General features: G+C 44.6%; 51 protein-coding genes and 1 other annotated feature (2 of these 52 cut by a window edge). Of the genes, 47 read left to right on the top strand and 4 right to left on the bottom strand.

Annotated elements, in window-relative coordinates; genetic code table 11:
• Nucleotides 1-1,885, top strand: the 3' portion of a protein-coding gene (locus G633_RS0109475) for a hypothetical protein (protein WP_026519759.1). Its footprint begins 851 nt before the window's first position; 1,885 of the gene's 2,736 nt are visible here — the last part of the coding sequence; the start codon falls outside the window, past its left edge; its stop codon occupies nucleotides 1,883-1,885.
• Between the two features lie 73 nt (nucleotides 1,886-1,958).
• Here G633_RS0109475 and dapF read toward each other — a convergent pair whose 3' ends face one another.
• Together dapF and G633_RS0109465 are read right to left on the bottom strand one after the other, a co-directional pair.
• Nucleotides 1,959-2,864, bottom strand: a complete 906-nt coding sequence (gene dapF, locus G633_RS0109470) for a diaminopimelate epimerase (RefSeq protein WP_026519758.1) — start codon at nucleotides 2,862-2,864, stop codon at nucleotides 1,959-1,961.
• A 20-nt stretch (nucleotides 2,865-2,884) separates the two neighbouring features.
• Nucleotides 2,885-3,349: a hypothetical protein gene (locus G633_RS0109465; RefSeq protein ID WP_022770037.1), complete on the bottom strand. Its 465-nt coding sequence runs from the start codon at nucleotides 3,347-3,349 to the stop codon at nucleotides 2,885-2,887.
• Between the two features lie 181 nt (nucleotides 3,350-3,530).
• On the opposite strand from G633_RS0109465, the gene G633_RS0109460 reads away from it, so the two are divergent.
• From G633_RS0109460 to glf, 8 genes are all read left to right on the top strand, one after another.
• Nucleotides 3,531-4,034, top strand: a complete 504-nt coding sequence (locus G633_RS0109460; protein WP_022770035.1) for an SEC-C metal-binding domain-containing protein — start codon at nucleotides 3,531-3,533, stop codon at nucleotides 4,032-4,034.
• 63 nt (nucleotides 4,035-4,097) lie between these two features.
• Nucleotides 4,098-5,981 (top strand): threonine--tRNA ligase, encoded by a 1,884-nt coding sequence (locus G633_RS0109455; RefSeq protein ID WP_026519757.1) that lies wholly within the window; start codon nucleotides 4,098-4,100, stop codon nucleotides 5,979-5,981.
• Nucleotides 5,982-6,043: 62 nt separating this feature from the next.
• A complete protein-coding gene (locus G633_RS0109450; protein ID WP_026519756.1) occupies nucleotides 6,044-7,678 on the top strand; it encodes a hypothetical protein in 1,635 nt (544 codons plus the stop codon).
• 18 nt (nucleotides 7,679-7,696) lie between these two features.
• Nucleotides 7,697-8,290, top strand: a complete 594-nt coding sequence (locus G633_RS0109445) for a hypothetical protein (RefSeq protein WP_026519755.1) — start codon at nucleotides 7,697-7,699, stop codon at nucleotides 8,288-8,290.
• A 65-nt stretch (nucleotides 8,291-8,355) separates the two neighbouring features.
• The gene (locus G633_RS19285; RefSeq protein ID WP_026519754.1) at nucleotides 8,356-9,861 is read left to right on the top strand and encodes a glycosyltransferase; all 1,506 of its coding nucleotides are present in this window, start codon (nucleotides 8,356-8,358) and stop codon (nucleotides 9,859-9,861) included.
• A gap of 35 nt (nucleotides 9,862-9,896) precedes the next feature.
• Complete coding sequence (locus G633_RS0109435; protein WP_155834936.1) at nucleotides 9,897-10,601, top strand: hypothetical protein; 705 nt, start codon at nucleotides 9,897-9,899, stop codon at nucleotides 10,599-10,601.
• A 375-nt stretch (nucleotides 10,602-10,976) separates the two neighbouring features.
• Complete coding sequence (locus G633_RS0109430; protein ID WP_022770028.1) at nucleotides 10,977-11,312, top strand: hypothetical protein; 336 nt, start codon at nucleotides 10,977-10,979, stop codon at nucleotides 11,310-11,312.
• 143 nt (nucleotides 11,313-11,455) lie between these two features.
• On the top strand, nucleotides 11,456-12,619 hold the full coding sequence (gene glf, locus G633_RS0109425; RefSeq protein ID WP_026519752.1) for a UDP-galactopyranose mutase: 1,164 nt from the start codon (nucleotides 11,456-11,458) through the stop codon (nucleotides 12,617-12,619).
• A gap of 133 nt (nucleotides 12,620-12,752) precedes the next feature.
• Here the strand turns inward: glf and fliD are convergent, their stop codons facing one another.
• Nucleotides 12,753-14,054 (bottom strand): flagellar filament capping protein FliD, encoded by a 1,302-nt coding sequence (gene fliD / locus G633_RS0109420; protein ID WP_026519751.1) that lies wholly within the window; start codon nucleotides 14,052-14,054, stop codon nucleotides 12,753-12,755.
• Between the two features lie 227 nt (nucleotides 14,055-14,281).
• On the opposite strand from fliD, the gene G633_RS0109415 reads away from it, so the two are divergent.
• From G633_RS0109415 to G633_RS0109280, 28 genes are all read left to right on the top strand, one after another.
• The gene (locus G633_RS0109415; RefSeq protein ID WP_026519750.1) at nucleotides 14,282-16,150 is read left to right on the top strand and encodes a hypothetical protein; all 1,869 of its coding nucleotides are present in this window, start codon (nucleotides 14,282-14,284) and stop codon (nucleotides 16,148-16,150) included.
• On the top strand, nucleotides 16,150-17,202 hold the full coding sequence (locus G633_RS0109410) for a glycosyltransferase (protein WP_035771021.1): 1,053 nt from the start codon (nucleotides 16,150-16,152) through the stop codon (nucleotides 17,200-17,202). The genes G633_RS0109415 and G633_RS0109410 overlap by 1 nt, the downstream gene beginning before the upstream one ends.
• 118 nt (nucleotides 17,203-17,320) lie before the next feature.
• Nucleotides 17,321-17,470, top strand: a complete 150-nt coding sequence (gene rpmG / locus G633_RS0109405; RefSeq protein WP_013281689.1) for a 50S ribosomal protein L33 — start codon at nucleotides 17,321-17,323, stop codon at nucleotides 17,468-17,470.
• Nucleotides 17,471-17,501: 31 nt separating this feature from the next.
• Nucleotides 17,502-17,696, top strand: coding sequence for a preprotein translocase subunit SecE (secE, locus tag G633_RS0109400; RefSeq protein WP_022770022.1), 195 nt, complete (start codon nucleotides 17,502-17,504; stop codon nucleotides 17,694-17,696).
• A gap of 117 nt (nucleotides 17,697-17,813) precedes the next feature.
• Entirely contained in the window at nucleotides 17,814-18,365 is a 552-nt protein-coding gene (nusG, locus tag G633_RS0109395; protein ID WP_051154955.1) for a transcription termination/antitermination protein NusG, read from the top strand.
• Between the two features lie 130 nt (nucleotides 18,366-18,495).
• Complete coding sequence (gene rplK / locus G633_RS0109390; protein WP_022765113.1) at nucleotides 18,496-18,921, top strand: 50S ribosomal protein L11; 426 nt, start codon at nucleotides 18,496-18,498, stop codon at nucleotides 18,919-18,921.
• Nucleotides 18,922-18,934: 13 nt separating this feature from the next.
• Nucleotides 18,935-19,624, top strand: a complete 690-nt coding sequence (gene rplA, locus G633_RS0109385; RefSeq protein ID WP_022765114.1) for a 50S ribosomal protein L1 — start codon at nucleotides 18,935-18,937, stop codon at nucleotides 19,622-19,624.
• An 87-nt stretch (nucleotides 19,625-19,711) separates the two neighbouring features.
• Nucleotides 19,712-21,013 carry a CapA family protein gene (locus G633_RS0109380; protein WP_081664741.1) on the top strand — a complete coding sequence of 434 codons (1,302 nt, stop codon included), beginning with the start codon at nucleotides 19,712-19,714 and terminating at the stop codon, nucleotides 21,011-21,013.
• A gap of 52 nt (nucleotides 21,014-21,065) precedes the next feature.
• Nucleotides 21,066-21,207 (top strand) — a sequence feature (ribosomal protein L10 leader region).
• A gap of 20 nt (nucleotides 21,208-21,227) precedes the next feature.
• Complete coding sequence (rplJ, locus tag G633_RS0109375) at nucleotides 21,228-21,836, top strand: 50S ribosomal protein L10 (protein ID WP_026519747.1); 609 nt, start codon at nucleotides 21,228-21,230, stop codon at nucleotides 21,834-21,836.
• A 64-nt stretch (nucleotides 21,837-21,900) separates the two neighbouring features.
• Nucleotides 21,901-22,278, top strand: coding sequence for a 50S ribosomal protein L7/L12 (rplL, locus tag G633_RS0109370; protein ID WP_013281756.1), 378 nt, complete (start codon nucleotides 21,901-21,903; stop codon nucleotides 22,276-22,278).
• Between the two features lie 207 nt (nucleotides 22,279-22,485).
• Nucleotides 22,486-26,349, top strand: a complete 3,864-nt coding sequence (gene rpoB / locus G633_RS0109365) for a DNA-directed RNA polymerase subunit beta (protein WP_026512601.1) — start codon at nucleotides 22,486-22,488, stop codon at nucleotides 26,347-26,349.
• Nucleotides 26,350-26,411: 62 nt separating this feature from the next.
• The gene (gene rpoC / locus G633_RS0109360) at nucleotides 26,412-30,137 is read left to right on the top strand and encodes a DNA-directed RNA polymerase subunit beta' (protein WP_051154954.1); all 3,726 of its coding nucleotides are present in this window, start codon (nucleotides 26,412-26,414) and stop codon (nucleotides 30,135-30,137) included.
• A gap of 131 nt (nucleotides 30,138-30,268) precedes the next feature.
• Entirely contained in the window at nucleotides 30,269-30,691 is a 423-nt protein-coding gene (rpsL, locus tag G633_RS0109355; protein WP_022770014.1) for a 30S ribosomal protein S12, read from the top strand.
• Nucleotides 30,692-30,841: 150 nt separating this feature from the next.
• Nucleotides 30,842-31,312, top strand: coding sequence for a 30S ribosomal protein S7 (gene rpsG, locus G633_RS0109350; protein WP_013281752.1), 471 nt, complete (start codon nucleotides 30,842-30,844; stop codon nucleotides 31,310-31,312).
• 54 nt (nucleotides 31,313-31,366) lie between these two features.
• Nucleotides 31,367-33,484, top strand: a complete 2,118-nt coding sequence (gene fusA, locus G633_RS0109345; RefSeq protein ID WP_022770013.1) for an elongation factor G — start codon at nucleotides 31,367-31,369, stop codon at nucleotides 33,482-33,484.
• 143 nt (nucleotides 33,485-33,627) lie between these two features.
• Complete coding sequence (gene tuf, locus G633_RS0109340) at nucleotides 33,628-34,818, top strand: elongation factor Tu (RefSeq protein WP_022765122.1); 1,191 nt, start codon at nucleotides 33,628-33,630, stop codon at nucleotides 34,816-34,818.
• Between the two features lie 504 nt (nucleotides 34,819-35,322).
• Nucleotides 35,323-35,805, top strand: coding sequence for a GNAT family N-acetyltransferase (locus G633_RS0109335; protein ID WP_022770011.1), 483 nt, complete (start codon nucleotides 35,323-35,325; stop codon nucleotides 35,803-35,805).
• Between the two features lie 198 nt (nucleotides 35,806-36,003).
• Nucleotides 36,004-36,459 (top strand): GNAT family N-acetyltransferase, encoded by a 456-nt coding sequence (locus tag G633_RS0109330; RefSeq protein WP_026519746.1) that lies wholly within the window; start codon nucleotides 36,004-36,006, stop codon nucleotides 36,457-36,459.
• 145 nt (nucleotides 36,460-36,604) lie between these two features.
• Nucleotides 36,605-36,775 carry a hypothetical protein gene (locus G633_RS19935; RefSeq protein ID WP_155834935.1) on the top strand — a complete coding sequence of 57 codons (171 nt, stop codon included), beginning with the start codon at nucleotides 36,605-36,607 and terminating at the stop codon, nucleotides 36,773-36,775.
• Nucleotides 36,776-36,876: 101 nt separating this feature from the next.
• A complete protein-coding gene (locus G633_RS0109320; protein ID WP_026519745.1) occupies nucleotides 36,877-37,983 on the top strand; it encodes a hypothetical protein in 1,107 nt (368 codons plus the stop codon).
• 44 nt (nucleotides 37,984-38,027) lie between these two features.
• Nucleotides 38,028-39,179: a GGDEF domain-containing protein gene (locus tag G633_RS0109315; RefSeq protein ID WP_022770007.1), complete on the top strand. Its 1,152-nt coding sequence runs from the start codon at nucleotides 38,028-38,030 to the stop codon at nucleotides 39,177-39,179.
• Between the two features lie 104 nt (nucleotides 39,180-39,283).
• On the top strand, nucleotides 39,284-39,808 hold the full coding sequence (locus G633_RS0109310; protein ID WP_035771017.1) for an RNA polymerase sigma factor: 525 nt from the start codon (nucleotides 39,284-39,286) through the stop codon (nucleotides 39,806-39,808).
• Nucleotides 39,805-40,230 carry a hypothetical protein gene (locus G633_RS0109305; RefSeq protein WP_026519742.1) on the top strand — a complete coding sequence of 142 codons (426 nt, stop codon included), beginning with the start codon at nucleotides 39,805-39,807 and terminating at the stop codon, nucleotides 40,228-40,230. Before G633_RS0109310 ends, G633_RS0109305 begins: the two co-directional genes overlap by 4 nt.
• 17 nt (nucleotides 40,231-40,247) lie before the next feature.
• On the top strand, nucleotides 40,248-40,847 hold the full coding sequence (locus G633_RS0109300) for a hypothetical protein (RefSeq protein ID WP_022770003.1): 600 nt from the start codon (nucleotides 40,248-40,250) through the stop codon (nucleotides 40,845-40,847).
• A gap of 1 nt (nucleotide 40,848) precedes the next feature.
• Nucleotides 40,849-41,151, top strand: a complete 303-nt coding sequence (locus G633_RS0109295) for a LiaI-LiaF-like domain-containing protein (protein WP_022770002.1) — start codon at nucleotides 40,849-40,851, stop codon at nucleotides 41,149-41,151.
• A 127-nt stretch (nucleotides 41,152-41,278) separates the two neighbouring features.
• On the top strand, nucleotides 41,279-41,596 hold the full coding sequence (locus G633_RS0109290; protein WP_022765129.1) for a PadR family transcriptional regulator: 318 nt from the start codon (nucleotides 41,279-41,281) through the stop codon (nucleotides 41,594-41,596).
• A complete protein-coding gene (locus tag G633_RS0109285; RefSeq protein ID WP_026519741.1) occupies nucleotides 41,589-42,188 on the top strand; it encodes a DUF1700 domain-containing protein in 600 nt (199 codons plus the stop codon). Before G633_RS0109290 ends, G633_RS0109285 begins: the two co-directional genes overlap by 8 nt.
• Nucleotides 42,178-43,092: a DUF4097 family beta strand repeat-containing protein gene (locus tag G633_RS0109280; RefSeq protein WP_022769999.1), complete on the top strand. Its 915-nt coding sequence runs from the start codon at nucleotides 42,178-42,180 to the stop codon at nucleotides 43,090-43,092. Before G633_RS0109285 ends, G633_RS0109280 begins: the two co-directional genes overlap by 11 nt.
• A gap of 176 nt (nucleotides 43,093-43,268) precedes the next feature.
• Here G633_RS0109280 and G633_RS0109275 read toward each other — a convergent pair whose 3' ends face one another.
• A complete protein-coding gene (locus G633_RS0109275) occupies nucleotides 43,269-45,311 on the bottom strand; it encodes a HelD family protein (protein ID WP_026519740.1) in 2,043 nt (680 codons plus the stop codon).
• Between the two features lie 304 nt (nucleotides 45,312-45,615).
• On the opposite strand from G633_RS0109275, the gene G633_RS0109270 reads away from it, so the two are divergent.
• From G633_RS0109270 to G633_RS0109225, 10 genes are all read left to right on the top strand, one after another.
• Nucleotides 45,616-48,033 (top strand): GH36-type glycosyl hydrolase domain-containing protein, encoded by a 2,418-nt coding sequence (locus tag G633_RS0109270; protein ID WP_022769996.1) that lies wholly within the window; start codon nucleotides 45,616-45,618, stop codon nucleotides 48,031-48,033.
• Nucleotides 48,030-49,445: a phosphoglucomutase/phosphomannomutase family protein gene (locus G633_RS0109265; protein ID WP_022769995.1), complete on the top strand. Its 1,416-nt coding sequence runs from the start codon at nucleotides 48,030-48,032 to the stop codon at nucleotides 49,443-49,445. Before G633_RS0109270 ends, G633_RS0109265 begins: the two co-directional genes overlap by 4 nt.
• Nucleotides 49,445-51,130, top strand: coding sequence for a sensor histidine kinase (locus tag G633_RS0109260; protein WP_022769994.1), 1,686 nt, complete (start codon nucleotides 49,445-49,447; stop codon nucleotides 51,128-51,130). The genes G633_RS0109265 and G633_RS0109260 overlap by 1 nt, the downstream gene beginning before the upstream one ends.
• 99 nt (nucleotides 51,131-51,229) lie before the next feature.
• Complete coding sequence (locus G633_RS0109255; protein WP_022769992.1) at nucleotides 51,230-52,648, top strand: ABC transporter substrate-binding protein; 1,419 nt, start codon at nucleotides 51,230-51,232, stop codon at nucleotides 52,646-52,648.
• An 84-nt stretch (nucleotides 52,649-52,732) separates the two neighbouring features.
• Nucleotides 52,733-53,620 carry a carbohydrate ABC transporter permease gene (locus G633_RS0109250; RefSeq protein WP_022769991.1) on the top strand — a complete coding sequence of 296 codons (888 nt, stop codon included), beginning with the start codon at nucleotides 52,733-52,735 and terminating at the stop codon, nucleotides 53,618-53,620.
• A 1-nt stretch (nucleotide 53,621) separates the two neighbouring features.
• A complete protein-coding gene (locus G633_RS0109245) occupies nucleotides 53,622-54,473 on the top strand; it encodes a carbohydrate ABC transporter permease (protein WP_022769990.1) in 852 nt (283 codons plus the stop codon).
• A 2-nt stretch (nucleotides 54,474-54,475) separates the two neighbouring features.
• On the top strand, nucleotides 54,476-55,219 hold the full coding sequence (locus G633_RS0109240; protein WP_026519739.1) for a response regulator transcription factor: 744 nt from the start codon (nucleotides 54,476-54,478) through the stop codon (nucleotides 55,217-55,219).
• 9 nt (nucleotides 55,220-55,228) lie between these two features.
• On the top strand, nucleotides 55,229-56,365 hold the full coding sequence (gene nagA, locus G633_RS0109235) for an N-acetylglucosamine-6-phosphate deacetylase (RefSeq protein ID WP_026519738.1): 1,137 nt from the start codon (nucleotides 55,229-55,231) through the stop codon (nucleotides 56,363-56,365).
• Between the two features lie 136 nt (nucleotides 56,366-56,501).
• Nucleotides 56,502-56,717, top strand: coding sequence for a hypothetical protein (locus tag G633_RS0109230; RefSeq protein ID WP_026519737.1), 216 nt, complete (start codon nucleotides 56,502-56,504; stop codon nucleotides 56,715-56,717).
• Nucleotides 56,718-56,728: 11 nt separating this feature from the next.
• Nucleotides 56,729-57,671, top strand: the 5' portion of a protein-coding gene (locus tag G633_RS0109225; RefSeq protein WP_051200087.1) for an AfsR/SARP family transcriptional regulator. The gene runs 293 nt beyond the window's last position; only the first 943 of its 1,236 coding nucleotides appear in the window; its start codon is at nucleotides 56,729-56,731; its stop codon lies beyond the right edge, outside the window.

Genomic DNA, 57,671 nt, shown 5'->3' with positions numbered 1-57,671 from the left:
TGCAGCTGAAGAGACTTATAAGAAGGCAGTAGAGGATCTTGAGCAGAAGAGAGAAGCTGTAGAGGATGCTCAGGATGAGCTTGAAGACAAAAAAGCTGATAAGGAAAAGGCTCTTGATAAGGTTGAAAAGATCAAGGAGAAGATCCGCAAGGCAGAGAAGAATAAAGTAAGCGATAAGAGAATGCAGGAGCTTAAGGAGCAGCTTGCTGAGGCAGAGGAGCTTCAAAAGGAGCTTGCCCAGCAGTATGACGAGGCAGAGGCAGAACTCGCTACTGCCACAAAGGCAAACAATGAGGCAAAGCAGGCAGCAAAAGAGGCATCTGATGCAGAAAAAGAAGCTTATGATAAGTATCAGGAGCTATCAGAACAAATAGCTGACGAGCAGTTCGAAGATACTAAGAAAATGGAAGCTGACCTTGAGCAGGCCAAAAAAGAAAATGAGCAGTCAAAGGCTGATCTTAAGAACGCCCAGGATAATGTTGATATGATTTCGCATAAAGCTGATGCTTTATGGCAAAGAATGTGGCATATGAGAAGGGAATCCGGCCTTAAAAGGTATGCTGATAAGAAGAAGTATCAGGTGCTTATGAAGGAACATCAGGATCTCCTGAATGCTAAGGATTATTGGGAAGGCATTGTTCTTACAGAGGAGCAGAATGTTGCAGATACAGACGCAGAGGTAAAAAGACTTACCGATGACCTTGCTGAAATCTCAGGAGCTGTAAGTAAGGCAAACGAGATTATTGCTGATTATGAGTCAAAGAGTGATGCTCTTACAAAAGCAAATGATAAAGTAAAAGAGGCTAAAAAGGTATACGATGATGCTAAGACCAAAGCATCAGATGCAGAAAAAGCAGTAAAGAAAAATCAGAAAAAGATTGATGATCTTAAAAAGAAGATAGAGAAAGAAAAAAGCGAATCTGAGAAGCTTGAAAAAGAACTTAAGGCTGCAGAGAAGGAACTTGCTAAAGCTCAGAAGGAAGTAGATAAAGCCAAGAAAGCAGAAAAGAAAGCAGCCAAGGCAAAGGATGACGCTGCTGATTATGCAAGAGAGACTAAGAAGGCAGCACTTGAGGCAGCAAAGACAGCTAATGAAGAGATAAAGAAAGCCCAGGAGGCTTATGCAAAAGAGGAAGCAGCTTACCAGGATCTTATCGATGCAGCAACAGATGCAAAGGCAAAGGTAGCTGAGGCTCAGGCTGTAGTTGATGAGCTTGAGAAGTCAATCGCTGATCTTGAGAGAAAGATCACTATCGGCGGTGAAGATACAAGCATGGATCTGTTCGTTATGAAGACACTTGAGGATAATCTCAATATTGCAAACGAGGATCTTCAGAACAAGAAGCAGATTCTTGATGTTATCAACAAGAAAGTAGCAGATGCTAAGACTGCAAGAGACAAGAAGGTTGCTGACCTTACACCTAAGGGAGACGGAAGTTCAGACCAGGGCGGAAACAATGACGGAGATAATGGATCTTCAACAATTACCCCTGTTGTAGTTAGAACTACTACAGCAGCTCCTGCAGCAAATGATGCACAGGCAGCAGTACTCGGCGCAAAGAAGAGCACAAAGACATCAAAGACCGCCAAGGCTGCATCTGTAACAGATACAGAGACAGAGCAGGTTAAGGCAGAAAATACAAATACAAATGACCAGGCAGTAGTTGGAGATATGGCTTCATCTGAGGAGAAGAAGTCTGATACAGTTACAGTTATTGCTGAGGAAGAGACAGCTAAGGCTGATACAATTCCTGAGCAGAAGAAGGCATCATTCCCATGGTTTGTACTTGTGATCCTTGCAGCGCTTGGTATCACAACTGAGGAGATTATCAGAAGAAAGAGCGTTAAGGCAAACAATAACGCAAGTGATAATGCCAACCAGTAAATAATCTTATATACACGGAAAAAGACAGGCTTAAAAACCTGTCTTTTTCTGCGTTTATCAAAAAGAATTATTATCAGATCTCAATTGTTCCTTCAAATACAGTAGTTCCTGGGCCTTCCATGATCACAGGACTGCTTCCGTCTCCGTTCCAGGTGCAGGTTACGATTCCGCCAAGTACATGTACATTAACAGTGTTGTCTGTAAGACCGTTTAAGATGCAGGCAACGGTTGTTGCACAGCATCCTGTTCCGCAGGCAAGGGTTTCGCCTGTTCCTCTCTCCCAGACTCTCATGTGAACATTGCCCCTGTCATCTATCTTCACAAATTCGGTGTTTGTACGATTTGGGAAGAATGGGTGATTCTCAAATTCGGGTCCGAACTTCTCAATCTCAAAACCTGCAAGATCATAGTCGTCAGGAAGTATTACAACCGCATGGGGATTGCCCATGGATACACAGGTAATTTCCCAGTCTCTTCCGGCAGCAGTGATAGGTGCTTTAAAACATATATCCGAAGGGATGTTTGAAAGCCCGTTAGTGCCAAGCTTATCACCTCCTGCAGATACGGTAACAGGAACCTGCGGAGCACTGAGGATCGGAGCTCCCATGTCTACCTTTACCTTGGTGACAAGGTCATTGTCATCAACTGTCAGGTCGATATATTTCTTTTTCCCTGCACTTACTATGGTGAGGCTCTTCTTGTCAGTCAGGCGATGGTCGTAAACGAACTTCGCTACGCATCTTATGCCGTTTCCGCACATCTCGGATCTTGAGCCGTCTGCATTGTACATCTCCATCTCAAAATCCACATCCGGGTCATCTACGGGATTTATAAAAATAAGTCCGTCTGAGCCGATCCCGAAGTGACGGTCTGAAACCTTTACGGCCAGTTCCGATTTCTGATCCTGAGGAACAAGCTCTTTTGCCCCGTCAATATAAACGTAGTCGTTGCCACAACCGTGCATCTTGGTAAAATTGATCTTCATAAACTCCTCCGCATTTATTTATTAAGTATAGGTCTTGCGATGTGAACGTTAAAGAACTCGATGAGTGGGCCCATGAAAAAGGCAGTGATGATGGTTCCGATTCCTGCGATTGTCGGAATCTGTCCGATGCTGCCACCGGCCATAAGGAACAGCACGCAGCCAAGGATTACGCATACGATATCGGTGATGATCCTGACATACTGGAATTTTCCCTTTTTCCAGGTGTTGACTATTATAAGGGCGACAGCGTCATAGGTGGATACACCGAGGTCAGCAGTCATGTAAAAGGCAGAGCCGAAGCAGATGATGACAACTCCGATGACAAGGTCTGCCATGAAGGACTGGAATGGATCAACGCCAAGGGCTGCAATCTTGAATATTCCGACGCTGATGGCGCAGATGATAACACCAAACAGAGTCATGGCTGTTCTCTTTGGGAGCTTGTCTATGCTTTTTATGCTCTGCCAGATTTTGTTCATATGCGTAAGTCTCTCCAATCTATGCATAATTATTAAATATATAATAAATGCTGAGTGTTCTGCTGTCTATGCGATAGTTGCCATATTTTGCCTAATATATTAAAATAGATTGAATGTATGTAGAGTTACTGCATACATTAATTTTTTTGTTGAGAATTATTTAGAAACAGGAGAAACAACTATGGCATTATTAAAACAGTGGCGCGATATGGCTTATTCTGAGACTGCCAACAAGGGCGATCTTCAGAGACTTTGGACAGATTATTTTCAGAAGGAAAAAGACATCTATGCTCAGCTTTTAAAGAATCCCGACGAGGTAGTTAAGGGAACAGTAAAAGAGCTTGCTGAGAAGTTTGGCATTGATGTTATGACTATGACAGGCTTCCTTGACGGAATCAACGACAGCCTTAAGGAGCAGAATCCTATCGAGGAGATGGAAGAGGATACAGAGGTTAACCTCGGCTTTGAGAAGGAGCTCCTTTACAAGAACATGGTAAATGCCGGAGCAGACTGGCTTTACAACCTTCCTGAGTGGGAGGAGATCTTTGATGAGGATAAGAGAAAAGAGCTCTACAAGGAAGAGAAGGCTTCTCATACCATCAGAAAAGAGAACAAAGTATATCCTAATGATCCATGCCCTTGCGGAAGTGGCAAGAAGTACAAGAAGTGCCACGGCAGAGCTTGATCATTTGATATAAATAATAAACATGTGGCTGTACCCGGTAGGTATAGCAGGAAAGGGAAAACAATGACAAAAGAAGAGTTTAAAGAAGTTTACCGCCACTCGTTGGCACACATCCTCGCCAAGGCTGTTATTGAGCTCTATGGCAAGGAAGTTCAGTATGCGATCGGACCACAGATCGATGACGGATGCTACTATGATTTCGTGCTTCCAAAGGCTGTGACCCAGGATGATTTCAAGACCATCGAGGACAAGATGAGAGAGATCATCAAGAGAAGAGAGGACTGGACACGCAAGGAAGTTACAAGAGCCGAGGCTCTTGAGATTTTCAAGGATCAGAAGTTCAAGACAGAGCTGATAAATGATCTTCCGGAGGATGAAACTCTTACAGTTTACTATACAGGTGAGGATTTCGTAGACCTCTGCAGAGGACCTCACGTAGACAATTCACAGGAACTTATGAATGTTTCCTACCAGCTTAAGAGCATTTCAGGCGCTTACTGGAGAGGAGACGAGAAGAGAGACCAGCTCTCAAGAATTTATGTATATGCTTTCCAGACCAAGGATGAGCTCAAGCAGCACATCAAGATGATCCAGGAAGCAATGGAGAGAGATCACAAGAAGATCGGTGCTCAGCTTGATCTTTTCATGTTCGATGAGACAGCTCCCGGAATGCCTTACTGGCTTCCTAGAGGATGGAAGATGTATCAGGCACTCCTTAAGTACTCAAGAGAGGTACAGGAGAGACATGGTTACACTGAGATTGCTGCTCCTCTTATCAACAACAAGAAGCTCTGGCTCATCAGCGGACACTGGGCTCACTATGTAAACAACATGTTCATGGTTCCCGGTCTTGAGGGAATGGTTAAGGCTGACGCAGATATCCCTGAGGTTTATGAGAACTACAGAGATGCGGATGAGACACCTAAGCCTGTTAAGATCGTTGCAGGATCAATGATCTACAACCGTGAGCTTGAGGACACAATGGCTGCTAAGCCCATGAACTGTCCTAACGCTATGATGACCTACAGAAGAACCAATCACTCCTACAAGGAGCTCCCTATCAGATACAGTGAGTACGATGTACTTCACCGTAAGGAGAAGAGCGGACAGATGAACGGTCTTTTCCGTGTTCAGGAGTTCAGACAGGATGATGACCATACATTCGTAATGGAGTCACAGATCAAGGAAGAGATTGCAGACGTTATTGCAATCGCTGACGAGATCTACTCAACATTTGGTGTAACCTACAGAGCAGAGTTCTCAACAAGACCTGAGGACTTCATGGGGGACATCGAGGTTTGGAACAGAGCAGAAGCTGCCCTTAAGGAAATCCTTGACGAGAAGTACGGCGAGGGCGGATACGAGATCAACGAGGGAGACGGTGCGTTCTACGGACCTAAGATCGACCTCCAGATCAAGGATGCTCTTGGAAGAGAGTGGCAGTGCGGAACTGTACAGCTTGACTTCCAGCTTCCTCACAACTTCGGACTTACATACCAGGCACAGGATGGTTCAATGCAGATGCCTGTCGTTATCCACAGAGCTATCTACGGATCACTTGAGAGATTCATTGGTATCATCATCGAGAACTTCAAGGGTGTATTCCCATTCTGGCTCAGCCCATATCAGGTAGGTATCGTTCCTATCAGAGTTGAGCATAACGAGTATGCCAAGAAAGTTGAGAAGGCTCTCATGGATGCTGGAATCCGCGTAGAGGCTGACTACTCCGACAACAACATGAAGGAGAAGATCAAGAAGTACAAGAACTACAAGGATCCATACATCATCGTTGTAGGTGACAAGGAAGCTGCTGAGAACACTGTATCAATCAACGTTCGCGGCTCCAACAAGCAGATCCAGAACGTTCCTCTTGATGAGCTTGTTAAGATGTGCACCAAGATGAACAATGAGCATTCACTGGAACTTATTGATTCCTACGAGGCATAATATCTAAGTATTATTCAGGCACAGCACTTTTGTGTTGTGCCTGTTGTTTTATGAGGTTAGAAATGAAAAAAAGGACTAAGATAACAGCGATGCAGCATCTGGGGATTATTTTCTTTGCTGCAGCGATCTATTGTCTGATCAGATCCATAACTTTATCTCTTACCACAGACATCTGGTATGACGAGCTCTTTACCATGGAGTTTGCAACAAGGCCCGTAAAAGAGCTGATAAGCCTTACGGCCAGAGACGTACATCCGCCTTTTTACTACATGATTGTAAGGCTTTTTATTCTTTTGTGTGAGAGCCTTGGGATTACAGGCGATGGCGCTATGCTTGGGGCAGAGTCCGTTGCCAAGCTCGTGTCTGTGCTTCCGTTCTTTATCCTTATGATCTACGGGGCTACGACCATCAGAAAGCGCTTCGGTATTCTTCCGGCAGGGTTATTTTCTTTTGCCATAATAACCATGCCCCAGATGCCCGAGTACACCACGGAGATCCGCATGTACAGCTGGGCTATGCTGTTTGTGACCATGGCTCTGCTTCATGGCCTAAGTCTCCTCGACAGCATAATGGGCAGAGGAAGAGAAGGGTGGAACATTTTAGATGGTCTCATGCTGTGGCTTAGCACCACTGCTGCAGCCTACACTCATTACTATGCTGCTTTTGCCATAGGGATAATCTATGGAATTCTGATAGTCTGGATGCTGGTCTATTATATGCGCGTTGCGAAGAAGAAGACCGAAGGAAAGATCGGCCTCAAGGCTGCAGCTACTCTGATCGTTGCCTTTAACCTGACCATCGCTTCCTACATTCCCTGGGTATCGGTTGTGCTGAGACAGGTAGGCGCGGTAAAAGCAAACTACTGGATACAGCCGGTCGGCATCAGGAGTTTTGGCAGCGCGATCAAGCACCTCTTTAAGGGCTATTTTACAAACGATCTGCTGGCAGTTGTGATAGCGGTTTTATTATTTGTTCTGGTGGCATTTTTACTGGTAAGGACCGTGCTCAGAACCATCAGGGAAAAAGAGATAACGGATGCATATACACTTTTCGCTTTTTCAGTACTTCCTTTAGTTGTCTTGACCGGACTTATTGCGTCAATCCTTATAAGACCTGTGTTTGTGAACAGATATATGCTCCCTGCATATGGGTGCTTCTGGCTCGCAATTTCTGTCATGGCTTCTGTAGAGATTGACAGAGTCTATAAAAGAGAAAAGGGGCAGCTTGTAGGGAAGATCGCCGGAGTTTTGCTTGCAGTACTTATGATCATCGTGGGAGCGGTAGACTACAAGGCCTTTATCGGCAATGAAGAATACCGTATGGTCAACATCGAGAAGACTTTCGATATGCTTGATAGCATAAACAGTGATACAATAGTCATCAGTAATTTCGAACACGTTCAGGGGCTTTTGTCCTATTACCTGAATAAGAAAGAAGGCAATTACAAGGTTTATCTCTACCAAGCAGAACCTGAAGCTCTGATAAAAGAGACGGTTCCGGGACTTGAGACAATTGAGGATCCTATTGATATTGCCAACTATCTGGACGCCGGAAAAGAAGTTTTGTTTTTGGGAAGCTTTAATTCCAGAGAGGATATTTTGAAGGATTGGAATGAGCAGTATCAGATCACTTCTGAAAATGAGGGAAGCTACCTCATGGAGAGATACTGGTTTGACGTGTTCAGACTCAGCAGATAACTGATATTCGGAGATATTATGAAAAAGAGATTTCTTGGCCTGTTTATGGCTCTTGCCATGACTGTTATGGCAATGCTTAGTATAAATACTGTAAATGCATATGCAGAAGAAGACCTTAAGGAAGCTACATGCTGCAGCTTTGTTGTTCCGCTTCAGTTTGAACCATCAAGTGAAAAAGGTCTTTTCATAAATAAGGAACACCCTATGGAATCATCAACCATTCAGTACAGCGTATACTACAACGGACTGGATGTGGTGCTCACAAACAGGGAGAAAGCTGCCCTTGCTGAGCACAATGAACCCAAGGTGACCGATAAATCTACTGAACTTACAAAAGATATCTATCAGGAGACCATCGCTGCTGCTTATAACAGTGAATATGGTGAAGATGTGGGATATTCCGTCAGCTCTTTTGACAAGATAACTATTGACGGCTATCCGGGTTACAAGATAGAAGCAAGTTTTCAGGCTGCGGATCAGGAGAAGATCTATCAGACTGTATATATGCTTTTATCTAAGTACAGGACCTTCACCGTCACTTTTCAGAGAGCGGAGGATGATGAGTGTCAGGACGCATTTTCAGAGTGTCAGTCCACTATTCATGTACAATAAAACGTTAAGTATGATATCATTATTGTAAGAAGTTATGTCGTTTTGCACCCGGGAAATTACAGGATATGTTTGACAAGCTTACAGAACTGATATCAAATGGCGAGTACAATGAGGCCTTATATGAGTTTCAGGAGGAGTTTTTTCATATCGATGAGAGAACTCCCGATGAGGCTGCCAAATTGTGCATTCTGGAAGCTTCTTTGTGGGAGGTATTAAGCGACAGCCAGGCTGAGTTTGATGCCATCGCAAGGGGGCTTTCTTACAATCCCGGAGACTACGAGCTCTTTTACATGCTGGGGCTCTATTATCTTAATCTGAATATCGATCAGGCATATCTTTGTATGGAGATGGCGGCCTTTTACTGCGACGATGAGGCGGACAGGGAGGTTATCCTTGATACACTGTCGGACCTTAAGTGTACGCCCTCTGTGAGAGTTCGAAATACCAGCATCATGATCCTTTCTTACAACGATCTGGAGATCATGAAGGACTGCATTAAGTCCGTTGAGGATTTCTGCCCCACAGGAACCTATGAAATTGTGGTGGTGGACAATGCATCAACACAGGAAGGCGTAAGAGAGTATCTCAGGGAGAAAAGAGATAGTGCCGATTACCCGTTTATTCTGATAGAGAACGAAGAAAACGTGGGATTTCCCAAGGGCTGCAATATCGGAGCTGCAGCTTGTAACAAGGACAATGACATTTTCTTTTTAAATAACGATGCAGTGCTCATGCAGAACTCTCTGTTTTTCTTAAGGATGGGACTTTATGACAGCAGAGATGTCGGAGCTTGCAGTGCTTTTTCCAACAGCGCTTCCCTGCAGGAGATTGACGCTAATGACCTTTGGGATGAAAGACCTCCCTATAAAGAGGCTGTGGAGATCTTCAGGAAGTATGCCAGAAAGAACGGTGTTCCTAAACATCTCCCGTATATAAAGAGATTTCGCCTCACGGGATTTGCGCTTTTGTTATCCAGAGATGCAGTAGGCAGCATTGCAGCTGACGGACAGGTATTTGACGAAGCATTTTCACCTGCTTATTTTGAGGATGACGATCTTGGAATCCGCCTTGCAAGAGCCGGATTTAACCAGTATCTTTGCAAGAACAGCTTTATCTACCACAACGGCGGAAACGGCTCTTTTGGCGCATCTAAGGGAATGGAAGAAGGCAGGCAGAGATTTATCGATAAGTGGGGCTTTGATATCTGGGGATATTCGCTGCCGTGGTTCGAGGCTGCAGATGCAGTGATAGAGCTGGCAAAAGAGAGAAAGGGTTATCTTAAGGTTTTGGATTTTACCTGTGGTTTTGGTGCCACAGCTTCATACATAAAGAGTCAGTGCCCCGGCGTTTTTGTTGCCGGTGTCTGCAGGACTTCCTTTGAAGCAGGTATCGCAAGGTATATGACTGATGATGTTGTTTACGGTGAACTAAATACCGTAAGACTTCCCTGGAAGAGCCATTCCTTTGACGTGGTTCTGGCCGAGACCTTGTTTGTGAACAAGGCAAGGATTGGCGAGATGCTGAGGGAAGGCGGGATACATATAGGCAATGATCAGGAGGATGAAAAGTGATCTGTCCAAAATGCAAAAAGGCGTTGCCACAAAACATGAATATGAACATCAGATTCTGTCCGCTCTGCGGAGAGGAACTTTTTGCGCAGGGAAAGAGCTATATAATTGAGGTCCAGTGCGTAGGTCAGAGGGAGAGTGAAGATGCTCTTATGATGGTATTTGTTGATGACCGCCAGATGTATGAGGTCAAGGCAGGTGAGAGCATTTATATTGCTTTGGACGCGGGCTTTCATTCACTTAAGTTCAGACAGAAGATCAGAAGTAAGACCATATCACTTCCCGTTAACAGTGACTATGTGATAAGACCGTACTTTAACAGCCTCTCAGGCCTTATAGAGACCAATGTTCAGCAGGTTAAGATTTCAGATGCAGAGCATGGCGGAAAGGGACGTGCCGGGATAATGATCACAAAGCCTGTGATGGAATCCACAGATGGGAAGAAGACCTTTGACGTCATGCTGGGAGATGACGATCCGGAGTATGAATTTAATGCCACCAGCGGCTTTAAAGAGGGGGTTCTGAGGCTCTTTTCCGAGAGATGTGAATTCAGTCCTGAGGATAAGTTCAAAAAAGAGGTTCTTCAGTATAAAGAAATAGTGTCAATTAGGCGTAAAATGGGCTCTTTAGACATAGAATGTGCAGGAAATGTGCATAAAGTTTATAGTATTCCGAAAGATATCTACAATGAGGTTATGGCATTTTTGACCAATAGAATCAGCGAAGTTCAGGAAACACAATAACTTAGGCTACATGGGCTTACCAAAAAACAAACATAATAGTGTGTAATATAGCAAACAAACAGCCTTTTGTGCTGTTTGTTTTTTCGTTTACATTTAGAAAATTTATCATTTCAGAATGGATGTGGCATTGACGCGTAGACGTTAAAAAGTCTTTTATTGTATCAACGAATTGTGAAAAAAGTGTGAACACTTTCGTAAATTCTTGTGGCAGATGGCAATTTCGTTAAAATGCCAAAAATCAGTGGGTAAACTGTATAAAAATTTATGGGAAAATTCCCCTAAAAAGTGAATGACGAAAAAACGTCTATGTGTTATTCTATTGATTGCAAAAAGAAAGAGATTTCGCAAGAAAAAAATATCATAGGAGGTAGCGACATGACAAAGGCTGAAATTCTTAAAAGAGAAATTCTTTCACAGTATAAAAGTGTTAGACAGTTTGCAATAGATATGTCTATTCCATACAGTACACTTGTAACAGCATTAGATAGGGGGATTGAGGGGATGGCTTACGGAACAGTGATCAAAATGTGTGATCGTCTGAATCTGAATCCGGTTGACTTCTCAACACTTGAGCAGGGCACAGACCTTGGCAAGAAGATCGTCGAGAACCGTGTAATGCAGCAGTATGTGAAGCTCAACAAGGCAGGAAGAAAGAAGATCCTGGACATGATGGGGGATTTCTCACAGCTTGACAAGTATCAGGCAGAGTGAGCTGAGAGAACCTGGTGAGGTACTTTCGAGCCTGGTTCGAACGTCTTACGGTGAGCGCCAGCGAGGCGTAAGTTCCTTATTGAAACAAATGAGACTCTTTGGCATAATAGTCAAGGAGTCTTTTTCATTTTGGAGGAATTTTTATGCATTATGATTATCTGGTAGTAGGCGCAGGATTGTTTGGAGCTGTCTTTGCAAGACAGATGAAGGACAAGGGCAGAAAGGTCCTTGTGATAGATAGAAGAGGACACATCGGCGGAAATGTTTACACCGAGAACAGAATGGGCATCAATGTTCACAAGTACGGTGCGCATATCTTCCACACTTCTGACAAGGAAGTCTGGGACTATGTAAATGATTTTGCTGAGTTCAACAACTATATCAACAGCCCTGTGGCGGTTTATAAGGATGAGCTCTACAACCTTCCCTTTAACATGAATACCTTCAGCAAGATGTGGGGCATCAGGACTCCCGATGAGGCAAAAGAGATAATAAATGCCCAGGCAGAGAAAGAGAAGGAGCGCATAAAGAGCGAGAAAGGTACAACTGAGTTTGAGGCAGAAAACCTTGAAGAACAGGCTCTTAGCCTTGCAGGACGTGACATCTACGAAAAGCTAGTAAAGGGCTACACCGAGAAGCAGTGGGGAAGAGACTGCAAGGAACTTCCGGCATTTATCATCAAACGTCTCCCCATGAGATTTATCTATGACAACAACTACTTCAATGACCGCTACCAGGGAATCCCGATCGGGGGCTACACAGCTCTGGTGGACAGAATCCTTGACGGAATAGAGGTTAAGACAAATACAGACTATTACAAATTCATGAAGCTTGAAGACGGACTTCCTGTTAAGCCGTTTACTTCCTGTGAGGGAGATAGCTTTGACAAGATCGTCTTCACAGGCATGATAGATGAATTCTTTGGCTACAAGCTCGGAACTCTTGAGTACAGGTCTCTTAAGTTTGAGACAGAAGACCTTCCCGAGGTTGACAACTATCAGGGCAATGCGGTTGTAAACTACACCGAGAGGCAGGTTCCGTTTACAAGAATAATCGAGCACAAGCACTTTGAGTACGGAACAGGTAAGGGAACTATTATCACAAGAGAGTATCCTGCCGACTGGAAGCACGGCGATGAGCCTTACTATCCAATGAACGATGCCAAGAACAACGAACTCTATGCTAAGTATAAAGAGCTTGCTGATGACTTCAGTGATGTTTACTTCGGCGGAAGACTTGGACAGTACAAGTACTACAACATGGATCAGATAATCCGTGAAGCTCTGGATATGAGCAGATCAGTCTGAGAAAAAGGTAAATAAAAAAGCCCCCGGGTCTTTAAGACCCGGGGACTTTTTGCTGCAGTAACGTTCACCTGCAGCTATATTATTTCAAGTCTTCCCCTCTGCAGCGGGGAGACTTAAGCGCTGCCTCCAGCGCTTAACAATAATTGTTGAACATCATACCGGAATACTCACTGGTTATGTACGGCGATGAGTAATCACGGTTATCGGGATTTCTGTAGTTAACAACCGGCCTGTCTACGTACTTCATAGGGTCAACCGATATGTCTTTTGTCTTCTCTATCAGAGCATCCGCGAATCTGTTGATAGGCTCTAAGGATTCCATATTGCTGCTTCCCGATACTGCCTGTTTGAGCAGCTCGTCGTCTATCGAAAGAGAGCCGTTACCCTCGAGCTTAACGCCTATATCTTCAACGTTACTCAGGTGCTGCTGCGCTATGCCTATGACTTCGGCACGGAGCTTTGATCCCTTGAATTTATCATCGGATATTCCCGTAGCGTCTTCGATAAAGTTGTTGTAATTATCTATCAGCGATACCACGTGCTGCATCAGGGCTTCGTTGTCCTTCTTGATACCTACGTGGATGGGACTTCCGCGCTCAGTGAGCTCGTGAAGCGTTATATCAAATTTACCGCCGACGGTGAAGTGATTGGATACTGAAACTTTTTCTTCGCCGTTTAGCGTAAAGTGTGCGTTCTTAGCCGGTTCCGCGACTTTATCAAGTCCAAGGAAATCAACCGAGCCCTTCGCCAGACCACTTTCTGATTCGTAGATCTCGAACTGGCTGAGCTGTCCGGGCTTTAGACCCGTGTGGCTTGACTGTATCTCAAGTGCCGATCGGTTACCATCTTCTATGATGCTGGCGCTAAGTCCGATGTTTGCCTTATTGACCAGGGTCTCTAATTTCTTTTGCACATCTATGTTGGTGTCGGTGTTGTAAATGCTGAACTGGAATTCAAACTCCTGCCCGTTTATCCTGACATCAAATGCGTAATTGTCAGGCTTAAGACCGGTGGAATCCTTCGGGATAAGATGTCCTCTGTTTACCTGGCTGCTTGCCATCTGCGTGGCTTCTATGTCAAAACCGATGGCTCCGATATCCTGTTCCGGAGTCTTGCCGATATAGTTTGCGGAAACCTTATCTTCATCGGTGGTATAGGCCGAAGAGTGATTGAGAGAAGATTTATCCTCATGATCACTAAGCCTCTTGATACTTCCCTGAAGCTGTCTTGCTTTTTCTTTTATATCAATCGCATCGTTTCTCGATACGTCATCATCTGTAAGTAGATAAAGAGGGGACTTCTTGTTGATTTTTGCAATCGACTTATACACATCCCTAAGCTCATCTTTACGATGCGCGTCGGCCTGTGTAACATCTTTAGACACGTAGTCTTGTATGAAGTGGTTGTAAGCACCACTTAAAGAAATGCCTGCCATAATGCCCCTCCTTTCTTCCTTGATATACGTACGAGTCCTTCACTCTACCAATCCTTTGGTATCTGTCGCACGAGGGCATATTTAGCCACGTTTAGTTACCCTTATCATACTAAAAGCAAGTCAAATGTCAACAATAATGAAGAAGATTTCATACGATTTTATAGAAAGTTAATAATTAATATATTATTATGAGATAAGTGAAATTTTAGAGCAGGTGGAACAAAGTAATGTTTTGGATCGTGATTATTGCGCTTCTTCTTGTTTCTGCAAGAATGGCGAGAGTATATAAAGAGAATATCTTGGATACACTGGCAGTCTCTTTTGCCGGACTTCTGATGATTATGTATCTTCTGGCTTTCTTCAGAGGGCTGAAGGCCATAGCTTTCGTATCTGCGATAGCCATAGTTTATGTGCTGGTCCGCATGATGATCGACAGCCGCAGGAGTAAGTTTCCTATGGTAAAAGAGCTTTCGGAGTACGGCAAACTCCTGGCAGATCCCGGAGTTATCTGCGCCGGCGCAGTAACTGCCTTTGTGGGCTTCATGACAAGGCAGCAGGTGTTTACCTGGTGGGATGACATAAATTACTGGTCATCTGATGCCAAGCAGCTCTTTTTCCTAAATGGCTTTCCCGGTAAGTACGGAAATGTCTCGCCGGAGTTCGGTGACTATCCGCCCATTCCTTCTCTGGCCAAGTGGCTGTTTTTGCAGCTGGGAGGAAAAGAGTATACGGAGAGCCTTCAGTTTCTCGGATACTTTGCGCTGTGTCTGATATTTCTTTTGCCAATGCTGGCTCGTGCTGAGGCTGCCATAGAAGCTGCAGATATGAAGAGCCGGTACAAGGCGCTTCTTAAGGTGTTTGCATTTGCATGCACTGCGCTGTTCCCCGGAGTGTTCAACGGAATCATATACTACGGAACACCTGCGGATATAGTAATGGCCATTGTATATGGGGCTTTGCTTCTTTCAATATATGATCAGGCCGGACATGGCAAAGGCTTTTATTATATAAGGATAGGTCTTTTTACGGCAGTACTTCTTTTGACTAAATCCGTTGGAATTGAGTGGGCGCTGTTTGTACTGATTTTCTATGTTTTAATGGCGAACAAAGATAAGCTCATGTGGCTGTCGGTATTGTTTGCCGGAGCATCCTACGGAAGCTGGCTCTTGTTCTGTCTCATAAACAGAAGGGTTGCCAAACTCACGGGAGCGGGCATCAGAATGGCTACTTCCGGAACCTATACAGCCCCGGACAACACCTTTGATAAGATGAGGTACTTTGCCGAAGGCTTCATGTTCCAGCCGATGCATTCGGATTATAATCAGACCATTGACCTTTCTACGGGAGCAGCGGTGCTTATTATCTTTGGCGTGATCATCGGGATGTATTTACTCTCCCTTCTTGGAAAGAGTGAGATAAGGAAGATAGCTCTTTTCACCCTTATAACAGGAATCCTGGCTTACGGAATCGTGTTCATGGCTCACATATCGCTGTTCCAGACAGAGGATCAGTATCTGGATGCCTACGCCATGGGAATATCCATAGCAAGATACTGCGCACCCTTTACTTTGGGAAGCATCTATTTCCTTGTGGGGGTTGCTTTTAACAGACTAAGGGCTAAGAGCGGGAAGAAGCAGTTTGCCATATTTGGTATTGCTTGCGCACTCTTTGTTCTGCTGTGTGCCGACTACAGCGGAATAGCGAAGTACCTCTGGGGATATAAAGCTCAGATTGCCGATAATGTTGCTTATAATTCCGACATGGTAGGAGAGGATGGGAAAGAGCTTGTAGAAGCAGTCTCCGATAAGGCATACTGGGGAAAGAGAGTTTTGGTCTTCAGGGATGGACATGAGTACTACTGGGTTCACAATACTTATATAAGTAAAGAAGCATCTCCGACGGCTATGGTATATGATGTATTTTTGACAGAAGAGGATACGTCAGATACTATAAGGCAGAAGATGCTGCAAAGCCACGTTTCATATTTTTATGTTGAAGATAAAGATAATGCGGCTTATGACCTGTTTTCAGAACTTGTTCCGGGTGGAGAGTTCGAGCCGGGTGTAGTATATGAAATTGAAGGAGCAGGTAATTGATGGGAAAGATCATACCCATTGTTATACCGGCATATGAGCCGGATGATAAACTGATAGGTCTTATGGACAACCTTGTATCAGCAGGGTTTTCTCCTATTGTGGTAGTTAACGACGGATCCGATAGAGAGACCTATGGACGCATATTTGATGAAGTAAAAAATAGAGGCGCCATTGTTCTTGAACATGAGGTCAACAGAGGAAAAGGCAGGGCCCTTAAGACAGCCTTTGAATACTGCCTGAATGAGTTTGAGGATATGCTGGGCGTTATCACTGCAGATTCTGACGGACAGCATACAGCACCTGATATAAAGAAGTGCATGGATGCGCTGACACAGGATCCGAAGAGCCTGGTACTCGGCGTGCGCAATTTTGATGAGTCCGGAATTCCTGCCAGATCGGTGTTTGGAAACAAGACCACCAGCAGGGTTATGAAGCTGCTTACAGGTCTGAGCATAAGCGATACACAGACAGGGCTGCGGGGAATATCTTCGGAGTTTATGAAATATCTTTTGACAGAAAAAGGCGACAGGTTTGAGTTTGAGACAAATATGCTGCTGGCCACAAAGAGCCTTGGCATTAAGATCGTAGAGGTTCCTATTTCTACTATATATTTAGAAGAAAACAAATCCAGTCACTTTAATCCGATCGTGGATTCAGTAAGGATCTATGCGATCTTTTTCAAGTTCCTGTTCTCGTCACTCTCATCAAGCGTTGTGGATATTGCGCTGTTTACAATATTCTGCGGAATGATGCGTGGCAGGTCTTTGCCTTTTGACTATATTATGCTGGCAACCATAATGGCCAGAGTGATTTCTGCTGTCTATAATTTCCTTATTAACTATAAGGTTGTTTTTAAGAGCAGAACTAACGGACTGTGGGCTGCGGTCAAGTATGCCATCCTGGCAGTATGCATAATGCTTTTAAGCGGAGCGCTGGTAAGTTTCTTCCATGGACTTATTCCTGCATCACCGGAGTTTGTTGTAAAAATTCCTGTGGACTGCGTACTGTTTTTGGTGAGCTTTTTATGCCAGAGAGAAATAGTGTATAAATAACAATAAAAATGTGTTGACGCGGAGAAATGTCTATGTTATATTAGACAAGCGACAAGAGATTTATGTCTTTTTTTTATGCGCAAAATTAGACAATTTATAAACGCGCGGAGGTGGAATAATGCGTACAAGAATCACATTAGCATGCACAGATTGCAAGAATCGTAACTACGACACAACTAAGGATAAGAAGACACATCCCGATCGTGTTGAAATGAAGAAGTATTGCCCTTTCTGCAAGAAGCATACTTTACATAAGGAAACAAAGTAATTTCATCCTTGAATAGGAGGGAGACTACGATATGGAACAGTCCAAGATCGGTACTTTTTTTAAGGGTGTAAAGGCAGAGTTTGCAAGGATCATATGGCCTACAAGGGATGATGTTATCAAGCAGACAACAGCAGTAGTTGTTGTTTCAGTCATTGCCTGTGCTCTGATTGCTTTACTCGATTATGCTTTTGAATATGGAATGAATTTTATTACATCCGTTTTCTAATCAGAAGGAGATAATATGTCAGAAGAAATGGAAAAGAGTCTCGAGCAAGTAGCAGAGGATTCTGTCGAAGTGGTATCTGATGAGGTATTATCAGATGCTGAGGTTTCAGAAGGTCAGATGGCAGAAGCTGAGAGCGCTACTGAGAACGAGAATGCTCACTGGTATGTTGTTCATACATATTCCGGATATGAGAACAAGGTTAAGGCTAACCTTGAGAAGACCATAGAGAACAGACATCTTCAGAGTCAGATCCTTGAGGTAAGAGTACCTCTTCAGGATGTTGTAGAGGTCAAGAATGGCGCTCGCAAGAACGTTCAGAGAAAGATGTTCCCCGGATATGTCCTTGTTAACATGGATATGAACGACGAGACATGGTATGTTGTCCGTAATACACGTGGCGTTACAGGTTTCGTAGGACCGGGATCCAAGCCCGTTCCACTTACAGATGCTGAGATCAAGAACCTTGGAATCAATACCAAGAACACTATCGCCGTTGACTTCGGTGTTGGCGATGAGATCGCAGTTATTGCCGGTGTTTGGAAGGATACTGCCGGAGTTGTTCAGAGAATGGATTTCGGTAAGCAGACAGCTACAATCAATGTTGATCTGTTTGGCCGTGAGACACCTGTAGAGATCAGCTTTGCAGAAGTAAGGAAAATCGATTCATAATGGTATTTAGGCGCTGAGCGCTTGAATATATAGTTACAATCCACTGAGTGGGAGCAGACCCGCCGTGCATTCGCACGTAGCTACATCGCGAGGATCCTGCGCCGACCACATATTTTCAGGAGGTGCCAGAATGGCAAAGAAAGTCGAAGGATATATTAAGTTACAGATCCAGGCTGGTAAAGCAACACCAGCACCACCAGTTGGACCAGCTCTTGGTCAGCATGGTGTAAACATCGTTGAATTCACAAAGCAGTTCAACGCACAGACAGCAGATAAGGGTGACGTTATCATCCCTGTTGTTATCACAGTTTATGCAGACAGAAGTTTCACATTCATCACAAAGACTCCACCTGCAGCAGTTCTTCTTAAGAAGGCAGCTAAGATCCAGAAGGGATCAGGAGTTCCTAACAAGACAAAGGTTGCAACCGTTTCTAAGGAAGATGTTAGAAAGATTGCAGAGACCAAGATGCCTGACCTTAATGCAGTTGACATTGAGGGCGCTATGAGCATGATCGCTGGAACAGCTCGCAGCATGGGAATCGTAGTAGAAGACTGATGGAGGATGAGAGATGAAACACGGAAAGAAATACGTAGAAGCTGCTAAGCTTGTTGACAAGACTCAGCAGTATGAAGCTGCAGAAGCTATCTCTCTTGTTAAGAAGACAGCTACTGCAAAGTTTGATGAGACAGTAGAAGCTCACATCAGAACAGGTTGTGATTCACGTCACGCTGATCAGCAGATCAGAGGAGCTGTAGTTCTTCCTAACGGAACAGGTAAGGAAGTAAAGGTTCTTGTTTTCGCTAAGGGAACAAAGCTTGACGAGGCACAGGCTGCTGGTGCAGACCACGTTGGTGGCGAGGAGCTTATTCCTAAGATCCAGAACGAAGGATGGCTTGATTTCGACGTTGTAGTTGCAACACCTGACATGATGGGCGTTGTAGGACGTCTTGGTAAGGTACTTGGACCTAAGGGTCTTATGCCTAACCCTAAGGCTGGTACAGTTACAATGGACGTAGCTAAGGCTATCGCTGATATCAAGGCTGGTAAGATTGAGTACAGACTTGACAAGGCTAACATCATCCACGTTCCTGTAGGAAAGGCATCTTTCACAGAGGAGCAGCTTGAGCAGAACTTCAACGCTCTTATGGATGCTATCACAAAGGCTAGACCTTCATCTGTTAAGGGTCAGTACCTCAAGAGCATTACTCTTGCAACAACAATGGGCCCTGGCGTAAAGGTTGTATCTAACAGATATTAATCCTTTCGCAGCATAAAACATGTGAAATGGCGGACTACCGATTCGGTGGTCCGCTTTTTTGTGTGTATAGACTTTGAATGCCACAATATGTTGTGGTATAATGCTCTTATGAGAAAAGGGTTTTATGATCAGGACAGCTGGACTGACAAGATTAATATAAAAGATTTTCTTAAAAAGCCACAGACAGTGGCTTTCTTATTGACTTTTTCTACGATCCTGGTAGTCGGAATACCTGCGCTTTTGATCTTTGGTAATTTCAAGTATTCAAATGAAAAGTATCAGAAAGGTCTTTTTGCAACCAAGTGGGAAGCAATCCCTGAGGCAGGAAGAGCTGAGAATGCTGCAATCACAGATGAGGAATCTGCCAAGAGAGCTGCGATCATATATGAAGGGGATGAAGACTACACACATGTTATAGGTACAGCGGATCCGGAAACAGTAACCATCGGCTTTGCCGGAGACATTCTTTTTGATCCTAACTATGCAGTGGGTGATGCTTTCAGGAGAGCCGGTAATACGGCAGAAGGAGTTGTTGGGCAGAGTCTTCTTGAGAAGATGCGCGGCGTTGACATCATGATGGTCAACAACGAGTTTCCATATTCTAATGGTGGATCACCTACTGAGGGCAAGACTTATACCTTCAGGGCTGCACCGGAGACATCTGCAATACTCGGAACAATGGGCGTTGATATTGTGGGACTGGCCAATAACCATGCATATGACTACGGTGAGCAGGCTTTCCTTGATACCATGGCTACCTTGTCAAATGCGGGAATCGTATATTCGGGAGCAGGCAATAACATAGATGAGGCATCTCATCCGGTCTACTATATAACAAGTAACGGAATGAAGATTGCAATCATAAGTGCCACTCAGATTGAGAGAAACGACTATCCGGACACCAAACCGGCAACTGAGGATTCTGCCGGAGTATTCAGATGCATGAACGATGCTCTTTTACTGGAGAGGATACGTGAGGCTAGAGAAAAGAGTGCCTATGTTATAGTGTTCATTCACTGGGGAACCGAGAGTACAAGTGAGATTGATTATCTCCAGAGGGATCAGGCAAAAGAGATTGCTGATGCCGGAGCCAACCTGATCATCGGTTCGCATCCGCATGTACTTCAGAAGATTGATTATGTTGACGGTGTTCCTGTTGTTTACAGTATGGGCAATTACATCTTTAACTCCAAGACGCTTGATTCCTGTATGATAATCACAACACTGCATAAAGACGGAGCAGTTAACCTGCAGTTTGTTCCTGCACTGCAGAGCGGATGTACGGTTACTGAAGCTACAGGTTCAGAGCATGACAGGATCATAAATGAGATGGCTGCCATGTCACCCGGGATACATATAGATTACAATGGTTATATCAGTCCCAAATAAATACGATAAAATGCTTGACATTATTGTTCTTTTATGATATTTTATTCAAGGTCGTCAAAAAGACGCCATGCCGAAGACAGCAGGTGTTCCGCATGAATACTATGTGGAACGTAAAGTGTAAACGCCTGCCGAGGAAAAGTTTAATTCAGACTTTTTGCCTCTCGATGTCTTCGAGAGGTTTTTTCGGCGGTAAATTCTATAAGGAGGTAAAAAAATGGCAAAGGTTGAATTGAAGCAGCCTGTAGTAAATGAGATCTCTGAGAAGATCAAAGACGCTCAGGCAGTCGTACTTGTAGATCACCGCGGACTTACTGTTGCGCAGGACACAGAGCTTCGTAAGAAGCTTCGTGAAGAAGGCGTAACATACAAGGTGTACAAGAACACAATGATGAACTTCGCTTTCCAGGGAACTGATTTCGAGCAGCTCAAGGATCTTCTTAACGGACCTTCAGCAATGGCTGTATCAGAGTCAGATCCAGCAGCACCTGCTCGTGTACTCTATGAGTTTGCTAAGAAGGCAAAGGCTCTTGAGATTAAGGGTGGTGTAATCGAAGGAAAGTTCTATGATGCAGCAGCTATGTCTGAGATCGCAGCTATTCCTTCAAAGGAAGTTCTTCTTTCAAGATTGCTTGGTTCTATGCAGTCACCTATCGCAAACTTCGCTCGCGTTATCAATCAGATCGCAGAGAAAGGTGGCGAGGCAGCTCCTGCAGAGGAAGCAGCACCTGCTCCTGCAGAAGAGGCAGCTCCTGCTGAGACAGCAGAGGCACCTGCAGCAGAGGCTCCAGCAGCTGAAGCAGCAGAAGCACCTGCAGCAGAGTAATTTACTCGTTGCAGTAAACTGAAATTATTTATTGAAAATTACAAATTATATGGAGGAAAATATAATGGCAAAGTTAACAACAGCAGAATTTATCGATGCTATCAAAGAGCTTACAGTTCTCGAGCTTAACGATCTTGTAAAGGCTTGCGAGGAAGAGTTTGGCGTATCTGCAGCAGCAGGCGTTGTAGTTGCAGCAGCAGGAGCTGGCGCAGCAGCAGCTGGTGAGGAGAAGACAGAGTTCAACGTAGAGCTTACAGAGGTTGGACCTAACAAGGTTAAGGTTATCAAGGTTGTTCGTGAGCTTACAGGTCTTGGACTTAAGGAAGCAAAGGATCTCGTTGATGGAGCTCCTAAGATGGTTAAGGAGAACGCTTCTAAGGCAGAGGCTGATGACATCAAGGCTAAGCTTGAGGCTGAGGGTGCAAAGGTTACTCTTAAGTAATTCGGGCTATATTCTAAGATGTATCAGGGACGGATTTTTAATCCGTCCCTTTTTTGTTGCAAAAAGTTCTTGACATCATTTTCTGCTAGACGTATAATGGACAATGCACTATTGTGGTGAAGTGGGTCTTTTTGCGCATTTTTTTAGTGCGCTTATTAAGGTGACTCATTTAATCACTTAAAATATTAAAGAACGGGGTGAATGTCAATGGAAAAAAACAGATTACATCCTACCGGCTCTGGTAAAAACTTACGAATGAGTTTCCAGCGCCAGAAGGAAGTCCTGGAGATGCCTAACCTGATCGAAGTTCAGAAGAACTCTTATCAGTGGTTCCTCGACGAAGGCTTAAAGGAAGTCTTCGACGATATTTCTCCTATTGAGGACTACAGTGGGAAGCTCAGTCTGGAATTTGTCGATTTTAAGCTTTGCGAGGATGAAATCGATAAGAACAAGAACACTATCGAGAAGTGTAAAGAGCGAGACGCTACATTCGCAGCTCCATTGAAGGTTAAAGTTCGTCTTCACAACAAGGAGAAGGACGAGATCACAGAGCATGAGATTTTCATGGGTGACCTGCCTCTCATGACAGCTACCGGAACTTTCGTTATCAACGGTGCTGAGCGTGTTATTGTCAGCCAGCTCGTACGTTCACCCGGTATCTATTACGATATTACATACGATAAGATCGGAAAAGAGCTCATGGCTTGCACAGTTATTCCTAACAGAGGTGCATGGCTTGAGTATGAGACCGATCCTAACGATGTCTTCTATGCAAGAGTAGACAGAACAAGAAAGGTTCCTGTAACCGTTCTTATCAGAGCGCTTGGAATCGGAACAAACGAGGAGATTCTTGAACTCTTTGGCGATGAGCCCAAGATTCAGGGAAGTTTCTCCAAGGATTCTTCAACCGATTACCAGAGTGGTCTTCTTGAGCTGTACAGAAAAATCCGTCCCGGCGAGCCTCTTTCAGTAGAGAGCGCTGAGAGCCTTATCACAGCAATGTTCTTCGATCCAAGAAGATATGACCTTGCTAAGGTAGGAAGATATAAGTTCAATAAGAAGCTTCACTTCAAGAACCGTATCAACGGACATGTTCTCGCTGAGGACGTTGTTGATGAGACAACAGGCGAGATGATCGCTGCTGCAGGCACAAAGGTTGACCGTGCCCTTGCAACTGAGATCCAGGATGCGGCTATTCCTTATGTAATCCTTCAGGAAGAGGAGAGAAACGTTAAGGTTCTTTCTAATATGATGGTAGACATCACACACTTCATCGAGTGTGATCCTGAGCAGCTCGGAATTACTGAGAACGTTTACTATCCTGTTCTTAAGGAAATCCTTGAGGAGTACACAGTTAAGAATGATCCTGAGGGTCTTGCTGAGACCATCAAGAAGCGTGTACACGAGCTTATTCCTAAGCACATCACTAAGGAAGATATTATTGCTTCCATTAACTATAATATTCATCTTGAGTATGGAATCGGTAACGATGATGACATCGACCACCTGGGCAACAGACGTATCCGCTGCGTAGGTGAGCTTTTACAGAATCAGTATCGTATCGGTCTTTCAAGACTTGAGAGAGTTGTTCGTGAGAGAATGACAACACATGACACTGAGGAGATCTCACCTCAGACTCTTATCAACATCAAGCCTGTACAGGCTGCTGTAAAAGAGTTCTTTGGTTCATCACAGCTGTCTCAGTTCATGGATCAGAACAACCCTCTTGGTGAGCTGACTCACAAGAGACGTCTTTCAGCTTTGGGACCTGGCGGTCTTTCAAGAGACAGAGCCGGATTCGAGGTTCGAGACGTTCACTATACACACTATGGACGTATGTGCCCTATCGAGACACCTGAAGGTCCTAACATCGGTCTTATCAACTCACTTGCAAGCTATGCAAGAGTTAACGACTACGGATTTGTTGAGGCACCTTATCGTAAGGTAGATATGTCAGATCCTGAGAATCCAAGAGTAACAGATGAGGTTGAGTACCTTACTGCTGACGAAGAGGATAACTACCATGTAGCTCAGGCGAACACACCTCTTGATGAGGAAGGACACTTCAAGAAGAAGACTGTATCAGGAAGATATAAGGATGAGACTTCTGAGTATCCTAAGACAATGTTCGAGTACATGGACGTATCACCTCGTATGGTATTCTCAGTTGCTACAGCACTTATCCCGTTCCTTGAGAACGACGATGCTAACCGTGCGCTGATGGGATCAAACATGCAGCGTCAGGCAGTACCTCTTTTAACAACAGAGGCTCCTGCGGTTGGAACAGGTATGGAGAGAAAGGCAGCAGTTGACTCAGGCGTTTGCGTTGTTGCAAGAAAGGCCGGAACTGTTGATTTCGTAGACAGTAAGCTCATCCAGATGACTTACGATGACGGTGAGAAGGAAGAGTTCCACCTCATTAAGTTCCAGAGATCAAACCAGAGTAACTGCTACAATCAGAGACCTATCGTCTTCAAGGGCGACCATGTTGAGGCCGGTCAGGTTATCGCTGATGGTCCTTCAACATCACAGGGAGAACTTGGTCTTGGTAAGAACCCTCTCATCGGATTCATGACTTGGGAAGGTTACAACTACGAGGATGCTGTTCTTCTTTCAGAGAGACTTGTAAGAGACGATGTATTTACATCTGTACATATTGAAGAGTACGAGGCAGAGGCCCGTGAGACTAAGCTCGGACCGGAAGAGATCACACGTGACGTTCCCGGTGTAGGTGATGATGCCCTTAAGGATCTTGATGATCGTGGTATCATTCGTATCGGTGCTGAGGTTCGTGCCGGTGATATCCTTGTTGGTAAGGTTACTCCTAAGGGAGAGACAGAGCTTACAGCTGAGGAGAGACTCCTTCGTGCTATCTTCGGTGAGAAGGCAAGAGAAGTAAGGGATACATCCCTTAAGGTTCCTCACGGTGAGTACGGTATCGTAGTTGATGCCAAGGTATTCACAAGAGAGAACGGTGATGAGCTTTCACCCGGTGTAAACCAGGCAGTCAGAATCTATATCGCACAGAAGAGAAAGATCTCTGTAGGTGATAAGATGGCCGGTCGTCACGGTAACAAGGGTGTCGTTTCAAGAGTTCTTCCTATAGAGGATATGCCATATCTTCCTAACGGCAGACCACTTGATATCGTGCTTAATCCTCTGGGCGTTCCTTCCCGTATGAATATCGGACAGGTCCTGGAGATTCACCTTTCACTTGCTGCCAAGGCACTTGGATTTAACATCGCAACACCTATTTTCGACGGTGCAAACGAGATAGATATTCAGGATACTCTTGAGCTTGCTAACGATTACGTTAACAGCACATGGGAAGAGTTCGAAGCTAAATACAAAGATCTTGTAGATCCTGAGATCATGCAGTATCTGTCAGATAACAGAGATCACAGAGAGCTTTGGAAGGGCGTTCCGATCAGATCAGACGGAAAGGTACAGCTTCGCGACGGTAGAACCGGACAGAAGTTTGACAGCCCTACAACAATCGGACACATGCATTACCTTAAGCTCCACCACCTCGTTGACGATAAGATCCACGCTCGTTCAACAGGTCCTTACTCACTGGTAACACAGCAGCCTTTGGGTGGAAAAGCTCAGTTCGGTGGACAGCGTTTCGGAGAGATGGAAGTTTGGGCACTTGAGGCTTACGGTGCAGCTTATACACTTCAGGAAATCCTTACAGTTAAGTCTGACGATGTTATCGGTCGTGTTAAGACTTACGAAGCAATCATCAAGGGAGACAACATCCCTGAGCCAGGCGTGCCTGAGTCATTCAAGGTTCTTTTGAAAGAGCTCCAGTCACTTGGTCTGGATATCAAGGTTCTTCGCGAGGACAATACTGAGGTAGAGATCATGGAGAGCGTTGATTACACAGATTCTGATTACCGCTACGAGATTGAAGGCGATACATCAGGACGCGATTACAAGCAGGAGTCATTTGAAGCTAACGGCTTTACAAAACAGAGTTTCAACGATGAAGGCGAACTCGAAGATGAGCAGGTAGATGATTTTGATTCTGATGAGTCATTTGAGGACGCTGAAGAGTCTTTTGACGAGTAATTGATTAACCGGTAATTAACGACTACTTACAGAAAAGAGGTTAACGAATGTCTGATTCAACTATGAATAAAGCAATAAATGAAGCTTCAAGTGGTAGACCATCACAGCAGCAGACTTATCAGCCTATGACCTTTGATTCAATCAAGATTGGCCTTGCATCTCCTGAGAAGATCAGGAGCTGGGCCCACAAGGTTGATGAGGAGAACAGAGGTGAGGTAACAAAGCCTGAGACCATCAACTACAGAACACTTAAGCCTGAGAAGGACGGTCTGTTCTGCGAAAGAATCTTTGGACCAACCAAGGATTGGGAGTGCCACTGCGGTAAGTATAAAAAGATTAGATATAAGGGCGTTGTCTGCGACAGATGTGGTGTTGAGATCACAAAGAGCAGCGTACGTCGTGAGAGAATGGGATACATTGAGCTCGCAGCTCCTGTATCACACATTTGGTACTTCAAGGGAATTCCCAGCAGAATGGGACTTATCCTTGACCTGTCACCCCGTGTACTTGAGAAGGTTCTTTACTTCGCTTCCTATATAGTACTTGATCCAGGTGATACAACACTGGAGTACAAGCAGGTTCTCTCAGAGAAAGAGTTCCAGGATGCAAGAGAAGAGTTCGGCAGCAAGTTCCGTGCAGGAATGGGTGCTGAGTCCATTAAAGAACTTCTTCAGGCTATCGACCTTGAGGCTGAGTACAAAGAGCTCAAGGAAGGCCTTGATACATCAAGCGGACAGAAGAGAGCAAGAATCATCAAGAGACTGGAAGTTGTAGAAGCTTTCAGAGAGTCAGGTAATGACCCTGCATGGATGATCATGGATTGCATCCCTGTAATTCCACCGGATCTTCGTCCTATGGTACAGCTTGACGGTGGACGTTTTGCTACATCAGATCTTAACGATCTTTACAGAAGAATTATCAACAGAAATAATCGACTTAAGAGACTTCTTGATCTCGGTGCTCCTGACATCATCGTTCGTAACGAGAAGAGAATGCTTCAGGAAGCTGTTGATGCACTTATCGATAACGGTAGAAGAGGAAGACCTGTTACCGGACCCGGAAACAGAGCTCTTAAGTCTCTTTCAGACATGCTCAAAGGTAAGAGCGGACGTTTCCGTCAGAACCTTCTTGGTAAGCGTGTTGACTATTCAGGACGTTCCGTTATCGTTGTAGGACCTGAACTTAAGATTTATCAGTGTGGTCTTCCTAAGGAAATGGCTATCGAGCTGTTCAAGCCTTTCGTTATGAAGGAGCTTGTATCCAGAGGAATTTCACAGAATATCAAGAATGCCAAGAAGCTTGTAGAGCGTCTTGATGAGCAGGTTTGGGACGTTCTTGAGGATGTTATCAAAGAGCACCCTGTAATGCTTAACCGTGCTCCCACACTTCACAGACTTGGTATTCAGGCATTTGAGCCAATTCTTGTAGAAGGTAAGGCTATTAAGCTTCATCCTCTTGCATGTACACCTTTCAACGCCGACTTCGACGGTGATCAGATGGCTGTTCACCTTCCGTTGTCAGTAGAGGCTCAGGCTGAGTGCAGATTCCTTATGCTCTCACCTAACAACTTACTTAAGCCTTCAGACGGTGGCCCTGTAAACGTACCTACACAGGATATGGTACTTGGTATTTACTACCTTACACAGGAGAGACCCGGAGCCCTTGGTGAGGGTAAGTGCTTCAAGAGTGTTGACGAAGCTATCCTTGCTTACGAAAACGGATATATCACACTTCAGACTAAGATCAAGATCAGAATGGAGAAGGTTAACGCCGAAGGCGAGACTGTATCCGGTCTTGTAGAGTCTACACTTGGAAGATTCCTGTTCAATGAGATCATTCCTCAGGATCTTGGATATGTAGACAGAAGTGTACCTGAGAATTACCTTAAGCTTGAAGTTGACTTCATGGTTGGTAAGAAACAGCTTAAGCAGATCGTTACCAAGATGATCAATACTCACGGAACATTTGCTACTGCTGAGGTTCTTGATAACATCAAGGCTACAGGTTACCACTACTCAACACGTGCTGCCATGACAGTTTCTATCGCTGATATGACAGTGCCTGAGCAGAAGCAGCAGCTTCTTGATGAAGCACAGGCTACAGTTGATGCTATCGCAGCTAACTACCGCAGAGGTCTTATTACAGACGAGGAGCGTTACAGCGAAGTTGTTAATACATGGATGGACACAGATAAGAAGCTCACAGAGGAGCTGCTTGCAGGTCTTGATAAGTACAACAACATCTACATGATGGCTGACTCCGGTGCCCGTGGTAGTAACCAGCAGATCAAGCAGCTGGCAGGTATGCGTGGACTTATGGCTGATACAACAGGACGTACAATCGAACTTCCTATCAAGTCAAACTTCCGTGAAGGACTTGACGTTCTGGAGTACTTCATGTCAGCTCACGGTGCTCGTAAGGGACTTTCTGATACAGCTCTTCGTACAGCCGATTCAGGATACCTTACACGTCGAATGGTTGACGTATCACAGGAACTTATCATTCGTGAGGTTGATTGCTGTGAAGGCAAGGAAGTAATTCCCGGCATGACAGTTAAGGCCTTCGTTGATGGAAAAGAAACAATCGAGCCACTTGAGGACAGAATCACAGGAAGATATGCATGTGAGACCATCAAGGACAAGGACGGAAACGTAATTGTTAAGAAGAATCACATGATCACTCCTTCTCGTGCAGCTAAGATCCTTTCAGTTGGCGTTAACAGTAAGGGCGGCCCGGTAGAGGCAGTTAAGATCAGAACAATCCTTACATGCCGTTCACACAACGGTATCTGTGCTAAGTGCTACGGCGCTAACATGGCAACAGGTGAGGCTGTTCAGGTCGGTGAGGCAGTAGGTATCATCGCTGCTCAGTCAATCGGTGAGCCCGGTACACAGCTTACAATGAGAACCTTCCACACCGGTGGTGTTGCCGGTGGTGATATCACACAGGGTCTTCCCCGTGTAGAGGAGCTTTTCGAGGCAAGAAAACCTAAGGGACTTGCTATTATCTCAGAGCTTGACGGACATGTTGAGATCAGAGATACAAAGAAGAAGCGTGAGGTTGTCGTAACTAACGACGAGACAGGTGAGTCAAAGGCTTACCTCATCCCTTACGGATCACGTATTAAGGTTCTTGATGATACAAACATCGAGGCCGGTGATGAACTCACAGAAGGTTCAGTAAATCCTCATGATCTTCTCAAGATCAAGGGAATCCGTGCAGTACAGGATTATCTCCTCAGAGAAGTTCAGAGAGTATATCGTCTTCAGGGTGTTGATATCTGCGACAAGCACATCGAGGTTATTGTTCGTCAGATGCTCAAGAAGGTAAGAATCGATGAGAGCGGAGATACAGATTTCCTTCCCGGAACTCTTGTAGATGTTCTTGATTTCGAGGACAGCAACGAGGCTCTTATCTCAGAAGGCAAAAAGCCTGCTGAAGGAAAACAGGTAATCCTCGGAATTACCAAGGCAGCTCTTGCTACCAACTCATTCCTCTCAGCTGCTTCCTTCCAGGAGACAACCAAGGTTCTTACAGATGCAGCTATCAAGGGTAAGGTTGATCCACTTATCGGACTTAAAGAGAACGTTATCATCGGTAAGCTGATTCCTGCCGGAACCGGAATGAAGAGATACAGAAGCACAGCACTTAATACTGATGCAAACTTCAAGGATCCCGAGAAGCTCATTCTCAAGAAGAGAAGAAGAGATTTCGATGATGACAGACTTGAAGGCGCTAAGGTTGTTGATGATGCTGATGATATGGATGATTCCGATATCGAGGAGTAATCCGAGGTTGTCATAAAAATTTTAGTTGACAACAAAAATAAAGAAATATATAATTCATAATTGCGTGTATTGACAAAGGGGTAATTATGCCCCTTTGTCTTATGCATATATCAAAATAGGAGGTAAAAAGAATGCCAACATTTAACCAGTTAGTTAGAAAGGGTCGTCAGACATCTGTTAAGAAGTCTACTGCTCCTGCTCTTCAGAAGGGCTTCAACTCTCTTCACAAGAAGGCAACAGCAACAGCTTCTCCTCAGAAGCGTGGTGTCTGCACAGCTGTTAAGACAGCTACACCTAAGAAGCCTAACTCTGCTCTGAGAAAAATCGCCAGAGTACGTCTTTCTAACGGTATCGAGGTTACAAGCTACATTCCTGGTGAGGGACACAACCTTCAGGAGCACAGCGTTGTTCTCATCCGTGGCGGAAGAGTAAAGGATCTGCCTGGTACAAGGTATCACATCATCAGAGGTACTCTTGATACAGCAGGCGTAGCCGACAGAAAACAGGCTCGTTCTAAGTATGGCGCTAAGAGACCTAAAGCAGCCAAGAAGTAATTTAACAACAGATCTAATTTTTTAAAGTGTTGGTGTTCTATTCTATATAAAGAAGTAAGATACCGCACGTACACTAAATTAGTGAGTACCGATGATTGTAGTAAGCAGTGATTTATTACTATCATTGCAATTCTAAAGGAGGGAAGAACCGTGCCGCGTAAAGGACATATTGTAAAACGTGACGTATTAGCGGATCCTTTATACGATAACAAGGTTGTAACCAAGCTTGTCAACACAGTTATGCTTGATGGCAAGAAGGGCGTTGCCCAGAAGATCGTATACGGAGCATTCGCACAGGTAGAGGAGAAGGCTGGAAAGCCTGCTCTTGAAGTATTCGAGGGAGCCATGAACAACATCATGCCTGCTCTCGAGGTAAAAGCTAGACGTATTGGTGGTGCTACATACCAGGTTCCTATCGAGGTTAGACCAGATAGACGTCAGGCTCTTGCTCTTCGTTGGCTTGTTAATTTCTCACGTGCTAGAGGCGAGAAGACAATGGTTGACAGACTCGCTTCAGAGATTATGGATGCATACAACAATACTGGTGCAGCTGTAAAGAGAAAAGAAGACATGCACAAGATGGCAGAAGCAAACAAGGCATTCTCACACTACAGATTCTAATCTTTATCTGAATGTGAGTTGACTATGGTTTAATTATTATAGGAGGAAATACCTTTGGCTGATAGACAATACCCATTGGAGAGAACTAGGAACATCGGTATCATGGCTCATATTGATGCTGGTAAGACTACTCTTACAGAGCGTATTCTTTACTATACCGGTGTTAACTACAAGATTGGTGAGACCTACGAAGGTACTGCTACCATGGACTGGATGGAACAGGAGCAGGAGCGTGGTATCACAATCACATCTGCAGCTACAACTTGCCACTGGACACTTCAGGAGAACGGTAAGGCTAAGCCAGGTGCTTTAGAGCATCGTATCAATATCATTGATACTCCTGGTCACGTAGACTTCACTGTTGAGGTTGAGCGTTCACTTCGTGTACTTGATGGTGCAGTTGGAGTATTTAGTGCTAAGGAAGGCGTTGAGCCTCAGTCTGAGAACGTATGGAGACAGGCTGATGGATTTAATGTTCCTCGTATGGCATTCATCAACAAGATGGATATCATCGGCGCTAACTATTACGGAGCTGTTGAGCAGATCCGTAACAGACTTAAGAAAAATGCTATTATGATTGAAATCCCTATCGGAGCTGAGGATCAGTTCCAGGGAATTATCGATCTTTTCGAGATGCAGGCTTACATTTACAACGATGATAAGGGCGAGGATGTTACTATTGGTGAGATCCCTGCTGAACTCAAGGATGACGCTGAGCTTTATCACGGCGAACTCGTTGAGAAGATCTGCGATCTTGATGAAGACCTTATGATGCAGTACCTTGAGGGTGAGGAGCCTTCAGTTGCTGATCTTAAGGCAGCACTTCGTAAGGCAACTTGCGAGTGTAAGGCTTTCCCTGTTTGCTGTGGTTCAGCTCACAGAAACAGAGGTATCCAGAAGCTTATTGATGCTGTTATCGAGTTCATGCCTTCACCTCTTGATATCCCTGCTTGTAAGGGTACAGATATGGAAGGTAATGAGATCGAGGTTGAGTCAACAGATGATGGCCCATTCGCAGCTCTTGCATTCAAGATTGTCAGCGATCCTTTCGTAGGAAAGCTTGCATTCTTCCGTGTATACCGTGGAACAGCTAATTCAGGTTCTTACGTACTTAACAGTACTAAGGACAGCAAGGAGCGTCTTGGACGTATCCTTCAGATGCATGCTAACAAGAGATCAGACCTTGATAAGGTATATTCAGGTGATATCGCTGCTGCTGTTGGTCTTAAGAACACAGTAACAGGTGATACTCTCTGTGATGAGAAGAACCCTGTTATCCTTGAGTCAATGGAGTTCCCTGATCCCGTTATCGAGCTTGCTATCGAGCCTAAGACTAAGGCTGGTCAGCAGAAGCTTGATGAGGCTCTTATGAAGCTTGCTGAAGAGGATCCTACATTCAGAGCTCATACAAATCCTGAGACAGGTCAGACAATCATCGCTGGTATGGGTGAGCTTCACCTTGATATCATCGTTGACAGACTTCTTAGAGAGTATAAGGTTGAGGCTAACGTTGGTGCACCTCAGGTTGCTTACAGAGAGGCCCTTACAAAGGCTGTAGACGTTGAGTCTAAGTATGCTAAGCAGTCCGGTGGACGTGGTCAGTACGGACACTGTAAGGTTCGTTTCGAGCCTATGGATGCTAACGGCGATAACCTTTACCAGTTTGATAGCGAAGTTGTTGGTGGTGCTATTCCTAAGGAATTCATCCAGCCAATCAGCGAAGGTATCGAAGAGGCTATGAAGGCCGGAACACTTGGTGGATATCCTGTTGTTGGTGTACATGCTACAGTTTACGACGGATCATACCACGAGGTAGACTCATCTGAGATGGCATTCCACATTGCCGGATCTATGGCATTCAAGGATGCTATGCAGAAGGGAGCACCTGTTCTTCTTGAGCCTATCATGAAGGTTGAGGTTACTATGCCTGAGGAGTACATGGGAGATGTTATCGGTGACGTTAACTCTCGTCGTGGACAGGTTGAAGGTATGGATGATCTTGGCGGCGGAAAGATCGTAAGAGCACATGTGCCTCTTGCTGAGATGTTCGGCTATGCTACAGACCTTCGTTCAAGAACTCAGGGACGTGGTAACTACTCAATGTTCTTCGAGAAGTATGCTCCGGTTCCTAAGAATGTTCAGGATAAAGTTCTTTCAAATAAGGGCAACTGATCATTAAATTAATAGAAAAGTCCCGTGAAATCATAGTTAACGCTTGATTTCACGGCAAACTTTTAATATAATCGATATAGTCGGTTAAATTATGTATGAAAATGTTTATTAACAACATTTCACCTTAAGGAGGATATTTAAAAATGGCAAAAGCTAAGTTTGACAGAAGTAAGCCACACGTAAACATTGGTACAATCGGACACGTTGACCATGGTAAGACAACTCTTACAGCAGCTATCACAACTGTTCTTGCTGACAGAGGATTTTCACCTGCTGTTGCATTTGATCAGATCGATAAGGCTCCAGAAGAGAAAGAGCGTGGAATCACAATTAACTCTGCTCACATCGAGTACGAGACAGCTAACAGACACTACGCTCACGTTGACTGCCCTGGCCACGCTGACTACGTTAAGAACATGATCACAGGTGCAGCTCAGATGGATGGTTCTATCCTCGTTGTTGCTGCTACTGACGGTGTTATGGCACAGACTAAGGAGCACGTTCTTCTTGCTCGTCAGGTTGGTGTTCCTTACATCATCGTATTCATGAACAAGTGCGATATGGTTGACGATCCTGAGCTTCTTGATCTCGTAGAGATGGAGATCAGAGACCTTCTTACAGAGTATGAGTTCCCTGGAGATGACACACCTATCATCCGTGGTTCAGCTCTTAAGGCTCTTGAGGATCCTAAGTCTGAGTGGGGCGACAAGGTTATGGAGCTTATGGATACAGTTGATTCATACATTCCTGAACCTACTCGTGAGACAGATAAGCCTTTCCTTATGCCTGTTGAGGACGTATTCACAATCACAGGACGTGGAACAGTTGCTACAGGTAGAGTAGAGAGAGGTCACCTTAACCTCAACGACGAAATCGAAATCGTTGGTATTAAGGAAGAGACATCTAAGTCTGTATGTACTGGTATCGAGATGTTCAGAAAGACTATGGACTACTGCGAGGCTGGTGACAACGTAGGACTTCTTCTCCGTGGTGTTGACCGTGATGGTATCCAGAGAGGTCAGGTTGTAACAAAGCCTGGCACAGTAACATGCCACACAAAGTTCACTGCTGAGGTTTACGTTCTTACTAAGGACGAGGGTGGCCGTCATACACCTTTCTTCACAAACTACAGACCTCAGTTCTACTTCAGAACAACTGACGTTACAGGTGTCTGCAACCTCCCTGATGGTGTTGAGATGTGCATGCCTGGTGACCACGTAACAATGTCTATCGAGCTTATTCACCCTATCGCTATGGAGCAGGGTCTTAAGTTCGCTATCCGTGAGGGTGGACGTACAGTTGGATCAGGTAAGGTTGCTACAATCGTTGAGTAATTCTTATCAGATTGCATGATCACTGAATTTATAAAGAGCTTCAAGCCTTGTGCTTGGAGCTCTTTTTTGTTTGCGTAAAGGTATCGAAATATTTAGTACCGTTGCCATGAAAGCTATATTTTGATCTAAAAGTGAAAAAGTGACTAAGGAATCTCTTTTTCATGTTCTTAGACACTATTTACCCCTCATTTATCCTAGTTCTTAGAGTTACAAGTGACTATGATGTGTTTATATCATTTTCTTAGTCACTTTTTCCATTGAGAATTGTAAGAAAAAGGACAAAAATGTTGACTAAATCACATCCAAATACCTATTTGAGTCATTTTCAAGAAAAATGCAGGGATAAGGGTGATAATGCAAACCACTTTCTGCATGGATATAATGATAGATGAGATTTTGTAAAACCGTATCTTAATTTCCGAGCTATAATCTTGTTCTAATTATGATATGATTTAAGCATGTGTCTGAGGGAGACATGAGTGAAATTTGTTGGGGGATAACCGTATGCTAAGAATTGAAAAGATAAATGGTAAAAATGTTTGGGATATATTAAAACTATCTGTTAATGATGAGCAGAGAGAATTTGTCGCTGCTAATGATGTCAGTATTATTGAGGCTTATACGACTATCACCAATAATGGTTACGCTTATCCTTTTGGTATTTATGATGACGATACTCCAGTGGGTTTCGTTATGATTGGATATGACAAAGATGACTATTGGGATGATGCACCAGCAATTGCAGACAACAACTATAATCTTTGGCGTCTTATGATAGACAAGAAATATCAGCAAAAGGGTTATGGCAGAAAAGCAATAGAACTTGCTCTTGAATTCATAAAGACATTTCCTTGTGGCAGGGCAGAATATTGCTGGTTATCATATGAACCGGACAATAAAGTGGCAAAAGCTCTTTATGAGTCTTTTGGATTTATAGAGACTGGGGATATGGATGGAGAAGAAATAATTGCTGCTTTGAAATTGTAGAATGCGGAGAGTTTTAGAAAAAACGGTGGTATCGACTAAATGAGAATTGTGCAATAGTCACACATGGTTTCTTCATGTATACCTTGATCAAGGTGATGAAAAAGCAGGGATTTAAGGCAGATAGCGAACATGTTAGTTACAAGAACGGAGAGAAAATTATATTAACACGAGAATAGTAGAAGATTTTGGGGGCAAATCATGACGATAAAATATAGACAAGCGGTCAAAGAAGACGCAGAGCTGTTGGTTAATATATATAATGCTTCATTTTATGATGATTATGTCTTTTATGGGGAGTGCCCTGCTTATGGACAGACAAAAGAACATATGGAACAATCTTTTGAGAATTTTACGAAATACCTCATTTTAGGTGATAATACTCCAATCGGGGCGCTTTCTTTCAAAAACGAAGGAGATGGACGATACTACCTTGGCTGCCTGTGTGTTATACCGGAATATCAAGGAATGGGAATAGGAACAGAGGCATTCAAGTACATGTTATCTGTCTGCTCTGATTGGAAAGAGATCACCTTAGTTACACCTGCAGACAAGCGCCAGAATGTTAAGTTCTACACTGAGAAATGTGGGTTCAGTTTAGGGGAAAAAAGGATGGATGGGAACGTAGAGATTGTAACCTTTTATATGAATCGATGAACCCGTTGGAAGATATGATAATAAGGCAGTAATAGAAAGTTATGATCTGGGCACTATTTTTGGTATGGTGTCCATTTTCTTTTATCTAAATCGTATTATAGGTAGAAGGTCTTCTAAAAGAAACTGAAAGCGAGATTATTCATACATGGATGAACACTTCTTTATTAGTTCAGGTAGCGATGTACGCGAGACTTATTATGTGAGCAGCGTGGATTTTGAGCTTGATGGAATCACATATATTCTGATGGGCTTTGACCTTGATATGACAGCAGATGAACTGTTTGGAATGGCAGAAGAAATGTTCGCTGCAAAATGAGCCACTGACTCCGTCCCCGGGGTTCAAAAAATGAGCCCTTGACTCCGTCCCCAGGGATCATTAATCTTGTATAGGGGGATTAATGGTTAAGGAGTGGTGTTATGAAAACAAGGATTGTTGGAATAGTTCTTTTGGGCATGCTTACTCTATCTGCATGCTCTTCTCAAAATGAGGCAATATCGGAACAGAATATAGAGGATCAGGCAGCGGTAGATACAAGCGAAGAGACTGATGAAGAAACGCAGCAGAAGATGCATGAGAATCAGCTGCTTTATAAGTTTATCGGTCTGGCTGAGGATACATTTCCGGAGAAAATCCAGAGGGCGCTTTACTGGAAGGACAGAGAGTGCAGCGAGACTTTGATGGGGACTGTGATGGTTCCAATCCTGGATGAGAACGGAATGCAGGATATGAACTGGTTTTGCGATGATATATGCGAGTGGATGGAGATATGTCTGTCGGAGATTCCGTATGATGAAGCTCCGTGGCTGTACAAGGAGATCATCATAAGCATGTATCCTTCAGAAGTGTCTTTTGACCCGTCTCCATATATCAGCGGAGGGTATGACAGAGAGGCTCTGTATGAAGGACTGTACAGCTTTCTGGATGAGAAACTGAATGCTACAGATTATCAGGTTATGATACCTGCAGATTATGAGAAGCTTGCATTTGAGGATGACGGCAGCGGAGAGGGGTACGAGGACTATGAAGCGGAGTGCTCCTATACAAGCGAAGATGGAATTACATATGGAATGATACCTGTCGACAGGGCAGCAGGAAGCAGTTACTACGTGCTTACAGCCAAGAGAGACAGCGACGGAAAGGTTGTGCTGGTCAATGACGATCCCTACTGCGGAAGCGGCGGAGCAGCGAGCTGGATTGAGTTTATTGATGATACCAATCTTGGATTTTCATGCCTTACCTATAACGGAGGAGATGACGCTCTTCTCTACAGAACGGCGGACGGAGGAAGGTCTTTTACCCAGATAAATTACCCTTCAGCCAAGGTCAAACTGGCAGATGGAAGCATCTATAACCCATTCACAATTCCTGAAAAGGTCTGGAAAGATGGCGAGGATCTCTATATGCTGGTGGGGCAGAGCCAATATTCTGGGGATTATTATAACGAGGAGCTTGAAAAGCACCCATCGGGGCTTTACGTATCTCATGATGATGGGATTAGTTTTGAATATATTGGTGAGCAGTAAAATCAGAGAACACTAATCTACGGAAAATAGAGTATAATTATTCTATGGATGCAAACATAGAATATGCGATTCTATATCTTGAACTGAATCTGTTTTCTCTGATACTGATATGGATCATCCTTCACAAAACGCGGGGACTATCCAAGATGGTGGCTCAGAGAAATTTTGTCATGTCCATCATATCGGAGATGGTTTTCTTCATTTCGGACACCTGGTCTCAAATGGTGCTTAATCATGTTATTCCGGGCGATGGAAGGATTCTTGTTGCCTGTAAGACTGTCTATTTTTTCGCTACATCAAGCATGTGCTTCTTTTGGTTTCTATATTTTGAACTTATCCGTGATACAAGTTTTGCCAAGGATATGAGAAGGGTCAGGCAGTCAGCAATACTCATGTGGCTCATGGGTATTTTGCTCTTGGGCAATCTTTTTGGCAAATATCTGTTTTATTTTGGTGATGACGGAACATATCACAGAGGACCACTGTTTATTCTTACTTATGTATTGTCATATTCATACATTGCCCTGGCATGGATCAGGATCATTCTAAACATCATCAGAAAAGACACTAAGCAGGATAAAAAAGTACTGATCCGGCTACTTCTTTTTCCGGTTGCGCCGGGTGTGGCTGGAATCATACAGTTTATCTATCCCAGATTACCTGTAGCCTGCGTGGCTATGTCTCTGGCGACGCTTGTGCTGTATCTTATATGGGTTGATGAGCTGATTTCACTTGATCCGCTCACCGGTCTCAATAACAGGAAACAGCTTAATCTTTCCTTTGAGCAGCTAAAGAGGGGCAAGGGCGAGCAGGAAAAGATATATCTCCTTTTGGTAGATGCTAATCATTTCAAACACATCAACGACACCTATGGACATCTGCAGGGAGACAACGCTCTTAAACTGATTGCTAAGGCACTGCGCGAAGGCTGCAAGCACTCAGGGCGTCGGGCTATCATTGCAAGGTATGGCGGTGATGAATTTGTTGTTTTGGCCTCTTCAGAAGGTGGTGCGACAAACGAGGAGCTAAAGAACAACATAAATGCAAGGCTTGCGGAACTTGCAGAGGAGGAAAAGCTTCCATTTGACCTGACAATCAGCATAGGTATTGCTGACCTGGATGATGATGATTCGTTAAAAGACCTGATTGAGAAGGCCGACGCTGCTATGTATGATGAGAAAAAGAAAGGATTATGATCATGCGACTTACAGAAAAATTTCTGTAAGTCGTATTTTTTTGCAGACTTTTATGTGCGTGATTCGTTATATTATATGAGGAGAGCGAAATAAAGGAAAAAAAGATGGGGAAAACAGATTCTAAGGAAAAGTTAATAGAGCTGATGAGCACGTACAAGAATCTTGTTTTCTCTGTATGTCTTAAGCTGACCGGTGATTATTTTGCCGCGGAGGATATCACGCAGGAAACCTTTATTTCGGCCTATGAACATATAAATGAGTTCGATGGTTCTTCAGAAAAGGCCTGGCTGTGCAGGATTGCAAGCAACAAGTGCATCGACTACTTAAGGGCAGCTGAGAGACGGGCTGTGGCGACTCCAAATGATGAGCTGCCACAAACTCAAGGGTCAGGACGGGACGGACCATTGGAACAGTTCGTTGCAGCAGACATCATGGAGGCTTTCAGAAACAGCTGCGATGGACTTTCGGAACCATACAGGACGCCGGTTAAGCTCCATTTTGAAGAGGGCCTTACGGCAAAAGAAATCTCGATTCGAATCGGGGTACCACTTAAGACTGTACAGTCGCATATCTACAGAGCGCGAGAAATGCTAAAGAAAACTATAAGGAAGGAGGACCTACTTGCATGAGCGATAAAGATAAGATAATACCCTATCTAAGCGATGATGAGCTGAGCAAACTGATCATGGATGTAGAGGGAAAAGAGCTTGTTCAGGCACCGGCAGGTATCGAGAGAAAAGTTATATCTTTCGTAGAGCACAAGAAGCGCAGGAAAACAGTAGAGTTCAGTACATACTGCTTGCGTGTCGCATTTGCGGTAGCTGCAGCAATTGCCATTGTCTGCATAGTTCCTTTCATTCCTGAAACAAAGGTGGGCATTCCGTCAAGAGAGGAAGCTGTCTTAACAAGAAATGTAGTATCAAGAGAAGAAGTCCTATCAAGCAGACCTGCCCCTACCAAAGAAGAGGTTTTACAGAAAAACTCTAATACAGGTCATTTGGAAGAAACAGAAGCTTTTATACAGTCGCATATTAAAAACTGGTTTGAGTAAAGTTGGAGGTATATACAATGAAACAGAAAAAGAAGAACAGATTTTTTACATTTTTATTTTCATTCCTGCCCGGAGCAGCAGAGATGTACATGGGATTCATGAAAAACGGCTTTAGCCTGATGCTGTTTTTCCTGTTGCCCTTCGCACTGGTCGTTATTTATGGAGGTCTTGATTTCCTGATGCCAATCTGCGCAGTAATGTGGTTCTATGGATTCTTCCATGCAAGAAATTATGCGGGTATGGATGATATGACCTTTGATGCAATGACAGACAAATATATCTGGGAAGAGTTCTCAGACCTTAACTTCAGTAAGGTTTCAGGTAAGACTGCTAAGAAATGGATCGCAGCAGCTCTCATCGTGATCGGCGCAGCCCTAATCTGGGATTATTTCTCCGGTATACTGTATCGTCTGATCCCTGAAGGATACTGGGATGATATCTATCCTGCACTTAGCAATATTCCTCAGGTGGTAATCTCTATCCTTATGGTTATTGTAGGTATCAGGATGGTAGTAGGTAAGAAAAAAGAGCTGGATACCACATCTGATGCAGATGTAAAGCCTATTGCAGATATTGCTCAGATAGAGGATAAGAGCCTTAATTCAAAGGAGGCGTGATATGGAGATTGTAAGAACCCATAGAGTGGGATCCATAACCACCGGATTTGCGTTTATTGCATTCGGAGTTATGTTTATACTTCACTTGTTCTTAAGCGTAATAAGCTATGATGTGATATTTAAGCTGTGGCCTTTGATTCTTATAGGGCTTGGCGTTGAAGTACTGGCATCAAATCTTAAACCCGAAAGTGTTGTCTATGATAAGGCAGCCATAGTTCTTATGTTTTTCCTGGCGTTCTTTGCAATGTGCATGGCCGGAGCGGATCTGATGTTTCAGCATTTTACATTCAGCCAGATGTTTTAAGTAAATTGGATATAGAGTCAGTGAGTCAGTGGGGACGTTTCTCACTGACTCTTTTTTATTTTTTGAAAATAGTGCTTGACACATAATACTATGTGACATATAGTATTGTGTAACAGGAGGTAATGCGATGGAAAATCAAATGAAGCGAGGACTTTTGGATGTATGTGTTCTGGCTGCCATCAAGAGTGAAGACTCCTACGGATATCAGATAGTCAAGGATATGAGTTCATACGTAGAGATATCGGAGTCAACTCTTTACCCTATACTTCGACGCCTGGAGAATCAGCAGCTCTTAACGGTCAGATCGGCTGAGCATAACGGAAGGCTAAGGAAGTATTACCACATAACGGATGCAGGACTTTCCAGACTTAAGGCATTTGAGGAAGAGTGGAAGGAACTGATGAAGATCTATGAATTTGTGACGAGGGAGGATGCGCATGAATAAGATAGAGTTTGTAAATCAGCTCTCCGCAGGGCTGATGGGGCTTTCACAGGAAGATATCAAGAGATCTGTGGACTTTTATACAGAGATGATCGATGACCGCATAGAAGACGGAATGCCTGAAGAGGAAGCGGTTGCGGCACTTGGAAGTATAGAAGAGATAAGAGGCAAGATCCTTGAAGAGATTCCGATAACAAGGATTGTAAAAGAGAAGATCACACCGAAGAGATCATTCAAAGCATGGGAGATCATTCTGCTGATCTTGGGATCGCCGGTTTGGCTTCCGCTGCTTCTATCATTTATTGTTGTTTGTCTGGTGCTGTATCTGTGCTTCTGGATAATAATTCTTTCTCTTTATGTGATAGATCTTTCGGTATTCGTAAGCGGAATTGCAGGAGTTATCGGAGCTATTATTCAGACAGGAGGCGTACCGGTAATGACATTCTTTATCGGATGCGGAATGGCGCTGATTGGACTTGGGATTTTGCTGTTCTTTGGATTTAATCAGGTGACAAGAGGAATGCTGTTTTTGAGCAAGAAAATGGCGGTTGGTATAAAGAAGATGTTTGTAGGAGGTAAATCTGATGAGAGTTGAGAAGAAGATGGCGATAATTGTAGCATCAATGCTGCTTATTACAGGACTTGTAATGGCTGCTGCATCATTCAGAGCAGCTGCTGGAGATATTAAGGAATCTGTTATACATAATCAGTACGAAGCAGTAACTAAAGACATTACAGAGAATTTTGAGAATATTGATATAGATTTAGGTGATCAGAATCTTGAGTTCAAAAAGTCCGATAACAACAAGTCTTATCTTATCTGTGGCGAGAACGACAATGTCAAGTTCAATGTTTCTGTAAGTGGCAAGACTTTGAAGATTGAAGAAAAATTTGATAGTCGTGTTATGAATCTCGATGGGCTCTTTTCAGTTAACGATTTCACCTCACAGCTTTATCTTCCTGAGGATGAATACCAGAACCTTAAGATCCACATCGGAAGCGGAGACATCAAGATGGAGGATGCATTTACTTTCCGGGATGTTAACGTAGCAATGGGAAGCGGAGATGGATATATCTTCAAGGTTAAGGCAGATGAGATAAATGCAAAGCTTGGCAGCGGACAGCTTTGGCTTGCGGAATCAAGATGTAAATCAGCTAATATCACTGTAGGAAGTGGAGATATTTCCGTAGAAAATCTTGAATGCTCCAGAGACTTTTTTGCAAAATCCAGCAGCGGCAAACTGTTCCTGACAGATGTGATCGCTTCAGCATCCATGGAAGCTTCTACAGGAAGCGGTGATATTTTCTTAAAGAGGTGTGACAGTCTTGGAATGAACTTCAAGACAGGAAGCGGAGATATTACAGGATCTGTTAAGACAGCCAAATCCTTTGATGCTAAGGCCGGCAGCGGTGATGTGAATGTACCGGGTGATGGAAACGGCGGAAATTGTGTGATCAGAACCGGGTCCGGAGATATTGATATAGTAGTTGAAAACTGAAAATGAACCCTGGGGACGGAGTCAGCAGCTCATTTTTGGACCCTGGGGACGGAGTCAAGGGCTCATTTTTCAAAAAAGAATCGCACCAATACTGCGTTTTCCTTCTAGAAAAATGAGCCCTTGACTCCGTCCCCAGGGATCAAAAGTGAGCCCTTGACTCCGTCCCCAGGGTTCATTTATGCTTTCTTTGCCAGTTTGCCCTTTGCCAAAATTGCCAGGTGCTGAGTCGCTCTTGACATTGCAGTGTACAGGCAGTGATCGCCGATCTCATCGCTTGGATAGTTTTCTTCATCAGCATCTGCCAGGATCACGTGGTCGAACTCCAGTCCCTTGGCAAGAGCAAGTTCAATAAGGAAAGCTCCGCTCTCCGGAAGAGCATCCTGAAGAGTTATTTCAGATGGCGCATCTTTTCCGAGAGCAGAAATGATCTTTTCGATGTTAAGAGGATTTCTGCAGATAACAGCAGTAAGCCCCTTCATCTCTGAATATTCTTTTATAAGCTTTTTAAGCTCTGCATAGTACTCTTTGTCAGTACCAAAGGCCTTGCTAAAGGTCTTTTCCCCGGGACGTTTTACTGAGGATACCAGCATTTTCTTGGCATCCGGGAGAATTGCTGCAAACTTGTCCGTGATCTCGGGCGAGCATCTGTAGCTGGTCATAAGAGGCAGCAGGGCAAAAGACTTATTCTCATTTTTCGCAAATTCTTCAATAGCGTCAAAGGTCAGTGTCCCCCTGCGGATTGACTGGAACTCATCTCCCAGCAGCATGAAGCGCGCATTCGGATAATATTTGAAAAGAACCTGAAGCTGAGCCATGGTGTAGTCCTGAATCTCATCAACCATTACATAGCGCATATTTTTATCGCAGATGCCGGTCAGGAGAATCTTGGTGTAAAGCCACTCGGCAGCAGTTATGTCATCTCTCTTAAGAATCCTCTGGGCTACATGCTTAACATTTACCCAGCTGCAATGCCTGATGTTGCTGAGTGCTCCGCCGAAGTCGTTCTCAATAAGGTTTTCCTCGGCCTTCTCGGATCCCGGAGCGCTCTCTGACTCTTCACCGCTATTATTATCCATGTTGCGAAGAGAGTTCTTGGCTCTCTGCTCAAGCTCATCCGATGCAATCTGAATAAGACGAACTCCCATAGGGAACTGGTTGAAGCGCCTTACAACGGAGAGAATATCGCTCTTTGACAGAACGAGCTTTTCTTTCTGCTTAACATCAAAGAAATCATCTTCCTCAGGCACAAGGCTCAGCAGCCCATCCTTTATCTTCTGGAGGCTGTCTGTATCGGTGTAATCCTGTGAGGTGTCGCCACAAGGCACATGGAGCCTCATCAGGAACTCCTGCCAGGTCACGGTTACGGGATTGCTCTCGCCAAGGTCCGGAAGTACGTTGTCGATATAATCCCTGAATACGGGATTGAGTGTCATGAGGCACACCTGGTCCGGGCGCAGGGTATTTCTCTTTTGGTAAAAGAGATATGCAATACGCTGGAGAAGTACGGAAGTCTTGCCACTTCCTGCGATGCCGTCAACAAGAAGAACCGGAACATCCGGGTATCTGATGATGGTGTTCTGCTCCTTCTGAATGGTAGCGGTTATAGCCTGCATCTTGTCGGATCTGGTCTCTGAAAGAGATGCAAGAAGCATCGGGTCTTCAATTGCAACCTGAGTATCAAAATAGGCATTCAGCTTGTTCTTGGTAAGGTCAAACTGCCTGCGGAGCTTAAGGTCCACAGGAATCTCCCTGTCATCCACGGTGTAGTGGGTGTGACCGTTTTCCTGATTGTAGTAAACTTCCGCGATTGGAGATCTCCAGTCGATTATCATTTGTTGATAGCGATTCTCGGAGATGGAAGCTCTGCCGATGTAGTAGCTCTCAGGTTCTTCTGACGGATCGAACTGAAGGGTGACCTTAGCAAAATAAGGTGACTCCAGAAGTTTGGTTATGGTACGCAGACGCTTTCCCAGAGAATTGACCTCTACATTGTAGGAGTCGATATATCTGTTCCAGACTTCAATCTCGCCCAAAGTCTCAAAGGCTGTCTCGTCATCTGCGTAGTCGAAACGGAGGTTGTCGCGGATATCGTTCTTTTCCTCCATAGCCTTCTCATCCAGGGATACGATCTTGTCTTCTAAGTCTTTTCTCATATCCAGGAGCTTGTTATATGTATTGGTTAAGTGCTCTTGTTCCAATTTGAGTTCTTCTTTATTCATAAATTACCTGCCTTGTAAATTCAAAACAAACCTTAGGTTGTCTTTTCAGTATAACATAGATTGGCAAGACATGGGGGAGTCAGTGGGGACGGTTCAGTGTGAGTCAGTGGGGACGTTTCAGTTTGACTCATTTTGTTTCACAAAATGAGTCAAACTGAAACGTCCCCACTGACTCACACTGAACCGTCCCCATTGACTCCCCCATGTCCAATTTTGGCATTGAACAAAAAACAAGCCAAAATGGGGCATTTAATTTTTGCCTGGATTTTCTAAACTATAGTCAGAAGTAGAAAGGGAGGAAATTATGAGATACGGACACTTTGATGAAGCAAACAATGAGTACGTCATTGAAAGAGTTGACCTTCCCACATCCTGGACTAACTACCTGGGAGTGGAGGATATGTGCGCTGTTGTCAACCATACAGCCGGCGGATATCTCTTTTACAAGTCACCTGAGTACCACAGGATCACAAGGTTTAGAGGCAATGCGATTCCCATGGACAGGCCCGGTGACTACATCTACATAAGAGATAATGAGGACGGCGATTACTTCAGCATCTCCTGGCAGCCGGTTGGTAAGCCACTTGATCAGGCAAAGTACACCACCCGTCACGGCATGAGCGTAACCACCTACGAGTGCGAGTACAAAGGCCTTAAGGCAAGCGAGAAACTCAGTATTCCCATAGGAGACAATGCTCTTATCTGGGATGTTGTAATTACTAATCAGAGCGATAAGGAAAGAGATCTCTCTGTCTTTTCCTATGCAGAATTTTCGTATCATCATGTTCCCATAGATAATCAGAATTTCCAGATGAGCCTTTACTGCGCAGGCAGCGAGTACAAGGAAGGTACCATCCTCTATGACCTCTTTTACGAGGAGGGGTATCAGTACTTTACTTCAAACTTTGAGCCCGACGGCTTTGAGTGCCTAAGGGATGAGTTCATCGGAATCTACAACACTGAGACCAACCCAAAAGCGGTCGAGAGGGGGAGTCTTACCGGTTCATTTGAGAAGGGAGGCAACCATTGTGCTTCTCTTCAAAAGAACTTAAGGCTAAAGCCAGATGAATCGGTAAGGCTGATCTATTTCCTCGGAGAGGGCGGATATGCTGAAGCAGACGCTATCAGGGAAAAGTACAAAGACCCTGCAAAACTCGACGCAGCTTACGAAGGCCTTAAGAACTTCTGGCTGGATAAGCAGAGACGCTTTGCGGTAAAGAGTCCTGAGAAGGGTGTGGATGTCATGATCAACACCTGGACCTTATATCAGGCAGAGATAAATGTAATGTTTTCAAGGTTTGCTTCCTTCATCGAGGTGGGCGGAAGAACAGGTCTTGGCTATCGTGATACAGCTCAGGATGCCATGACAGTAATCGCTTCAAACCCGGAAGGCTGCAAGAAGAGAATAATTGAACTTCTTCGCGCTCTTACAAGCAGCGGATACGGAATCCACCTCTTTGAGCCCCGCTGGTTCCTGCCTGAAGAAGAAAAAGAAAAGAAGAAAAAACCCTTCAAGTCTCCCACCGTTATACCCGAGCCAGAGGGTGCATCCAAGGTCCACGGACTTGCGGATGCATGCTCTGACGACGCACTCTGGCTGGTTCCTTCAATAGTTGAGTACGTCAAGGAGACGGGAGATTTTGAGTTCCTCAGTAAAGAGTACGGATACGCCGACGGCGGAACGGGCAGCGTATACGAGCACATGAAGAAGATAGTTCTTTTCTCCCTTAAGGAAGTTGGCGATAACGGAATCTGTAAAGGACTTCGCGCTGACTGGAACGACTGTCTTAACCTTGGCGGCGGAGAGAGTGCGCTGGTTTCATTCCTTCTCTTTAGGGCGCTCATCTGCCTTGAGGAGACGGCTATATATACAGGTGACCTTGCTTTTGCAAAAGAGCTCTCAGAGAAGATCGAAGGTCTCAAAAAAAGCCTCAATGACACCCTCTGGGATGGCGACTGGTACCTGCGCGGCTTTACGAAGTCCGGAAGAAAGATCGGAACCAAGGATAACAAGGAGGGTCAGATCCATCTTGAATCCAACGCCTGGGCAGTGCTCTCCGGCGCAGCAGATGATGATAAGGCAAAAAGAGCTCTCGACTCAATCCACTATAAGCTGGCAACACCTTACGGAATCATGCTCAACGCACCGGTTTACACGGAGCCCGACGATGAGGTAGGATTTGTCACCAGGGTTTACCCGGGACTTAAGGAGAACGGAAGTATCTTTTCCCATCCAAATCCATGGGTATGGTCAGCTGAGTGCAGAATGGGCAACGGCGAGAGAGCCTTTGAATATTACAAGAGCCTGTGCCCGTATTATCAGAACGACAGCATAGAGAAGAGATGGGCAGAGCCATATTCTTACTGTCAGTTCATTTCCGGCAAGGACCATACAACCTACGGAAGGGCACATCACCCGTTTATGACAGGCAGCGGCGGATGGGCATACTTCGCAATGACACACTATATGCTTGGCATAAGGCCGGGATTTGATGAGCTTGTCGTTGACCCGTGCATACCGAAGAGCTGGGATGGCTTTGAGGTTTCAAGAGTCTTCAGAGGTGCAACATACAACATCAGTGTCATCAATTCCGATCACGTAGAAAAAGGTGTAAAGAAGATCTATATCGATGGCAGAGAGGCGTCAAAGATTCCTGTATTTGGCATCGGCGAAGAGCACGCAGTGGATATAGTAATGGGACTAAAGGGGGAAGAGAGATGATCAAATTCGGAACAGGCGGATGGAGAGCTGTCATAGGTGACGGCTTTACCAAGGAGAATGTTCAGATCCTGGCAAGTGCCATGGCAGCCAAGATGAAAGATGAGAACGTGGCGGATAAGGGAATCGTACTTGGTTACGACAGAAGGTTTTTATCAAAAGAGGCTATGCAGTGGGCAGGAGTCGTGTTCGCAGCAGCAGGAATAAAGGCCAGCCTTATCAATAAGTCAAGCCCGACACCTCTTGTTATGTTCTATGTTATGAAGCATGATCTTCCCTATGGAATGATGATAACAGCCAGCCACAATCCGGCTATTTACAACGGCATCAAGCTCTTTACCGCAGGCGGAAGAGATGCAGATGAAGAGCAGACAAGGCAGGTCGAGGAGTATATCGATAAGGTGACTCTCCCTGTTCTTTCCATGGAATATGAGGATGCCAAGGCAGCAGGCCTTATTGAAGAGTTCTATCCTATCAACGAATACATCGACAACATCCTGGACAGGATCGATGTGGAAGCGGTTAAGAAGGCATCCCTCAGAGTTGCGCTTGACCCTATGTACGGCGTAAGTGAGACAGCAATCAAGACCATACTCCTTACAGCGAGATGCGAGATGGAGACCATTCACGGCCGTCACGATACGCTCTTTGGAGGCAAGCTCCCTGCGCCTAATGAGGCAGCCATGAGCCCTCTAAAGACCTGCGTTATCGACAACAGGTGCGACATAGGAATCGCAACAGACGGAGACGCCGACAGGATCGGTGTTGTTGACGACAAGGGAAGATATCTTTCTCCCAATGATATCCTGGTTCTTCTGTATTACTATCTGGTGAAGTACAGACACGAGAGCGGACCGGTTGTGAGGAACCTCTGCACAACTCACATGCTCGACAGGATCGCAGAGAAGTTCGGGGAAAAGAGCTATGAAGTCCCTGTAGGTTTTAAGCACATCTCGGCCAAGATCACCGAGACTGATGCCCTCATAGGAGGCGAGTCCTCAGGCGGACTTACAGTAAGAGGACATATCAACGGAAAAGACGGCGTATATGCAGCTGCACTTCTTGTTGAGATGCTTGCAGTTACAGGCAAGAAGATATCTGAAATGTACGACGATATTCAGGAAGAATTCGGGCGTTTTTACATGCTTGAAGAGAACTTCTCCTTCAGGGCTGAGAAAAAGCCTGAGTACCAGAAGCTCCTCATGGAGGACAAGGTGGTTCCGACCTTCGAGTGTGAGGTGGAGAGGACTTCCTATCTTGATGGCTGTAAGGTATACTTTAAGAATGGGGGATGGATCTGTGTAAGATTCTCAGGTACAGAACCGCTTCTTAGAATTTTCTGCGAGATGCCGGATAAGGCACTGGCAGAGAAGGCAAGTGACGCTTACAAAAATCTGTTGGGGCTTAGTGACTGATGAAAAGAAAGAATTCTCTTAAATGGCAGATGCTTAGAATGCTGGCACTGGGATGGTTTGTGCCTCTTACTGCCATTGTTGTGGCTTTTCTTGTTGTGGTTTCCGGAAGGATCGACAGGCAGAGCCAGAGACTTATAACAACATCTATGGAAAAGGCGGCGGATATCAGTATCCTCCGCCTTTTGGACTGCATTGATTCATCCAAGGATGCATCATATCTTTCCTATATAGGTGACTACTGGGCAGAGTATCAGGAGAGCGGAGATTCCGGAAAGCTCTACAACCAGGTCACCACTTTTTTGTCTGCGCATTATAAGTATGATCCGAGCTTTGACATAACGGTCCTGATGTTTACCGATGAGCCGGGAACTCTTTACTACACGGGTAATACCACGGGAAGAGGAAGTGTATCCAGGTTCAGGTTCTTTAAGGATGAGGTGCAGGAAAAAGCTCTTTCCATATCAGAAGACCTTGATACCAGGACAGAGTTTTTTGCTATGAACGGACACGTATATATGATCAGAAACCTCATCGGAAGAGGGTTTAAGAGATATGCTGTCCTTGTTATGGAGATCAATCCACAGGAGGTATTCGAGAGTTTAAAGAGCGTCTGGGAGTATCGGGGAATGGAAATCTCTTTTAAGGATGAAGTACTTTACAGCGAGGGAAACTACAGCGCATCATCTGACGTTGTAACCTGCACCAGAAAGAGCGTAGACGGCGAGTTTACCTTTTCCGTATCCTACGACGGAACTGCTGTGGGACTTGAGAAAAGACCTATCAACATAACCTTCATGATACTGATAGTATTTTTGGTTCCGCTGATCCTATTGCTTTTCTACTTCTTTAACAGAAGGATCAACAGGCCGATCATCACTCTTACCGAGGCTTCCAAGAAAATCGCCGAGGGCGAATACGGAGAAGTGGTGGCTCAGCCAAAGGGCCAGAGCGGCGAGATTGCAGACCTTACAAAGAACTTCAACAAGATGAGCATCAAGCTGGGAGAACAGTTCAACAAGATCTTCGTTGAGGAGATCGCACTTAGAGATGCCAACATCCACGCCCTTCAGTCCCAGATAAATCCGCACTTCCTTAATAACACTCTGGAGATCATCAACTGGGAAGCAAGGATGAACGGACAGGAGAAGGTATCAAGCATGATCGAAGCGCTCTCTGTAATGATGAGCGCAACCATGGACAGAAACAGGCAGTCACTGATCGCGCTGTCTGAGGAACTTGAGTATGTAAATGCCTATATCTACATAATTAAGTGCAGATATCAGGACAGGTTCATCTACGAAGAACACATTGATAAAGCTCTTTTACATGTAAAGGTTCCAAGGCTCATCATTCAGCCTGTCATTGAAAATGCAGTAGAGTACAGCTACTCGGAGGACGGCGTAAGGAGAGTCAGGATGGAGATAGAAGGCACCTGCGAGGGCGAGAAGGTGGATATGAAGATCCGCATAATAAACCCGGGTGTTCCAAGTGATGATGATTTCGCCAAGATAAAAGAGCTTTTGACGGACGATATGGACATCAAGCCCCTTGAAGAGCGTTCCACCAGGATCGGTATCCGCAATGTCCACAGGAGACTAAAGATGCTCTACGGCTCTGAAAGTAGGCTATCTATTGAAACAGACGGAAACGGAAACACTATCAGCACTATTTTTGTCAAAAATTGACAATTTCAGCAATCCGAATAAAGCTATAGCACTGCTATCCTATAATCAGAAAAAACGTAACACATGCGCATAAGGGTATGCGCAGAAGGGAGAGAAAGTATGAAACTTAAAAATCTGACAGCAGTGCTCATGACAGCAGTTATGACTATTGGTATGGTCGGCTGCGGAAGCACAGCACCCGAGGCACCGGCAGCAGAGGCTCCTGCAGCAGAAGCTCCTGCAGCAGAAGCACCAGCAGCAGAGGCAGAGGCACCGGCTGAGACTACTGAGCCTTCAGGCCCGGTTGAGATCACTGTAACTACTACCTTTGCAGGTGAGGATTCCAATGCACAGAATTACAAGAATGCTGTTGCAGACTGGGAAGCGGCTACAGGAAACACAGTAAGTGATACTTCAGCAACTTCAGATGAGACCTTCAAGACAAGGATCATCACAGACTTTGAGACAGGTTCAGAGCCTGACGTTCTGTTCTTCTTCAACGGAGCAGATGCAAATGATTTCGTTAATGCAGGCAAGGTTGTTTCAATCGATGACATCAGAGCAGAGTTCCCTGAGTATGCATCAAACATGAACGACGACCTCATCGCAGCATCTCCTGCAGATGGCAAAAAGTACGCAGTTCCTGTAAACGGATACTGGGAAGCAATGTTCGTAAACACAGAAGTTCTTGACGCTGCAGGCGTAGCAATGCCCGGCGCAGACTATACATGGGATCAGTTCCTTGAGGACTGCCAGAAGATCAAGGATGCAGGATATGCTCCTATCGCAGCAGCTCTTGGAAACATTCCTCATTACTGGTGGGAGTTTGCAATCTTCAATCAGCAGACACCTGACAACCATCTTGACATCCCCGGCGCAGCAGATGATACAACAGGCGCTCAGTGGGTAGCAGGACTTGAGGATATCAAGGACCTTTATGAGAAAGGCTTCTTCCCTGATAACACTCTTTCAGCAACAGATGATGAGACTTTCGCTATGTTCACAGACGGCAAGGCAGCATTCCTTCTCGACGGTTCATGGAAGGTTGGCGGTATTGTTGGTTCATGCCAGTCAGATCCTGAGGATCCAAGCACAATCGACGCTGATAAGCTCAGCCACTTTGATGTAACTTACTTCCCCGGAAAGGGTAACAGAAAGACCACAGATATGATCGGCGGACTTTCAATGGGTTACTACATCACAACCAAGGCTTGGGAAGATCCCGACAAGAAGGCAGCAGCAGTCAGCTTTGTTGAGCACATGACAAGTGATGAGGTGGTTCCTTTATTCGCACAGCACACAGCTTCAGCTCTTAAGAATGCTCCAGCTGTTGACGAGACACAGTTCAATGCACTTCAGGTTAAGGCTATGGCTATGATGAGTGGTGTTACATCTCTTACAGGCGCTGTACAGGATCTGTTCAACGGTGACTGCAGAGTATCAACATTCGATGGAATGCCTGACATCGTAGTAGGCAACGTTTCTGCAGCAGATGCAGTTCAGGAAGGTATTGATGTCTACAAAGACACATTAGAGTAATTTAGAACTTTATTTCCTTTGAATCCTGTTTCGGCCGGCAATACAATAAGTATTCGCCGGTCGAAACTATAAGAGGGGTTACTTATGTCTAACATATACAAGAGTAAAAAGTATGTCTTTCTATTTCTTGCGCCTGCGTTTCTGTTCATGATCATCTATCTTTACTATCCGTTTTTTGTAAACATATACGGCAGCTTTCGCGGCATCAAGAATCTCGGAACATTCGGAACAAAATGGAATACACCGTGGTATGAAAACTATGTGAAGCTAGTGACGGATCCTGTTGTCAGAACTTCACTGAAAAATACATTTATAATGATCATCGCCACAATCGTGGGACAGGTAGGAATAGCTCTTTTACTGGCTATTCTTGTTGATAATATCGAGAGAGGAACTCAGTTCTTCAGGACTGTTTACTTCTTCCCCATCGTTATTTCCGCTACCGCACTGGGACTTCTCTTTAACCTTATCTTTCTCTATGACAAGGGTATGCTTAACCAGTTCCTTGAGCTCTTTGGACGGACTGAGCTGATAGACTGGAAGGGCGAGAAGCTGGCCATCATGACCATGATGATCCCTGTTGTGTGGCAGTATGTAGGTTTTTATTTTGTAATACTTCAGACCGGACTTAACAACATCTCTCAGGAACTCTATGAGTCGGCTGCCATTGACGGCGCTACAAGATTTCAGAGAGTGTGGTATATATCGCTTCCGCTTCTTAGAAATGTTCTGTGTACATGTCTTACCCTGGGAGTTACCGGAGCCCTTAAGGTATTCGATCTTCCTTGGACAATGTTCCCCAAGGGAATGCCACTTAAGGAGACCTTCCTTACCGGTACCTACATGTACTATCAGACCATGGAGGCCAAGAACGTTGACTATGGTGCAACCCTTGCGGTTCTTATCGTTGTGCTGGGAGTAGTGCTCTCAAGACTGACAAGGCTGGTATTTAAAGAAAGCGAGGACTTCTGATATGAAAAGAAATAAAGTCGGGCTCGCATGTCTTTATATCCTTCTTAGCGCGTGGGCTCTAACAACCATATATCCTCTGTTCTGGGTTTTGGAAAACTCCTTTAAGGCCAAGGACAAGATCCTTGCAAAGAGCTTTGCTCTGCCGGTAGGTGACCTGTTTACACTTGCTAACTACAAAAGAGCTTTTGACAGACTTGATATCGGACACGCCTATATGAACAGTATATTCATTTCCGGCTGTGTTACCGTAGGAGTTATGATCCTTGCAGGTCTTGCATCTTTTGCTCTTGTAAGATTTGATTTTAAGTTAAAAAAGCTTATGCATACCCTGGTAATTGCAGCAATGATGTTCCCGGTATTCTCCACCATCATTCCTGTGTACACCATGGAATCAAGCTGGCACATAACCAATACATCAAGCTGGATACTCAACATGGTATCCGTTATACTGCCACAGATTGCAGGTAATATGAGCTTTGCTATAATAGTGCTCATGGGATATGTACAGTCTCTGCCTCTGGAACTTGAGGAAGCAGCACACCTTGAAGGCTGCTCAATTCCTCAGATCTTCTTCAGGATCGTGGTTCCTCTTGGCAAGCCGTCATTTGTGACCGTAGCAATATTCTCATTCCTCTGGAGTTACAACGATCTGTTTACTCAGATGTTCTTCCTTAGAAGACCCGAGATGCAGGCCATCACAAGGCTTCTTAATGAGCTGACCTCCAAAGAGGGAACCAACTACGGACTGATGGCGTCAGCTGTTACGCTGGTTATCATTCCCGTTATTGTAGTGTATATCTTCCTGCAAAAGTATATAATTAAAGGGATGACAGCAGGTGCCGTAAAGGGTTGAGTATGTATAAAGTACTTATTGTTGATGATGAGCCCGTTATCGCAGAGGGCCTTAAGAAAATAGTTGACTGGGAGAAATACAACTGCGTTGTAGCAGGTACTGCCTCCTCAGGTAAAGAGGGGCTTGCCATGGTAGAAAAGTGCCAGCCGGATATTCTTTTTACTGATATAAGAATGCCCGGAATGGACGGTCTTACCATGCTGGCAGCTCTGCGCTCTGAGCACAAGAATCTTCAGGTGATAATACTTACCGGGTATCGCGACTTTGACTACGCAAGAGAAGCTCTAAACCTTGGCGTATTCAGATATCTGGTCAAGCCCTCCAAGATGAAAGAGCTAGATGAAGCCATGGAGAGTCTCTCAGAGAGACTTGCCGGCGCTTCAGCTTCGGAACAGGAGTCCACTGCGGACGACAATACAACAGCTAACAACTTTATCGTCAAGCAGGCCATCAGCTACATTGAGCAGCACTATAAAGAAAAACTCACGCTAACTGATGTTGCCGAGAAGGTTTACGTCAGCCACTGGCATTTGAGCAAACTCCTTAACAGTACCGGCAAGAGCTTTTCCGATGTTCTCAACGAGATCAGGATCGAGAATGCAAAAGAGCTCATGGAGGATTCATCACTTCATATAGCCGATATTTCCGACAGAGTGGGCTTTGCCGATACAGCTCATTTCTCAAGGGTATTCAAGAAATACACCGGAATGAGTGCCAATGAATACAGAAACAAATTTTTGAGGTGAAAAGCAGGAATGAAGATTACAGGTGCAAGTGTTTTTGGAGAAGACAGAAATTTTCATGAAAAAGACCTCTATGTAAAAGACGGGCTTATTGCAGATGGCCCTACTGATGGCGAGGAAGTGATTGATGCCACCGGGTGCGCAGCTATTCCCGGACTCATAGACATCCATTTTCACGGAGCAATGGGAGAGGATGTATGCGACGGAAACGCAGAGGCTTTCGAAAAGATTGCTGAATATGAGGTATCACGCGGCGTTACAGCCATATGCCCCGCTACGTTGACACTCCCTGTCGAAGACCTAAAGCACGTGCTATCTCTGGGAGCAGAGTTTGCTGCTAAGGGAAACGATAAGCTATCTGATCTTGTGGGCTTTAACATGGAAGGACCTTTTATAAGCCCTGTTAAAAAAGGCGCACAGAATGCAGAGTTTATAAAGAAGTGCGATCCTGCCATTGTGGATGAGTTTTACGAGGCGTCGAAAGGTCTTTTGAAAATAATAGGACTTGCGCCTGAGGAAAACCCTGACTTTGAGAAATACATTGAAGCAGTAAAGGACAAGGTTATTATATCTCTTGCACACACGGCTTCGGATTATGAGACAGCCATGAAGGCTTTCGGAGCCGGTGCATGTCACGCAGTTCATCTATACAACGCCATGACGGGAATGAGCCACAGAGAGCCCGGAGTTGTAGGTGCGGTGTTTGATTCAAAGCATGTTACGGCAGAGCTTATCTGCGACGGCATTCATATTCATCCGGCAGCAGTGAGGGCAACCTTTGAGATGATGGGACCGGATAGGATGATCCTTATAAGTGACAGTATGAGATCCACCGGAATGCCTGATGGAGAGTACGATCTGGGCGGACTTCCTGCCATAAAGAAGGGCAGAGAAGTAAGGCTTAAGGACGGAGGAGCCATCGCAGGATCGGGAACAGATCTTATGGACTGCCTGAGGACTGTGGTGCTGGATATGGGGCTTCCACTGGAAGTGGCCGTGGCAGCAGCTACCGTTAATCCTGCAAAGCGCATCGGAATCTATGATAAATACGGAAGTTTAGAGCCCGGTAAGTTGGCGGATATAGTTCTTTTGAATAAAAAAGATCTCTCAATTAATACAATTTTTAGAAAAGGATCACCCATCGGGTGATCTTTTTTATGCTAAAATATCATTTGACGACAAAAAAAGTACAATTCTCGACAAGTTTATGATTTGAAATTTATTTTCATGATATGCTTAAAATGAAAAAAAGGAATTTCATTTATGAAGCCAAGGGGGCATTTTCATGGAAAAGAGAATATATGATGAGAACGGTCTTTTGGTCGTAAAGGAAAACTATTGCTGTGAACACTTTGAACCGGATGACGGGGCGCTGGTTCCTATGAAAGAGTGTTGGTGTTGTAAGTGGTCAAACTTTAGAACAGAGAATAGAAACGGTACTAGTGAAACCTTAAGTGTCTGCAATTATGTGGGTAATACCAACGTAGCAGTTAGTAAATAGGGGAATCCTTTATGGAACGAGGGGATAAGAGTATATTACAAGTAAATATGTTTGGTGGGCTTGCGATTAATTATGAGGGTAAGAACATATCAATCGGCAAGAACAAGACAGCGAAGTATGTTCAGTTATTGGAGATCGTGTGGCTTAGCGGAGATGCCGGCATTCAGAAGGAACAGCTGACCAGCATCCTTTATGATAGAGAAGAGCAGTCAAACCTTAGCAACAGCTTCAATAACCTCATATATCAGCTTCACAAGCAGATCAAGAAGTCAGGTCTTCCGGATCACGATTATGTGGTCAACAAAGACGGAATCTTCTTTGCTGATGATGCGATAGAGATTGATTCCGATGTCCTCAGGTTTGTTCATTATATAGAAGAAGCCAGAGCGACAGACGATGAAGCTGAGATGATCTCTTTATACAGAGCAGCCTTTGACGAATACAAGTCAGAAGTGCTTCCGGAGCTTGCGACGCAGGAATGGCTCATAATCAAGAGCGTTCAGTATCAGAAGATGTATGCTGAGGCAGTTGTTGCCCTGGGTTCATACTATGAGAAGAAAAAAGATTTTGAAACCATGCATCGCATCTACAAGAAAGCTGCTGAACTTTATCCTGATGACGAGTGGCAGATCGGTGAGATCAATGCACTTATCGGAATGGATGCTTTCAAGGAAGCCTACGCTGTATATGATGAGACTGTAAGGTATTATACTGACGAGCTGGGAGTTACTCCAAGTAATGACCTTCTTGAGTGTTATGACAAGATGAGTCGTCAGATTACCAATACACCCGGCAAGATCCTTCAGATCAGAGATGGAATTCTGGAGCACCGCGGTGCTGTTGCCGGCGATGATGACGGAGCTTACGATTGCTCATACCCGAGCTTTATCGATGCTTATCATATTCTTAGTCGTAACATGGAGAGAAGCGGACAGTCAGTTTATATGATGCTTC

The organism is Butyrivibrio sp. FCS006, assembly GCF_000424525.1.
Lineage (GTDB): Bacteria > Bacillota > Clostridia > Lachnospirales > Lachnospiraceae > Butyrivibrio.
The sequence above is the reverse complement of the archived record's forward strand: the minus strand, read 5'-3'. Positions and strand labels throughout refer to the sequence as shown.

Coding starts and splice junctions, on each gene's coding strand:
- G633_RS0109465 (WP_022770037.1), bottom strand. CDS start 3,349: ATGAACAAAATCTGGCAGAGCATAAAAAGCATAGACAAGCTCCCAAAG.
- G633_RS0109460 (WP_022770035.1), top strand. CDS start 3,531: ATGGCATTATTAAAACAGTGGCGCGATATGGCTTATTCTGAGACTGCC.
- G633_RS0109455 (WP_026519757.1), top strand. CDS start 4,098: ATGACAAAAGAAGAGTTTAAAGAAGTTTACCGCCACTCGTTGGCACAC.
- G633_RS0109450 (WP_026519756.1), top strand. CDS start 6,044: ATGAAAAAAAGGACTAAGATAACAGCGATGCAGCATCTGGGGATTATT.
- G633_RS0109445 (WP_026519755.1), top strand. CDS start 7,697: ATGAAAAAGAGATTTCTTGGCCTGTTTATGGCTCTTGCCATGACTGTT.
- G633_RS19285 (WP_026519754.1), top strand. CDS start 8,356: ATGTTTGACAAGCTTACAGAACTGATATCAAATGGCGAGTACAATGAG.
- G633_RS0109435 (WP_155834936.1), top strand. CDS start 9,897: ATGAATATGAACATCAGATTCTGTCCGCTCTGCGGAGAGGAACTTTTT.
- G633_RS0109430 (WP_022770028.1), top strand. CDS start 10,977: ATGACAAAGGCTGAAATTCTTAAAAGAGAAATTCTTTCACAGTATAAA.
- glf (WP_026519752.1), top strand. CDS start 11,456: ATGCATTATGATTATCTGGTAGTAGGCGCAGGATTGTTTGGAGCTGTC.
- fliD (WP_026519751.1), bottom strand. CDS start 14,054: ATGGCAGGCATTTCTTTAAGTGGTGCTTACAACCACTTCATACAAGAC.
- G633_RS0109415 (WP_026519750.1), top strand. CDS start 14,282: ATGTTTTGGATCGTGATTATTGCGCTTCTTCTTGTTTCTGCAAGAATG.
- G633_RS0109410 (WP_035771021.1), top strand. CDS start 16,150: ATGGGAAAGATCATACCCATTGTTATACCGGCATATGAGCCGGATGAT.
- rpmG (WP_013281689.1), top strand. CDS start 17,321: ATGCGTACAAGAATCACATTAGCATGCACAGATTGCAAGAATCGTAAC.
- secE (WP_022770022.1), top strand. CDS start 17,502: ATGGAACAGTCCAAGATCGGTACTTTTTTTAAGGGTGTAAAGGCAGAG.
- nusG (WP_051154955.1), top strand. CDS start 17,814: ATGGCAGAAGCTGAGAGCGCTACTGAGAACGAGAATGCTCACTGGTAT.
- rplK (WP_022765113.1), top strand. CDS start 18,496: ATGGCAAAGAAAGTCGAAGGATATATTAAGTTACAGATCCAGGCTGGT.
- rplA (WP_022765114.1), top strand. CDS start 18,935: ATGAAACACGGAAAGAAATACGTAGAAGCTGCTAAGCTTGTTGACAAG.
- G633_RS0109380 (WP_081664741.1), top strand. CDS start 19,712: ATGTTGTGGTATAATGCTCTTATGAGAAAAGGGTTTTATGATCAGGAC.
- rplJ (WP_026519747.1), top strand. CDS start 21,228: ATGGCAAAGGTTGAATTGAAGCAGCCTGTAGTAAATGAGATCTCTGAG.
- rplL (WP_013281756.1), top strand. CDS start 21,901: ATGGCAAAGTTAACAACAGCAGAATTTATCGATGCTATCAAAGAGCTT.
- rpoB (WP_026512601.1), top strand. CDS start 22,486: ATGGAAAAAAACAGATTACATCCTACCGGCTCTGGTAAAAACTTACGA.
- rpoC (WP_051154954.1), top strand. CDS start 26,412: ATGAATAAAGCAATAAATGAAGCTTCAAGTGGTAGACCATCACAGCAG.
- rpsL (WP_022770014.1), top strand. CDS start 30,269: ATGCCAACATTTAACCAGTTAGTTAGAAAGGGTCGTCAGACATCTGTT.
- tuf (WP_022765122.1), top strand. CDS start 33,628: ATGGCAAAAGCTAAGTTTGACAGAAGTAAGCCACACGTAAACATTGGT.
- G633_RS0109335 (WP_022770011.1), top strand. CDS start 35,323: ATGCTAAGAATTGAAAAGATAAATGGTAAAAATGTTTGGGATATATTA.
- G633_RS0109330 (WP_026519746.1), top strand. CDS start 36,004: ATGACGATAAAATATAGACAAGCGGTCAAAGAAGACGCAGAGCTGTTG.
- G633_RS19935 (WP_155834935.1), top strand. CDS start 36,605: ATGGATGAACACTTCTTTATTAGTTCAGGTAGCGATGTACGCGAGACT.
- G633_RS0109320 (WP_026519745.1), top strand. CDS start 36,877: ATGAAAACAAGGATTGTTGGAATAGTTCTTTTGGGCATGCTTACTCTA.
- G633_RS0109315 (WP_022770007.1), top strand. CDS start 38,028: ATGGATGCAAACATAGAATATGCGATTCTATATCTTGAACTGAATCTG.
- G633_RS0109310 (WP_035771017.1), top strand. CDS start 39,284: ATGGGGAAAACAGATTCTAAGGAAAAGTTAATAGAGCTGATGAGCACG.
- G633_RS0109305 (WP_026519742.1), top strand. CDS start 39,805: ATGAGCGATAAAGATAAGATAATACCCTATCTAAGCGATGATGAGCTG.
- G633_RS0109300 (WP_022770003.1), top strand. CDS start 40,248: ATGAAACAGAAAAAGAAGAACAGATTTTTTACATTTTTATTTTCATTC.
- G633_RS0109295 (WP_022770002.1), top strand. CDS start 40,849: ATGGAGATTGTAAGAACCCATAGAGTGGGATCCATAACCACCGGATTT.
- G633_RS0109290 (WP_022765129.1), top strand. CDS start 41,279: ATGGAAAATCAAATGAAGCGAGGACTTTTGGATGTATGTGTTCTGGCT.
- G633_RS0109285 (WP_026519741.1), top strand. CDS start 41,589: ATGAATAAGATAGAGTTTGTAAATCAGCTCTCCGCAGGGCTGATGGGG.
- G633_RS0109280 (WP_022769999.1), top strand. CDS start 42,178: ATGAGAGTTGAGAAGAAGATGGCGATAATTGTAGCATCAATGCTGCTT.
- G633_RS0109275 (WP_026519740.1), bottom strand. CDS start 45,311: ATGAATAAAGAAGAACTCAAATTGGAACAAGAGCACTTAACCAATACA.
- G633_RS0109270 (WP_022769996.1), top strand. CDS start 45,616: ATGAGATACGGACACTTTGATGAAGCAAACAATGAGTACGTCATTGAA.
- G633_RS0109265 (WP_022769995.1), top strand. CDS start 48,030: ATGATCAAATTCGGAACAGGCGGATGGAGAGCTGTCATAGGTGACGGC.
- G633_RS0109260 (WP_022769994.1), top strand. CDS start 49,445: ATGAAAAGAAAGAATTCTCTTAAATGGCAGATGCTTAGAATGCTGGCA.
- G633_RS0109255 (WP_022769992.1), top strand. CDS start 51,230: ATGAAACTTAAAAATCTGACAGCAGTGCTCATGACAGCAGTTATGACT.
- G633_RS0109250 (WP_022769991.1), top strand. CDS start 52,733: ATGTCTAACATATACAAGAGTAAAAAGTATGTCTTTCTATTTCTTGCG.
- G633_RS0109245 (WP_022769990.1), top strand. CDS start 53,622: ATGAAAAGAAATAAAGTCGGGCTCGCATGTCTTTATATCCTTCTTAGC.
- G633_RS0109240 (WP_026519739.1), top strand. CDS start 54,476: ATGTATAAAGTACTTATTGTTGATGATGAGCCCGTTATCGCAGAGGGC.
- nagA (WP_026519738.1), top strand. CDS start 55,229: ATGAAGATTACAGGTGCAAGTGTTTTTGGAGAAGACAGAAATTTTCAT.
- G633_RS0109230 (WP_026519737.1), top strand. CDS start 56,502: ATGGAAAAGAGAATATATGATGAGAACGGTCTTTTGGTCGTAAAGGAA.